This is a genomic window from Saccharothrix mutabilis subsp. mutabilis (assembly GCF_039521145.1).
Classification (GTDB): domain Bacteria; phylum Actinomycetota; class Actinomycetes; order Mycobacteriales; family Pseudonocardiaceae; genus Actinosynnema; species Actinosynnema mutabilis.
In genome coordinates this window covers 1-54881 of sequence record NZ_BAAABU010000027.1, presented here as the reverse complement: position 1 = coordinate 54881, position 54881 = coordinate 1, and the positions used below count along the sequence as shown (strand labels likewise).

66 protein-coding genes and 2 tRNA genes (1 of these 68 running past the window's edge) are annotated in these 54881 nt (G+C 72.2%); 23 read left to right on the top strand and 45 right to left on the bottom strand.

Annotated features, from left to right (window positions below; genetic code table 11):
• From ABD126_RS34500 to ABD126_RS34490, 3 genes are all read right to left on the bottom strand, one after another.
• On the bottom strand, window positions 1-59 hold the 5' end (the start) of the coding sequence (locus ABD126_RS34500) for an NAD(P) transhydrogenase subunit alpha (protein WP_343939027.1). The gene continues 1051 nt to the left of window position 1, outside the view; the window shows 59 of its 1110 coding nt (coding positions 1-59); it begins with the start codon at window positions 57-59; its stop codon lies beyond the left edge, outside the window.
• A gap of 277 nt (window positions 60-336) precedes the next feature.
• Complete coding sequence (locus ABD126_RS34495) at window positions 337-1488, bottom strand: nitric oxide synthase oxygenase (RefSeq protein WP_343939025.1); 1152 nt, start codon at window positions 1486-1488, stop codon at window positions 337-339.
• Between the two features lie 201 nt (window positions 1489-1689).
• Complete coding sequence (locus ABD126_RS34490; RefSeq protein WP_343939023.1) at window positions 1690-2784, bottom strand: FAD-dependent monooxygenase; 1095 nt, start codon at window positions 2782-2784, stop codon at window positions 1690-1692.
• Window positions 2785-2835: 51 nt separating this feature from the next.
• Here ABD126_RS34490 and ABD126_RS34485 point away from each other — a divergent pair, with 51 nt between their 5' ends.
• Entirely contained in the window at window positions 2836-3423 is a 588-nt protein-coding gene (locus ABD126_RS34485; RefSeq protein WP_343939021.1) for a TetR/AcrR family transcriptional regulator, read from the top strand.
• 136 nt (window positions 3424-3559) lie between these two features.
• A complete protein-coding gene (locus tag ABD126_RS34480) occupies window positions 3560-4708 on the top strand; it encodes a macrolide family glycosyltransferase (RefSeq protein WP_343939019.1) in 1149 nt (382 codons plus the stop codon).
• Between the two features lie 45 nt (window positions 4709-4753).
• Here the strand turns inward: ABD126_RS34480 and ABD126_RS34475 are convergent, their stop codons facing one another.
• From ABD126_RS34475 to ABD126_RS34465, 3 genes are read right to left on the bottom strand one after another with little or no spacing between them, the layout of a single operon-like run.
• Window positions 4754-4993, bottom strand: a complete 240-nt coding sequence (locus ABD126_RS34475; RefSeq protein WP_343939017.1) for a helix-turn-helix transcriptional regulator — start codon at window positions 4991-4993, stop codon at window positions 4754-4756.
• Entirely contained in the window at window positions 4990-5844 is an 855-nt protein-coding gene (locus ABD126_RS34470; protein WP_343939015.1) for an ABC transporter permease, read from the bottom strand. Before ABD126_RS34470 ends, ABD126_RS34475 begins: the two co-directional genes overlap by 4 nt.
• On the bottom strand, window positions 5841-6713 hold the full coding sequence (locus ABD126_RS34465) for an ABC transporter ATP-binding protein (RefSeq protein WP_343939116.1): 873 nt from the start codon (window positions 6711-6713) through the stop codon (window positions 5841-5843). The genes ABD126_RS34470 and ABD126_RS34465 overlap by 4 nt, the downstream gene beginning before the upstream one ends.
• A 185-nt stretch (window positions 6714-6898) precedes the next feature.
• Between ABD126_RS34465 and ABD126_RS34460 the strand changes: the two genes are divergently transcribed.
• Window positions 6899-8098, top strand: coding sequence for a cytochrome P450 (locus ABD126_RS34460; protein WP_343939013.1), 1200 nt, complete (start codon window positions 6899-6901; stop codon window positions 8096-8098).
• Window positions 8095-8286 carry a ferredoxin gene (locus ABD126_RS34455; RefSeq protein WP_343939011.1) on the top strand — a complete coding sequence of 64 codons (192 nt, stop codon included), beginning with the start codon at window positions 8095-8097 and terminating at the stop codon, window positions 8284-8286. The genes ABD126_RS34460 and ABD126_RS34455 overlap by 4 nt, the downstream gene beginning before the upstream one ends.
• 209 nt (window positions 8287-8495) lie before the next feature.
• Here the strand turns inward: ABD126_RS34455 and ABD126_RS34450 are convergent, their stop codons facing one another.
• Window positions 8496-10343 carry a bifunctional polysaccharide deacetylase/glycosyltransferase family 2 protein gene (locus tag ABD126_RS34450; RefSeq protein ID WP_343939009.1) on the bottom strand — a complete coding sequence of 616 codons (1848 nt, stop codon included), beginning with the start codon at window positions 10341-10343 and terminating at the stop codon, window positions 8496-8498.
• An 82-nt stretch (window positions 10344-10425) separates the two neighbouring features.
• A complete protein-coding gene (locus ABD126_RS34445; protein WP_343939007.1) occupies window positions 10426-10830 on the bottom strand; it encodes a DUF6542 domain-containing protein in 405 nt (134 codons plus the stop codon).
• Between the two features lie 54 nt (window positions 10831-10884).
• On the opposite strand from ABD126_RS34445, the gene ABD126_RS34440 reads away from it, so the two are divergent.
• Window positions 10885-11973, top strand: coding sequence for an LCP family protein (locus ABD126_RS34440; protein WP_343939005.1), 1089 nt, complete (start codon window positions 10885-10887; stop codon window positions 11971-11973).
• 189 nt (window positions 11974-12162) lie between these two features.
• Entirely contained in the window at window positions 12163-12744 is a 582-nt protein-coding gene (locus tag ABD126_RS34435; protein ID WP_343939003.1) for a hypothetical protein, read from the top strand.
• On the opposite strand, the gene ABD126_RS34430 is transcribed toward ABD126_RS34435, so the two are convergent.
• Window positions 12731-13582, bottom strand: coding sequence for an NAD(P)-dependent oxidoreductase (locus ABD126_RS34430; protein WP_343939001.1), 852 nt, complete (start codon window positions 13580-13582; stop codon window positions 12731-12733). The genes ABD126_RS34435 and ABD126_RS34430 overlap by 14 nt on opposite strands.
• A 90-nt stretch (window positions 13583-13672) precedes the next feature.
• Between ABD126_RS34430 and ABD126_RS34425 the strand changes: the two genes are divergently transcribed.
• Entirely contained in the window at window positions 13673-14014 is a 342-nt protein-coding gene (locus ABD126_RS34425) for a winged helix-turn-helix transcriptional regulator (protein WP_343938999.1), read from the top strand.
• On the opposite strand, the gene ABD126_RS34420 is transcribed toward ABD126_RS34425, so the two are convergent.
• Complete coding sequence (locus tag ABD126_RS34420; protein ID WP_343939114.1) at window positions 14004-14369, bottom strand: winged helix-turn-helix transcriptional regulator; 366 nt, start codon at window positions 14367-14369, stop codon at window positions 14004-14006. The genes ABD126_RS34425 and ABD126_RS34420 overlap by 11 nt on opposite strands.
• A gap of 102 nt (window positions 14370-14471) precedes the next feature.
• Here ABD126_RS34420 and ABD126_RS34415 point away from each other — a divergent pair, with 102 nt between their 5' ends.
• Entirely contained in the window at window positions 14472-15287 is an 816-nt protein-coding gene (locus tag ABD126_RS34415; protein ID WP_343938997.1) for an NAD(P)H-binding protein, read from the top strand.
• Window positions 15288-15447: 160 nt separating this feature from the next.
• Here the strand turns inward: ABD126_RS34415 and ABD126_RS34410 are convergent.
• From ABD126_RS34410 to ABD126_RS34400, 3 genes are all read right to left on the bottom strand, one after another.
• Window positions 15448-15525, bottom strand: a tRNA-Ile gene (locus ABD126_RS34410).
• Window positions 15526-15610: 85 nt separating this feature from the next.
• Window positions 15611-16456: an oxygenase MpaB family protein gene (locus ABD126_RS34405; protein ID WP_343938995.1), complete on the bottom strand. Its 846-nt coding sequence runs from the start codon at window positions 16454-16456 to the stop codon at window positions 15611-15613.
• Between the two features lie 119 nt (window positions 16457-16575).
• A tRNA-Asn gene (locus ABD126_RS34400) sits at window positions 16576-16647 on the bottom strand.
• 138 nt (window positions 16648-16785) lie between these two features.
• Here ABD126_RS34400 and ABD126_RS34395 point away from each other — a divergent pair.
• On the top strand, window positions 16786-17019 hold the full coding sequence (locus ABD126_RS34395) for a hypothetical protein (protein WP_343938993.1): 234 nt from the start codon (window positions 16786-16788) through the stop codon (window positions 17017-17019).
• 79 nt (window positions 17020-17098) lie between these two features.
• On the opposite strand, the gene ABD126_RS34390 is transcribed toward ABD126_RS34395, so the two are convergent.
• From ABD126_RS34390 to dnaG, 3 genes are all read right to left on the bottom strand, one after another.
• The gene (locus tag ABD126_RS34390; protein WP_343938991.1) at window positions 17099-17839 is read right to left on the bottom strand and encodes a trans-aconitate 2-methyltransferase; all 741 of its coding nucleotides are present in this window, start codon (window positions 17837-17839) and stop codon (window positions 17099-17101) included.
• A 64-nt stretch (window positions 17840-17903) separates the two neighbouring features.
• Entirely contained in the window at window positions 17904-18407 is a 504-nt protein-coding gene (locus tag ABD126_RS34385; RefSeq protein WP_343938989.1) for a hypothetical protein, read from the bottom strand.
• Window positions 18404-20296 (bottom strand): DNA primase, encoded by a 1893-nt coding sequence (dnaG, locus tag ABD126_RS34380; protein WP_343938987.1) that lies wholly within the window; start codon window positions 20294-20296, stop codon window positions 18404-18406. Before dnaG ends, ABD126_RS34385 begins: the two co-directional genes overlap by 4 nt.
• A 25-nt stretch (window positions 20297-20321) precedes the next feature.
• Between dnaG and ABD126_RS34375 the strand changes: the two genes are divergently transcribed.
• Window positions 20322-21221 (top strand): sigma-70 family RNA polymerase sigma factor, encoded by a 900-nt coding sequence (locus ABD126_RS34375; protein ID WP_343939112.1) that lies wholly within the window; start codon window positions 20322-20324, stop codon window positions 21219-21221.
• Here ABD126_RS34375 and ABD126_RS34370 read toward each other — a convergent pair.
• The 5 genes from ABD126_RS34370 to ABD126_RS34350 form a co-directional block, all read right to left on the bottom strand.
• Window positions 21218-21784 (bottom strand): carboxymuconolactone decarboxylase family protein, encoded by a 567-nt coding sequence (locus tag ABD126_RS34370; RefSeq protein WP_343938985.1) that lies wholly within the window; start codon window positions 21782-21784, stop codon window positions 21218-21220. The genes ABD126_RS34375 and ABD126_RS34370 overlap by 4 nt on opposite strands.
• 106 nt (window positions 21785-21890) lie before the next feature.
• Window positions 21891-22937 carry a serpin family protein gene (locus ABD126_RS34365; protein WP_343938983.1) on the bottom strand — a complete coding sequence of 349 codons (1047 nt, stop codon included), beginning with the start codon at window positions 22935-22937 and terminating at the stop codon, window positions 21891-21893.
• Entirely contained in the window at window positions 22916-23161 is a 246-nt protein-coding gene (locus ABD126_RS34360) for a hypothetical protein (RefSeq protein WP_343938981.1), read from the bottom strand. The genes ABD126_RS34365 and ABD126_RS34360 overlap by 22 nt, the downstream gene beginning before the upstream one ends.
• A 55-nt stretch (window positions 23162-23216) precedes the next feature.
• On the bottom strand, window positions 23217-24461 hold the full coding sequence (locus tag ABD126_RS34355) for a deoxyguanosinetriphosphate triphosphohydrolase (RefSeq protein ID WP_343938979.1): 1245 nt from the start codon (window positions 24459-24461) through the stop codon (window positions 23217-23219).
• 109 nt (window positions 24462-24570) lie between these two features.
• Entirely contained in the window at window positions 24571-25209 is a 639-nt protein-coding gene (locus ABD126_RS34350) for a YdcF family protein (RefSeq protein ID WP_343938977.1), read from the bottom strand.
• A gap of 47 nt (window positions 25210-25256) precedes the next feature.
• On the opposite strand from ABD126_RS34350, the gene ABD126_RS34345 reads away from it, so the two are divergent.
• Both ABD126_RS34345 and ABD126_RS34340 read left to right on the top strand, forming a co-directional pair.
• Window positions 25257-25982 carry a Type 1 glutamine amidotransferase-like domain-containing protein gene (locus ABD126_RS34345; protein ID WP_343938975.1) on the top strand — a complete coding sequence of 242 codons (726 nt, stop codon included), beginning with the start codon at window positions 25257-25259 and terminating at the stop codon, window positions 25980-25982.
• 16 nt (window positions 25983-25998) lie between these two features.
• The gene (locus ABD126_RS34340) at window positions 25999-26838 is read left to right on the top strand and encodes a serine hydrolase (RefSeq protein WP_343938973.1); all 840 of its coding nucleotides are present in this window, start codon (window positions 25999-26001) and stop codon (window positions 26836-26838) included.
• A gap of 220 nt (window positions 26839-27058) precedes the next feature.
• On the opposite strand, the gene ABD126_RS34335 is transcribed toward ABD126_RS34340, so the two are convergent.
• The 4 genes from ABD126_RS34335 to ABD126_RS34320 form a co-directional block, all read right to left on the bottom strand.
• Window positions 27059-28486: a SulP family inorganic anion transporter gene (locus ABD126_RS34335; RefSeq protein ID WP_343938971.1), complete on the bottom strand. Its 1428-nt coding sequence runs from the start codon at window positions 28484-28486 to the stop codon at window positions 27059-27061.
• Window positions 28487-28490: 4 nt separating this feature from the next.
• Window positions 28491-28985 (bottom strand): carbonic anhydrase, encoded by a 495-nt coding sequence (locus ABD126_RS34330; protein WP_343938969.1) that lies wholly within the window; start codon window positions 28983-28985, stop codon window positions 28491-28493.
• Between the two features lie 163 nt (window positions 28986-29148).
• Window positions 29149-29493, bottom strand: coding sequence for a hypothetical protein (locus ABD126_RS34325; RefSeq protein WP_343938967.1), 345 nt, complete (start codon window positions 29491-29493; stop codon window positions 29149-29151).
• Between the two features lie 152 nt (window positions 29494-29645).
• Window positions 29646-30080 (bottom strand): anthrone oxygenase family protein, encoded by a 435-nt coding sequence (locus ABD126_RS34320; protein WP_343938965.1) that lies wholly within the window; start codon window positions 30078-30080, stop codon window positions 29646-29648.
• A gap of 81 nt (window positions 30081-30161) precedes the next feature.
• Here ABD126_RS34320 and ABD126_RS34315 point away from each other — a divergent pair, with 81 nt between their 5' ends.
• Window positions 30162-31088: an AraC family transcriptional regulator gene (locus tag ABD126_RS34315; protein ID WP_343938962.1), complete on the top strand. Its 927-nt coding sequence runs from the start codon at window positions 30162-30164 to the stop codon at window positions 31086-31088.
• A gap of 26 nt (window positions 31089-31114) precedes the next feature.
• Here ABD126_RS34315 and ABD126_RS34310 read toward each other — a convergent pair whose 3' ends face one another.
• Window positions 31115-32500 (bottom strand): glycine--tRNA ligase, encoded by a 1386-nt coding sequence (locus ABD126_RS34310; protein WP_343938960.1) that lies wholly within the window; start codon window positions 32498-32500, stop codon window positions 31115-31117.
• Window positions 32501-32604: 104 nt separating this feature from the next.
• Here ABD126_RS34310 and ABD126_RS34305 point away from each other — a divergent pair, with 104 nt between their 5' ends.
• On the top strand, window positions 32605-33453 hold the full coding sequence (locus ABD126_RS34305; protein ID WP_343938958.1) for a tetratricopeptide repeat protein: 849 nt from the start codon (window positions 32605-32607) through the stop codon (window positions 33451-33453).
• Here ABD126_RS34305 and ABD126_RS34300 read toward each other — a convergent pair.
• The gene (locus tag ABD126_RS34300; RefSeq protein ID WP_343938956.1) at window positions 33413-33781 is read right to left on the bottom strand and encodes an antibiotic biosynthesis monooxygenase family protein; all 369 of its coding nucleotides are present in this window, start codon (window positions 33779-33781) and stop codon (window positions 33413-33415) included. The two genes, ABD126_RS34305 and ABD126_RS34300, sit on opposite strands and share 41 nt — an antisense overlap.
• A gap of 26 nt (window positions 33782-33807) precedes the next feature.
• On the opposite strand from ABD126_RS34300, the gene ABD126_RS34295 reads away from it, so the two are divergent.
• The 3 genes from ABD126_RS34295 to ABD126_RS34285 all read left to right on the top strand — a co-directional run bounded on the left by ABD126_RS34295 (window position 33808) and on the right by ABD126_RS34285 (window position 34929).
• Entirely contained in the window at window positions 33808-34071 is a 264-nt protein-coding gene (locus tag ABD126_RS34295; RefSeq protein ID WP_343938954.1) for a hypothetical protein, read from the top strand.
• Between the two features lie 70 nt (window positions 34072-34141).
• Window positions 34142-34510: an ArsR/SmtB family transcription factor gene (locus tag ABD126_RS34290; RefSeq protein ID WP_343939110.1), complete on the top strand. Its 369-nt coding sequence runs from the start codon at window positions 34142-34144 to the stop codon at window positions 34508-34510.
• Complete coding sequence (locus ABD126_RS34285) at window positions 34507-34929, top strand: Fur family transcriptional regulator (protein WP_343938952.1); 423 nt, start codon at window positions 34507-34509, stop codon at window positions 34927-34929. The genes ABD126_RS34290 and ABD126_RS34285 overlap by 4 nt, the downstream gene beginning before the upstream one ends.
• A gap of 141 nt (window positions 34930-35070) precedes the next feature.
• Here the strand turns inward: ABD126_RS34285 and ABD126_RS34280 are convergent, their stop codons facing one another.
• The 12 genes from ABD126_RS34280 to ABD126_RS34225 form a co-directional block, all read right to left on the bottom strand.
• Entirely contained in the window at window positions 35071-35796 is a 726-nt protein-coding gene (locus ABD126_RS34280; RefSeq protein WP_343938950.1) for a TIGR03943 family putative permease subunit, read from the bottom strand.
• Window positions 35797-35809: 13 nt separating this feature from the next.
• A complete protein-coding gene (locus ABD126_RS34275) occupies window positions 35810-36820 on the bottom strand; it encodes a permease (protein ID WP_343938948.1) in 1011 nt (336 codons plus the stop codon).
• Between the two features lie 43 nt (window positions 36821-36863).
• Window positions 36864-37136: a hypothetical protein gene (locus tag ABD126_RS34270; protein WP_343938947.1), complete on the bottom strand. Its 273-nt coding sequence runs from the start codon at window positions 37134-37136 to the stop codon at window positions 36864-36866.
• Complete coding sequence (locus tag ABD126_RS34265; RefSeq protein ID WP_343938945.1) at window positions 37136-37564, bottom strand: YbjN domain-containing protein; 429 nt, start codon at window positions 37562-37564, stop codon at window positions 37136-37138. The genes ABD126_RS34270 and ABD126_RS34265 overlap by 1 nt, the downstream gene beginning before the upstream one ends.
• A complete protein-coding gene (locus ABD126_RS34260) occupies window positions 37561-38379 on the bottom strand; it encodes an isoprenyl transferase (protein ID WP_343938943.1) in 819 nt (272 codons plus the stop codon). Before ABD126_RS34260 ends, ABD126_RS34265 begins: the two co-directional genes overlap by 4 nt.
• 39 nt (window positions 38380-38418) lie before the next feature.
• Entirely contained in the window at window positions 38419-39171 is a 753-nt protein-coding gene (gene recO, locus ABD126_RS34255) for a DNA repair protein RecO (protein WP_343938941.1), read from the bottom strand.
• Entirely contained in the window at window positions 39171-40067 is an 897-nt protein-coding gene (era, locus tag ABD126_RS34250) for a GTPase Era (RefSeq protein WP_343938939.1), read from the bottom strand. The genes recO and era overlap by 1 nt, the downstream gene beginning before the upstream one ends.
• A 263-nt stretch (window positions 40068-40330) precedes the next feature.
• The gene (locus ABD126_RS34245) at window positions 40331-40654 is read right to left on the bottom strand and encodes a (2Fe-2S) ferredoxin domain-containing protein (RefSeq protein ID WP_343938936.1); all 324 of its coding nucleotides are present in this window, start codon (window positions 40652-40654) and stop codon (window positions 40331-40333) included.
• 2 nt (window positions 40655-40656) lie between these two features.
• Window positions 40657-40989 (bottom strand): cytidine deaminase, encoded by a 333-nt coding sequence (locus tag ABD126_RS34240; protein WP_343938934.1) that lies wholly within the window; start codon window positions 40987-40989, stop codon window positions 40657-40659.
• Entirely contained in the window at window positions 40982-42280 is a 1299-nt protein-coding gene (locus ABD126_RS34235; RefSeq protein WP_425542932.1) for a hemolysin family protein, read from the bottom strand. The genes ABD126_RS34240 and ABD126_RS34235 overlap by 8 nt, the downstream gene beginning before the upstream one ends.
• 16 nt (window positions 42281-42296) lie before the next feature.
• A complete protein-coding gene (gene ybeY, locus ABD126_RS34230) occupies window positions 42297-42851 on the bottom strand; it encodes an rRNA maturation RNase YbeY (RefSeq protein WP_343938930.1) in 555 nt (184 codons plus the stop codon).
• 5 nt (window positions 42852-42856) lie between these two features.
• The gene (locus tag ABD126_RS34225) at window positions 42857-43930 is read right to left on the bottom strand and encodes a PhoH family protein (RefSeq protein ID WP_343938928.1); all 1074 of its coding nucleotides are present in this window, start codon (window positions 43928-43930) and stop codon (window positions 42857-42859) included.
• A gap of 137 nt (window positions 43931-44067) precedes the next feature.
• Here ABD126_RS34225 and ABD126_RS34220 point away from each other — a divergent pair, with 137 nt between their 5' ends.
• Complete coding sequence (locus ABD126_RS34220) at window positions 44068-44853, top strand: GNAT family N-acetyltransferase (RefSeq protein ID WP_343938925.1); 786 nt, start codon at window positions 44068-44070, stop codon at window positions 44851-44853.
• On the opposite strand, the gene ABD126_RS34215 is transcribed toward ABD126_RS34220, so the two are convergent.
• The 5 genes from ABD126_RS34215 to hrcA all read right to left on the bottom strand — a co-directional run bounded on the left by ABD126_RS34215 (window position 44850) and on the right by hrcA (window position 49060).
• Complete coding sequence (locus tag ABD126_RS34215; protein WP_343938923.1) at window positions 44850-45194, bottom strand: histidine triad nucleotide-binding protein; 345 nt, start codon at window positions 45192-45194, stop codon at window positions 44850-44852. The genes ABD126_RS34220 and ABD126_RS34215 overlap by 4 nt on opposite strands.
• Window positions 45195-45204: 10 nt before the next feature.
• Entirely contained in the window at window positions 45205-45876 is a 672-nt protein-coding gene (locus ABD126_RS34210) for an alpha/beta hydrolase family protein (RefSeq protein ID WP_343938921.1), read from the bottom strand.
• A 201-nt stretch (window positions 45877-46077) separates the two neighbouring features.
• Window positions 46078-46812 carry a 16S rRNA (uracil(1498)-N(3))-methyltransferase gene (locus ABD126_RS34205; RefSeq protein ID WP_343938919.1) on the bottom strand — a complete coding sequence of 245 codons (735 nt, stop codon included), beginning with the start codon at window positions 46810-46812 and terminating at the stop codon, window positions 46078-46080.
• Window positions 46809-47957 (bottom strand): molecular chaperone DnaJ, encoded by a 1149-nt coding sequence (gene dnaJ / locus ABD126_RS34200; protein WP_343938917.1) that lies wholly within the window; start codon window positions 47955-47957, stop codon window positions 46809-46811. Before dnaJ ends, ABD126_RS34205 begins: the two co-directional genes overlap by 4 nt.
• Before the next feature lie 80 nt (window positions 47958-48037).
• A complete protein-coding gene (gene hrcA / locus ABD126_RS34195; protein ID WP_343938915.1) occupies window positions 48038-49060 on the bottom strand; it encodes a heat-inducible transcriptional repressor HrcA in 1023 nt (340 codons plus the stop codon).
• Window positions 49061-49169: 109 nt separating this feature from the next.
• Here hrcA and ABD126_RS34190 point away from each other — a divergent pair, with 109 nt between their 5' ends.
• On the top strand, window positions 49170-49910 hold the full coding sequence (locus tag ABD126_RS34190; RefSeq protein ID WP_343938913.1) for a GNAT family N-acetyltransferase: 741 nt from the start codon (window positions 49170-49172) through the stop codon (window positions 49908-49910).
• Here ABD126_RS34190 and hemW read toward each other — a convergent pair.
• Window positions 49903-51117, bottom strand: a complete 1215-nt coding sequence (gene hemW, locus ABD126_RS34185) for a radical SAM family heme chaperone HemW (RefSeq protein WP_343938911.1) — start codon at window positions 51115-51117, stop codon at window positions 49903-49905. The genes ABD126_RS34190 and hemW overlap by 8 nt on opposite strands.
• A 289-nt stretch (window positions 51118-51406) precedes the next feature.
• On the opposite strand from hemW, the gene ABD126_RS34180 reads away from it, so the two are divergent.
• From ABD126_RS34180 to cysD, 4 genes are read left to right on the top strand one after another with little or no spacing between them, the layout of a single operon-like run.
• A complete protein-coding gene (locus ABD126_RS34180; RefSeq protein WP_343938909.1) occupies window positions 51407-53095 on the top strand; it encodes a nitrite/sulfite reductase in 1689 nt (562 codons plus the stop codon).
• Window positions 53092-53250 (top strand): hypothetical protein, encoded by a 159-nt coding sequence (locus tag ABD126_RS34175; RefSeq protein ID WP_015098919.1) that lies wholly within the window; start codon window positions 53092-53094, stop codon window positions 53248-53250. The genes ABD126_RS34180 and ABD126_RS34175 overlap by 4 nt, the downstream gene beginning before the upstream one ends.
• Window positions 53247-53948 carry a phosphoadenylyl-sulfate reductase gene (locus ABD126_RS34170; protein ID WP_343938904.1) on the top strand — a complete coding sequence of 234 codons (702 nt, stop codon included), beginning with the start codon at window positions 53247-53249 and terminating at the stop codon, window positions 53946-53948. The genes ABD126_RS34175 and ABD126_RS34170 overlap by 4 nt, the downstream gene beginning before the upstream one ends.
• Window positions 53930-54850 carry a sulfate adenylyltransferase subunit CysD gene (gene cysD / locus ABD126_RS34165; RefSeq protein WP_343939108.1) on the top strand — a complete coding sequence of 307 codons (921 nt, stop codon included), beginning with the start codon at window positions 53930-53932 and terminating at the stop codon, window positions 54848-54850. The genes ABD126_RS34170 and cysD overlap by 19 nt, the downstream gene beginning before the upstream one ends.
• Window positions 54851-54881 lie beyond the last annotated feature (31 nt).

Here is a 54881-nt window from a genome sequence, read left to right as displayed (position 1 = left end):
GGTAGACCGGCTACGCGGCGCTCGGCGGGCCGCGACTCCGCGGGGATGCCCACTTTCACGGAGAGTCACAGTAGTCGATCAAAGGTGATCCACACCACATCCACCGTTGACTTTAACCGGACGGGCGTACTGGCGTGCTGGTGAGCCGCGCTTTCGGGGTGACCGGGGAGCGGATCGGGAGGGCGGCGCGGGCAGGCGGGCAGCGCGGCGGGGCGGCGCGGGCGCGGCGGGGCGGCGGGCGGGGAGGGCAGGGAGGGCGGCAGGGGCGGGCTGCGGTGTGGCAGGCGCGGGGTCTTGGTGGCGAAGTGTGTCCGCCTGCCCCGCGCCGGCCAACCGCTAGTGGATGATCGGGCACACGCCCTTCGTGTCGCCGGGGAAGAAGTTCGGCAGCAGCTCACCCTTGTCGTAGTACCGGTGGAACACGCTGGTGATCCCGCTCGACATCGGCGGCACGATCCACGTCCAGTCCGCCGGGCAGCTCCGCCCCGCCGCCTCCTCCTTCCGAAGGTGCGTCAGGAACCGGTCCGACTCCGTGTGGTGGTCCGTGATCGTCACCCCCGCCTCCCCGAACGAGTGCAGCACCGCCCGGTTCAGCTCGACCAGCACCCGGTCCTTCCACAGGGTCTGCACCTTCGACGTGTCCAGCCCCATCCGCTTGCCCAGGTACGGCAGCAGGTCGTACCGGTCCGCGTCGGCGAAGTTCCGGGCACCGATCTCCGTGCCCATGTACCACCCGTTGAACGGGGCCGCCGGGTAGTCCACGCCGCCGATGCGCAGGCGCATGTTGCTGATCGCCGGCACGGCGTGCCAGCGCAACCCGAGGTCACCCAGCCACGGGTACTCGGGGTGGCTGATCGGCACCTCCAGCACCGCGTCCCGGGGCAGTTCCAGCAGGTACGGGTCGGCGTCCTCGCGTTCCACCACCAGCGGCAGCACGTCGAACGGGCCGCGATCGGCCGGTGGGCGCCAGCCCATGCCGATGACGTGGTCGGTGAGGTCGGCGTTGCGGCGGTCGCCGAGGACACCGCCGTCCGGGCCGCGGTAGCCCGCGTAGCGGATCAGCTGCTCGTTGCGGATGCGGGGACCGGGCTGGCCGGGCTCGTCGGGGGCGAACACGGTGATCACCGGTCGGACCTTGCCGCCGTTGGTGGCGAGTTCGAGGTGTTCGACGCACGCGTCGGCGACCTCCTTCGGGTCCCGCAGGTCGCGCAGGTCGCGGACCTTGAGGCTGCGCCAGTACAGGCGACCGATGCAGCGGGCGCTGTTGCGCCACGCCACGCGGGCGCCGAAGGCCAGTTCGGCCGCCGTGTGCCGGTAGGTGCCGGTCGCGGCGACCTCCGCGTGGACCTCGGCCAAGCGGTGCTCGACCGGGCCCTCCTCGGGGTGCTCGGAGCGGTGCAGGCGGATGAAGTCGTCGGCCTCCGCGAGGTCGACGGAGGTGGTGCGCAGGGGGATGGCTTCAGTCGGACATGCGGGGACGGGGGCCATGGCGCGACACCGTAGTTGCACTTTCGTGGATGGTGCACCGCCGTGTCGGGCACCCGAAGGCCGACACGGCCGGCGATCGACGCCACACGGTGAGTGCTTGATCCGGCGAAAGGGTGACGAATCCTGCGAAAACGAGTGATATTCGATTGTTATCCGCTCGACTCGCGGCGGTGACCCGTGATTTGCATCACGGTGCATTTTTCACCTATCGGGTGACAACTCCGGTGCCCGCCAAGCGGTGAGGGTGGACATGCCCCGGACGGCCGCGCTCGTCGGCATCGCACGCAGGAGGGTGTTGCGCGCGGCGACGGCCACCGGGTGGCGCAGGCGGTGCCCGAACCGGCCCGCCAGCCGCGACCTCCGGGCCACCTTCACCCCCCGCGGCCGGCGCTCGCGGTCGTAGTGCGCCAACCCCTCCGGCAAGCCGAACCGGGCCAGCGCCGCCGCGAGCACCACGCCGTCCTCGATGGCCGTGCACGCGCCCTGCCCCAGGTAGGGGGTCATGGCGTGGGCGGCGTCGCCGAGCAGCGCCACCCGGCCCCGGACGTAGGACGGCGGCGGCGTGCGCAGCTCGTGGAGGTCGTGCCGCAACACGGTCCCCGGCGGGGTCGCGTCGAGGAGGTCGGCGATGGGCCGGTGCCAGTGCCCGACCAGCCGCCGCACCTCGCCGAGTTCGTCGGCGGCGGCTCCCCCGGCCGGCGCGAGGGTGGCGGCGTACCAGTAGACCCGGTCGTCCCCCAGCGGGAGGATGCCGAACTCCGTCCCGGGGCCCAGCGTCTGGCCCACCTCCAGCTCGCGCGCGAACGGCACGGTCGTCACGCTCCGCCACGCCGTCGCCCCCGCGTAGACCGGACGGGGCAGCCCGGGGAACAGCTCCTCGCGCACCCGGCTGCGGATGCCGTCCGCCCCCACCACCAGGTCCGCGTCCAGGTCCTCGACCGACCGGACCTCGACGCCGGTCACCAGGCACCGCTCGGGCAACGCCGACCGCAGCACCCGGTGCAGGTCCGCCCGGTGCACGGCCACGACGTGCTCCCCGGCCGCGACCCGGACCAGCGCCCGGCCCCGCCGGTCCCGCACTCCCCCGGCCACCCGCGGCGTGCCGATCCGCCGCACCTGGTCGGCCAGGCCCAGCGCGTCGAGCGCGCGCATCGCGTTGGGCATCATCCCGATCCCGGCCCCGACCTCGCCGAACTCGGCCGCCCGCTCCAGCACGACGACGTCCCAGCCGACCTTCCGCAACGCCACCGCGGCGGCCACCCCGCCGAGCCCGCCCCCCACGACCACCGCACGCACGCCGTGCTCCCTTCTACAGGTGTAGAAGCTACTCTACAGCTGTAGAAGGAGGTGCCGACTTTGTCCGACCGGGTGGCGCTCATCGCGGACGCGGCCGTGCACGTGGTGGCGACCAGGGGCATGCGCGGGCTGACCCACCGCGCCGTGGACGCCGAGGCCGGCCTGCCGCAGGGCTCGACGTCCGCGTACTTCCGCACGCGGAAAGCCCTGGTGGAGGGCGTGGTGCGCCGGCTGGCCGACCAGGACACCGCCGAGGTCGCCGAGTTGGTCGACGTGACCGACCTCGACGCGCTGTCCGCCGGCATGGCCCGCGTCCTCGACGCGTGGATGACCACCGGCCGCGAACGCACCCTCGCGCGCTACGCGTGCCTGCTGGAGGCGACCCACCACCCGGAACTGCGCGGCATCCTCGCCCACGGCGCGCAGGCCCGGGACCTGGCCCGCCGGATGCTCGAACGGGCCGGCGTGCCGGACGCCGAACGCCGGGGCCGCGCGCTGGTCGCCTTCGTGGACGGCCTCCTGTTCGACCGCCTGGTGGGCGCGGGAGCGCTCAACGCCCCCGCCCCGGGCAGCCCCGAGTCCCGCGCCGAGCTGACCGACGCCATCCGGACCGCTCTGCGCGGCGTGTTCGGGAGCTGAGGAAAACGGCTCGACCGGCCCGCTACCGTGGTTCCCATGTGGGGAATCCAGGTCTTCTACCTCTGATTCCGGCTCACGCCGCCCGCCCCCGCGCCGCGGGGGTCCCGAGCCGTACCCGGAATCCCTGGAGAACACCATGTCCCACATCGCTTTCCTCAACATCCCCGGCCACGGGCACATCACGCCGACGCTGCCCGTCGTGACCGAACTGGTCGCCCGGGGCCACCGCGTGACCTACGCCGTCCCGGCCGGGTTCACCGACCTCGTCGAGCACGCCGGCGCGCAGCCGGTCCGCTACCCGACCACGCTGCCGACCTCCGACGAGGAGTGGCCGACCGACATGGCCCCGGCCATGCGGCTGTTCCTCGCCGAGGCGGTCGCCCTGCTCCCGGTCCTGGCGGAGCGCTACGACGCCGACCGCCCGGACCTGGTCGTCTACGACATCGGCGCGTGGCCCGCCCGCATCCTCGCGCGGCGGTGGGGCGTGCCGGCCCTCCAGTTCTCCCCCACGTTCGTCGCCTACGACGGCTGGGAGGAGGACATGAAGGACCTGTACGACACGCCCGAGATGGAGGCGGTCTTCGCCGAGATCCAGGACTGGCTGACCGCCGAGGGCGAGCCGACCGACGCGCGGACGTTCGTCGGCCACCCGGACCGGGCGGTGGTGAGCATCCCGCGGTCGTTCCAACTCAACGGCGACTCGGTGCCCGAGAAGTACACGTTCGTCGGCCCGTGCATCGGCGACCGCTCGTTCCAGGGCACGTGGGAACGCCCGGACGACCGCCCGGTGCTGCTGGTCTCGCTCGGGTCGGCCTACACCAACGAGCCCGCGTTCTACCGGACGTGCGTCGAGGCGTTCGGCGGCACGCATTGGCGGGTCGTGATGAACATCGGCCGGCACGTCCGACCCGAGGACCTGGGCGAGGTGCCGGACAACGTCGAACCGCACCCGTGGGTGCCGCAACTGGACGTCCTGTCCAAGGCGACCGCGTTCATCACCCACTGCGGCATGGGCGGGACCATGGAAGGCCTGTTCCACGGGGTGCCGATGGTCGGTGTGCCCACGATCGGCGAGCAGCACCTGAACGCCATGCGGCTGGTGGAGCTGGGCGTCGGCCGGTACCTGCCGATGGAGCAGGTCGGCGTCGAGTCGCTGCGCGCGGCGGTCACCGAACTGGTCGACGACCCCGCGGTGGCGCGCCGCCTGGCCGCCATCCGGGAGGAGATCCGCCACGCCGGCGGCACCACCGCGGCGGCCGACGTGGTCGAGTCGATGCTCGCGTGACGGACGCGCCCGCCGGCACCCCGCCGGCGGGCGCGTCCGGCGTCTTCAGGCGGATCGTTCGCCGCTGCCCAGCCTCGGGAACGGGTCGGTGGAGAAGACCACCTCCACCGGCACCTCGAAGTACCGCGCGATGCGCAGCGCGAGGTGGAGGCTCGGGCTGTACTCGCCGCGCTCCAGGTAACCCACGGTCTGGTAGTGGATGCCCAGGGCCTCGGAGAGTTGCCGGCGGGAGACGCCGCGCTCGGCGCGCAGCATCGCGATCCGGTTGTAGACGGTCTCGCTCACCCCATGCCCCTCTGCAACGCCGCTTGCCGGCGTTGCTCCATGTCCGCGCCCGACTCGCGGCGGGCCATCCGTCGCAGGATCGTAGGCGCGAGCAGGAACCCGACCACCGCCCACACCCCCAGGACGCCCACCATCTCCAGCGTGCGCCACGACCCGCCGATCTCGGCCGCCGCCGCCTCGTGCGGCAGCAGCGCCGACCGCGCGCCCAGCCCCACCCAGTACACCGGGAAGACCTGGCCCAGGCCCTGCAACCACCCCGGCAACGCGTGGATCGGGTAGAAGATGCCCGAAATCGCGACCACCCCCATCATCGGCAACATCGTGAAGCCCATCGCGCCCTGCGGGCTCTTCGCGAGCGACCCCGCGATCGCGCCCCACGGCAGGGTCGCCGCCAGGCCCAGCACCAGCACGGGCAGCACCGCGAGCCACCCGGCCAAGCCCGCGTCGGTCAGGTCCGGGATCAGGATCAACGCGGGCAGGATGCCGACGACCAGGCCGAAGAAGATGTCCAGCGACGTCTGGACGACCCGGCCGACGACGTAGCCGACCATGCCGTTGGGCACCGCCTTGGCCCGCAGCAGGGTGCCGTCCTCGCGGTTGAGCGACAGCTGGCCCGCCGGGCCGACCAGGCCGCCGAACGCGACCGACGCGCCGATCATGCCGGGCAGCGACAGCGCGGCGAGGGACAGCGTGGTGCCGTCCACCCCGGAGTCGCGCTGGAAGAACAGCACGAGGGTGTAGGCGATGGCGATGAACAGGTTGTAGACCTGGTCGGAGCTGCCCAGCGAGTGGCGGAACTCCGTCCAGCCGCGCTGGAGGCCCAGCCGGACCGCGTGCGTCGTCGGGTTCACAGCGCCGCCACCTCCCGGCCGGCCATCTGGCCGCTCTCGAACCGCTGCACCAGCTCCAGGTACGTGTCCTCCAACGTGCTGCGCCGCACCTCCAGCTCCGAGATGCCGGTGGGGTGCTGCCCCAGCAGGGCGCGCACGAACGCCGTCGCGTCGTCGGTGGCGTGGACGTGCCGCGTGCCGTCCTGCGTCCAGCGCACCTCGGACTGGCCCTCGACCTGGCGGCTGAGCTGGTCGGGGCTGCCGTCGGCGATGATCCTCCCGCCCGCGAGCACCAGGATGCGGTCGGCGAGCTTCTCCGCCTCGGCCAGGTCGTGGGTGGTGAGCAGGATGGTCATGCCCTCCAGGTCGGACAGCCGGTGCACCAGGTCGTGGAACTCGCGGCGGGCGTGCGGGTCGAAGCCCGCGGTCGGCTCGTCCAGGAACAGCAGCTCCGGCTTGCCGACGATGCCGATCGCCACGTCCAGCCGGCGGCGCTGGCCGCCGGAGAGCTTGCCGGACTTCTTGTGCGCGTGCTCCTCCAGGCCGACGGTCTTGATCAGCTCGTCGGTGTCGAACGGACGGGTCCGTTCGGGGGTGCTGTAGGGCGCGTAGTAGCGGCCGAGGTGGTCCAGGAGCTCGCGGACCTTCCACCGGGCGTGGTCGCGCCACGACTGGAGCACCACGCCCAGCTTCGCGCGCCACAGCTCGTCGCCCTTGGCCGGGTCCACGCCCAGCACCCGGACGTGGCCCGCGGAGCGCATCCGGAAGCCCTCCAGGATCTCGATCGTCGTGGTCTTGCCCGCCCCGTTGGGCCCGAGCAGCGCGACCACCTCACCGCGTTCGGCCGCGAAGTCCACCCCGTGCAGCACGTCCGCGGTGCCGTAGCGCATCCGCAGGTCGCGCACCTCGATGACCAAGGCCGGTCACCTCCCCCTGTCGAAGTTGTCGGCCATTTTGTAGCACATGTACTACGAGCCGTACTAGCTCGATTCACTTACGGCTTATTTACTTCACGGGTTCGTGAATCTTCTGTAGCTTGCGAAGCAGGTCCCTGACGCACTGGGAGGTGTGCGAGATGACCGAAACGCTGTACCCCGAACTGCCCACCACGCGCAGTTCACCGTTCGACCCGCCCGTCGCACTGGGGGTGTTGCGCGAGAGCGAGCCGATCACCAGGATCTCGTTCCCGGACGGCCACCTGGGCTGGCTCGTGACGACCCACGCGCTCGCGCGGGAGGTGCTGGCGGACAACCGGTTCAGCAACCGGGCCGAACTCCAGCGCTCGCCGATCCGCGCGGGCGGCAAGCCGATCCCGCGGCAGCCGCCGGCCAAGCCGGGCATGTTCATCAACATGGACGGCCAGGACCACGCGAAGTACCGCCGGTTGCTGACCGGCCAGTTCACCGTCCGGCGGATGAACCAGCTCATCCCCCGGATCGAGGCCATCGTGCGCGACCACCTGGCCGACGTGCGGGCGCAGGGCCCGGGCGCGGACCTGGTGGAGGCGTTCGCGCTGCCGGTGCCCTCGATGGTGATCTGCGAGCTGCTGGGGGTGCCCTACGAGGAGCGGGAGTCGTTCCAGCGGGACACCCGGACGTCGTTCACCCTGACCCACGACTTCGAGGAGATCAGGGCGGCGTTCGAGCGGATCGAGGGCTTCGTCGCCGACCTGGTGCGGCGCAAGCACGACGACCCGGGCGACGACATGCTCACCGGCCTGATCGAGACCGGCGAGCTGACCGACGAGGAGGTCGCCAACATGGGCCTCCTCCTGCTCGTCGCCGGCCACGAGACGACGGCGAACATGCTGGGCATCGGCACGCTCACGCTGCTCAACCACCCGGAGCAGCTGGCCGCGTTGAGGGACGACCCGTCCCTGGTCGACAACGCGGTCGAGGAGCTGATGCGCTACCTGTCCATCGTCCAGTTCGGCACCACGCGGGTCGCGCTGGAGGACGTCGAGCTGGGCGGCGTCACCATCAAGGCCGGGGACTCGGTCAACGTCCACATCCCGACGGCGAACCGGGACCCGGCGAAGTTCGACCACCCGGAGGAGTTCGACATCCACCGCCCGGCGACGGGTCACGTGGCGTTCGGGCACGGTGTGCACCAGTGCCTGGGCCAGCAGTTGGCGCGCATCGAGATGCGGGTGGGCTTCACGGCCCTGTTCCGGGAGTTCCCGGACCTGCGCCTGGCGGTGCCCGCGGAGGAGGTGCCGATGAGGGACGACATGGCCATCTACGGCGTGCACAAGCTGCCGGTGGCGTTCTCATGAGGATCGAGGTGGACCCGGAGCGCTGCGCCGGTTCGGGCATGTGCGCCCTGACCGACCCGGCGGTCTTCGACCAGTCGGAGGACGACGGCACGGTGGTCCTGTTGACCGCCGAACCGGTCGGGCACGAGCGGGAGGCCCGCGAGGCCGCCCACCTGTGCCCGGCGGGGGCCATCAAGGTGATCGAGTAGGAATGACCGGGGCCCGGGGCGCGACGCGTCCCGGGCCTCCGGCGGTCCGGCCGGGGTCGCCGGCCAGCGGCGGTTCGGCCCGTCGCCGGCCAGCGGCGGTTCGGCCGGTCATCGGCCAGCGGCGGTTCGGCCGGTCATCGGCCAGCGGCGGTTCGGCCGGTCATCGGCCCCCGGCGGTCCGGCCGGTCGCGCGAGCGCCGCCGCCCCGGCTAGCGCGTCCCCACTTCGGCCAACCCGGTCCGGCCCACCGACTGCCACCGCACCGGCGTCCCGTGCAACGCCGTGACCAGCGACTTCACCACCACCAGGTACGTCAGCTGCCGGTAGGCGAGCTGTTGCAGCGGGAACGTCCACAACGGTCGCAGCGACTCGCCGTCCAGCCGCAGCGCGTACCCGGCGCTCACCGTCTGCATGACCAGGAACAGCGCCCACACCACCAGCGCCCAGGGCGCGTCCGCGATGAACGCCCCGTAGACCACGAAGACGTCCAACGCCGGCGCCAGCAACGGCAGCACCACGTGGAACAGCAGCAGGTAGACCAGCCCGAGCCGGCCCATCCGCCCCCGCGCCGCACGGTGCTTCCACATCGACTGGAACGTCCCGTACGACCACCGGTACCGCTGCCGGTAGAGCCCGCGCACACCCGTGGGCACCTCGGTCCACGCCCGCGCCCCCGGCTCGTACACCACCCGCCACCCGGCGCGGGTGATCGCCATCGTCACGTCGGTGTCCTCGGCGAGCGTCTCGGCGCTGATCCCGCCGACCTCCGCCAACGCCTCCCGCCGGAACGCCCCGATCGCGCCGGGGATGGTCGGCAGGCAGCCCAGCGCGTTGAGGATCTGCCGGTCCAGGTTGGACCCCGCGCAGTACTCCAGGTGCTGCCACCGCCCGAACACCCCGCCGCGGTTGGCGACCTTCACGTTCCCCGACACCGCGCCGACGCCGTCCGCCCCCAGCGGCCGGACGACCTTGCTCACCGTGTCCGGCTCGAACACCGTGTCGCCGTCCACCAGCACCAGCGCGTCGTGCCGGGCCGCCGCGATGCCCGCGTTCAGGGCCGCCGGCTTGCCGGCGTTCTCCTGCCGCAGCACCCGCACCCCGGGCAGCCCGAGGTCCTCGACCAGCCGGGCGGTCCCGTCGGTGGACCCGTCGTCGACCACCACCACCTCGACCGGGGCCGGGTGCCGCGACGCCGCGATCGACGTCACCGCGGCGACGATGTTGGCCGACTCGTTGTAGGCGGGCACGACCACGGACACCGGCGGCGCGTGCTCCACGTCCACCACCGCGTCGACCCGCCGCAACCGCCGCGACGTGTGCGCCAACCCCAGCTGCATGACGGTCCGCAGCAACGCCAACACCGCCACGATCGCGCTGAGCACCCCGAGCACCACCACGGCCGTCCCGCCGTGCCGCTGGGCGAGCGCCAGCGCGTGCCCGGTCACCCGCTGCCCGAACCCGGCCTCCACCACCTCGGCCCGCCCGGTCGCCGCGCCCAGCCCGACGAACCGGTGCCCCGGGTACCGGTCGGCGAGCAGGTCGACCACGCCGGGCGCGCTGCTGGTGACGTGCAGCCGCACGGCCCGGCCGACGTCCGTGGCGGCCAGGACCGCCTCGGGGTCGCGCACCTCGACGTCGACGGTGTCCGGATCGGCCTCAGACAGTCCACTGTGGACCGGGGCGACCGCCGCCAGCGCCGCCCGGCTGAACGCGCCGTCCCACGAGGAGTCCGGCCCGGCGCGGAACGCCCCGACCCCGACCTCGTGCCCCTCGGCGACCATGCGGCGCACCAGCTCCGGGTACCGGTTGACCGCCGACCCCACGACGAAGAACGTCGCCCGCACCTTCCGCGCCGCCAACCGGTCCAGCAACCGGGGCGTGTACCGCGGGTCCGGGCCGCCGTGGAAGACCAGCGCCACCGTGCCCGGAGGCACCGGCTCGGCCGGCGCCGCGGCCCGCGGCGAGGCCGGGGGCACGGCCGTCGCGTACGCGTGGAAGCTCAACGCCCCCAACAACAACGCCAGCCCCACCAGCAGCGAGACCCAGTGCGACCTCACCCCGCCTGCCCCACCACGGTGGCGAGGATCACCAACGCCAACCCCAGCAACGACGCCGCCACCGCGACGCCGACCACACCCATCAGTCCCCGGCGTCTGCCCGTCTCGTCGACGAAGACCTGCTTTGCCACCACGTTCCCCCCACACGCACCACCGCGACGACGACACCGGCCGCCACCGCCGCCGCCATCGACGGGAACGTCCGCACCACCAGCGGCGCGGACGAGATCACCAACTCCCGCAACGACTTCCCACCCAGAGCGGCCCCGCCCACCACGAGCGCCGCGCACAGCACCGGCGGCGCCGGGACCACCGTCCACAGCCCCACGGGCCGCACGACGGCCGCCGCCACCACCGAGCCGGCCACCAGGAAGACGCCGAAGAGCCACCCGGGTCGCTCGCCGTCCACCCAGACGCCGATCCCCGCGAACACCCCGGCCACCGCGAGCGCGGCGAGGCTCGGCAGGTGTGAGATCCGGTCAACCACCGTGCGTCCCCCAGCGTCTCAACGGCCATAGGCTACGCGACGGGGGTGTGGTCGGTGCGGGAGTTCTCACTGGTCGTGGCGCGGATCGCGTGGATCGCGCTGGCGGTGGCGGTGTTGGCCGGGTCCGGAGTGGCCTGGACCACTTATCACGACCTGGACACCGGTCTGCGCCGGTCGCGGGCGATCCCGGAGGACGCCCCGCGCTCGGCGGACGGGCTGAACGTGTTGCTCATGGGCCTGACCACGCGGCGGGACCTGGACGGCAACCCGCCGCCGGACGAGGTGCTGGAGATGCTGCACGCGGGCGACGTGGACCGGGGCGGTTACAACGCGAACACGTTGATGTTGGTGCACATCCCGGACGACGGGTCGCCCGCGACGGCGATGTCCGTGCCGCGCGACAACTACGCCGTGCTGCACGGCGTCGAGGGCTCGCCGCGGGAGAAGATCAAGGAGGCCTACGGGCGGGCCAAGGAGGACGAGGAGCGCCGGCTGGTCGCCGAGGGCGGGCACGACGCGGCGGAGCTTGAGTGGCTGGGCCGCGAGGCCGGGCGGCGGGCGCAGGTGGCGACGGTGCGGGAGTTCCTGGGCGTGCCGGTGGACGCGTTCGCCGAGCTGAGCCTGACCGGCTTCTACCACCTGGCCGAGGCGCTGCACGGCGTGGACGTGTGCCTGAACGCGGCGACCGCGGACCGCGAGTTCTCCGGCGCGGACTTCCCGGCGGGCAGGCAGCGGCTGGACGCGGCGCAGGCGCTGGCGTTCGTGCGGCAGCGGCACGGCCTGCGCCACGGCGACCTGGACCGGACCCGGCGGCAGCAGGCGTTCCTGAAGGCGGTGCTGCTCCGGGTCCGCGAGCAGGGCCCGGCCGCCCTGGGCCCGGTGGTGGACGTGGCCAAGCGCAACGTCGTGCTCTCCGAGGGCTGGGACGTGCTGGACGCGGCCCGGCGGGTCACCGGCGTCCGGTTCACCACCCTGCCGATCACCGGCACGCCGGAGGCCGACGGGCGGGAGGCGATGCACACCGCCGTGGGCATCACCCTGGGTCGCCTGATCGCGCCCAAGCCGTCCACGACGGCGTCGAAACCCGCCCCGACCAGCCCTTCTCCGCCACCACCGGCCGACGGCATCCCCTGTGTGGATTAACCGGACACCGCCCACCGCCACGGCCGGGTGACAACGGTCCCGCGCCCTTGCCCCGGCCGGGGTGCGCGCGCACTCTTCGTGGACCACCTCGAAGGACGCCCGGTGGCGCGGACTCCCCGGCGAACAGCCGTCCGCGCCACCGACTTCGACGCGCCTTCTCCGCAACGCCGGTTCGAAAGGGTGAGTCCCATGTCCGACCAGCAGAGATCCCCGTCCGAGCACGACCGCCCGTTCATCCCCGAAGGCGAACCCCTCGACCCGCCCGCCGGGCAGCTGACCGTGGTCGACGCCGACACCTGGTACTACTTCCGCGCCCAGTTCCTCACCCAGGACGGCACGAACGCGTTCGGCTACTTCCACCCGGTCGGCCCGAACCCGAGCACGTCCTTCTGGGACTACATCTGCATGCGCACGTGGCTGGAGAACGCCTGCCAGTTCAAGCTGGAGGACACCGACCAGCGCGGCTGGTCGAAGTGGCTGATCCGGGCCGACGGCAACCACCTGGCCCTCAAGGCGACGTTCTGGTACTACCGCGCGTCGGCGTACACGGCGCGGTTCGCCATCGTGGACGGCTTGCTCTACAACGACTACAAGGGCGGCCCGGCGGGCGCGGTGTGGGACGAGACCCTCGTGACCCCCGCCTACTACGTGGGCCAGGACCTCGGCGACCGCGTGAACCTCACGCAGTGCCAACTCGTCCCGGTGGGCGCGGAGGCCGAAGCCGCGGCGCCGGCCGCCGCCGGCGCGCCCGGCGCGGTCACCCCTTCCTGAGCACCTCGATCACGGCGGGGTAGTCCGAGCCGCCGTGCCCGGCCGCCACGGCCCGTTCGATGAGGCTCTTCACGTAGGTCAGCAGCGTGGTGTCGACGCCGCGGTCCCGGGTGGCGTGGACCAGGTGGTCGGCGGCGGAGATCTGCATGTCCAGCCGGGCCTCCCGGCTGGTGAAGTCGCCGCTGTCCACCTGGTCGGCCATCGCGGGCAGGAACGACGCCACCGTGCCGAGCATGCCCTGCGCCATGGGCAGGAACGCCTTGGCCGGCACGCCCTCCCGGTCCACCAGCGCGGTCGCGGTGAGGTAGCCGGTCAGGCCGGCGTACATGATCGTCAGCAGCGCGGTGTCGAACAGCGCCGCGAACCCGGGGTCCTCGCCGACGAAGGTCGCGGCGCCCAGCACTTGGAGGACGTTCTCGTGCTCGGCGTAGAGGTCGGCCGGGCCGGAGTAGAGGATCGTCGCCGCCGGTGTGCCGACGGCGGGCGGCGTGGTCATGATGCCGCCGTCGAGGTAGCGCCCGCCGCGCTTCCCGACCTCGGCGGCCATCTCGCGCGCCTGGTCCGGGGTGCCGGTGGTGAGGTTGACGACGACCTTGCCGGAGAGGTCCGCGGGCAGGGTCTGTTCGACGGCGCGGTAGTCGAGCACGCACGCCACGACGATCGGGCCGGCGTCGACGGCCTCCGCCGCGGTGCGCGCGCGGGTCGTGCCCTCGGGGCCGGGACGGTCCGATCGGGTCCACACGGTCGTGGGGTGCCCGGCGCGCTGGAAGGCGGTGGCGAGTGCCGTGCCCATCAGGCCGAGGCCCAGCACGGTCACCTTTTCTCGTTCGTTGGTCACGGCTTCATCGTCGGCGCGGGCGCTTAGACTCATCAAGTACGCACAAAATGGTGACCACTTACCTTTGTGTAACCGGGGGGCGGTTCAGCGGTGGTGCGGAAGCGGCCTTACGTGTGCGGGATCGACGCGGCGCTGGACGTGGTCGGCGGCAAGTGGAAGGTGCTGATCCTGTGGGCGTTGTCCACGGGCACCAAGCGGTTCGGCGAGGTGAAGCGGGAGCTGCCCGGGGTGAGCGTGAAGGTGCTCACCGAGCAGTTGCGCGAACTGGAGGCCGACGAGATCGTGACGCGCCACGAGTACGACGAGACCGTGCCGCGGGTCGAGTACTCGCTGACGGAGTTCGGCCGTTCGCTCAACGAGGCGCTGGGGCCGTTGGGCGCGTGGGGCGCGCGGCACCGGGCGCGCATCGAGTCGTTGCGGGCTAACGCTTGACCCGGGCGTCGTAGTCGCGGCGCGCCCGCTCGACGGCGTCGAGGTTGACCGACCACTCGGCGATGGTCGCGAACAGCGGCGCGAGGCTGCGCCCGAGGTCGCTGATCTCGTACTCGACGCGCGGCGGCACCTCGGCGTGGTAGGTGCGGGTGACGAGCCCGTCGCGTTCCAGTTGCCGCAACCGCTGGGTGAGCACCTTGGGGCTGATGGTCGTGATCCGCCGTTCCAGCTCCACGAACCGCTGCCGGCCGAACTCGTTGAGCGCCCACAGGATCGGCGTGGTCCACCGGCTGAACACGAGGTCCACGACGGGCGCGATCGGGCAGGCCAGCTCGGGCGGAACGTCGGCGCGCAGTGTGTCCCTGGTCACTTCACCCGTCACTTTCCTCTAGGTACCTACTAACCCCAGGATAGTAGCTTCGCCCTCGGAAGATCGAGAACGTCGAGGGAGTCGAAGATGATCGTGGTGACCGGTGCGACGGGCAACGTGGGCAGGCCCCTGGTGGAGACCCTGGCGGCGGCGGGCGAGGAGGTCGTGGCGGTGTCCCGCGGGACCGGCGTCACCGGCGTCCCCCACCGCCGCGCGGACCTGACGGACCCGGCGTCGCTCGCGCCGGCGCTGGTGGGCGCGTCGGCGGTGTTCCTGCTGACGTCCCCGGACTACCTGGGTTCCGGCGCGGCGTTCGGCGACGTGGTGGACGTGGTCCGGGCGGCGGGCGTGCGCCGGGTGGTGCTGCTCTCGTCGCAGGGCGTGGCGACGGGCAGGCACCCGGACGGCATCGAGCAGGCGGTGCGGTCGTCGGGTCTGGAGTGGACGGTGCTTCAGCCGGGTGCGTTCGCCAGCAACGCTTTCCAGTGGGCGCAACCCATCAGCACGTCCCGCACGGCCGCCGCCCCGTTCGGCGACGTGGCGCTGCCGGTGGTGCACACGTCCGACATCGCGGACGTGGCGGCGGCCGTCCTGCGCTCCGAGTCCCACGCCGGCCGGTCGTACGTCCTGACCGGTCCGGCGGCGATCACGCCCCGGCAGCAGGTGGCGGCGATCGGCGAGGCGTTGGGCGAGCCGGTGGAGTTCGTGGAACTGAGCCGGGCGGAGGCGAAGGCGGGGATGCTGCGGCACATGCCGGAGCCGGTGGTCGAGACGACTCTGGACCTGCTCGGCACCCCGACGCCGCTGGAGCAGTCGGTGAACCCGGACGTGGAATCGGTGTTGGACCGCCCGGCCCGGCCGTTCACGGACTGGGTGCGGCGCAACGTGGTGGCGTTCAAGTAGCCGGGGCCGCAAGGACCGTCTCCCGCGCCCCAGGGCAGGTCGGCGCGGGCGGCGGCGGACTGGCACAAGCCCGCGCGGTCACCGACCCGTGCGAGCGCACACGAGCGAAGGCGGTTCCGCGGGTGACCCGCGTGGAACCGCCCTTCGACCGAGCCGTGCCTGGTGGGGCCGGTGGGGTTCGAACCCACGACCTGACGGATTATGAGTCCGCTGCTCTGACCAGCTGAGCTACAGCCCCCTGACGTGCGGTTCAGGAGAGTACAGATCAGCCGCCCCCGCGTCTCAGCAACCCGGCAGCACGTGACCAAGCTGTGTGCCGGCCGCTACGGGGCGCCGAGGTCGGACGGGCGGTAGCCGGTCGGGTAGCCGGGGTACGTGCGGTTGTCCGGGTCGTTGGTCAGGCGCGGGGTTCGGCGGGGTGGGAGGTGGCGGACGGCTCGGGCGCGCAGGCGCAGCGCCACGGCGGCCAGGCGGGTGACCAGGGCCGGGGCCGGGGTGAAGCCGAAGGACTCGATCATCCGGTCGTCCAGCATCGCCCGCACCGCCGCGGATGTCCACGAGCGCGGAAGCGGGTACCAGGAGCAGAACAGGTCCAGCGTGTACTGGCCGATCCGGCGGTTGGTGTCGCTGTAGCCGAACCGGCTCTCCTCGTACTCCCGCTTGAACGCCCGGAACCCCTCGTAGGTGTCCGGCACGCCCCTGATCGCCATCCGGTCGCCCACTGCCCGGTAGAAGTGGTACGCCCCCAGCCGTTCCTGCTCGGTCAACGGCCGCCACCCGAACCGGTCGAGCCAGTCGATCGGCTCGTAGACGAACGTGGACAGCACGTACTTCATGTCGTCGTTGTCGATGTCGTACCGCCCGTGCAGCCGGTTGACCACTCGCAGCGCCTCCTTGCCGCGCGGCGAGTCGTAGCCGTGGTCCACCAGTTCGGCCATGAGCAGGGCCGTGTCGTCGTAGCGCTTCTGCGGCCGGTGCTCGAACTCGCCGGTCTCGGCGAGCAGCCGCGAGATCGACGGCACGCAGTAGGTCTTGAACAGGGCGAACTCCAGGGACCGCACGTAGTCCCACGGGAACTCGTACCCCGACGACAGCCGCATGATGCGCTGGTGGTCGCGCTCGGGGTCCAGTGACTCGATCAGGCGACGGTTGGCGAAGCGGTCCGGCATGCGGCGAAGCCTGCCGGCAGAAACCGGCCCGGAACGTGTGACAAACGGGTGACGCGCGGGTACCCCTGACCCATGAGACGACGAAACCCCAGGTCAGGTGACCTGGGGCTGCCATCGCGCTCCCCCAACTGGATTCGAACCAGTAACCCTTCGATTAACAGTCGAATGCTCTGCCGTTGAGCTATGGGGGAATGTTCGGTTGTCTCGGCCGGGCCTCTCGGCCCGACAGGACGTAACTCTAGCGCATGCGGAAGAGTGCTTGCGAACACCCCCCTCCCTTTTCCGGCAGGATGGGTGTGACCAGGCACGATGGGAGGAGAGGAGACCTCATGAAGGGCATCCTGCTCGGCGCGGCCGTCGGCTACGTCCTGGGCGCCCGGGCCGGCCGGGAGCGGTACGACCAGATCGTCCGCGCGTACCGCTCCCTCGCCGACCACCCGGCGGTCCAGGGTGCGGCCGGGATCGTCCGCGCGAAGGTGAGCGAGAAGACCGGCTTCGGGAAGCCCCGCCAGGCCTCGAACGCCAACGGCCACCGCCGCGACCCGGTGATCCCCCGGGCCTGACCGGCACGCCTTCGACCACCGGTCGATCAACGGCCGCCCGCCGGGTGCACCCCCGAGGTGCCCGGCGGGCGGCTCGGCGTCAGCGGACGTGCGCGACCGCGAACACCCGCCGGAACGGGAACCACGTCGTGCCGTCCGCCCGCCGCGGGTAGGCCGCACGCAGCCGGGGCGCCAGGCGTTCGCGGAACTCGGCCCACGCCGCGTCGTCCAGGGCCGCGCGCACGGGCCGCAGGGCGGTGCCGGTGATCCACTCCAGGACGGGGTCGGCCCCGGTCAGCCGCTGGAGGTAGGTCGTCTCCCAGGCGTCCACCTCAGCCGCGCCCAACACCTCCGCGTACCCGGCCGGGTCGAGCACCGGCGACTCGCGCAGCTCCACGTGCGGGCACAGCTGCGCCCCCAGCTCCCGCAGGATCTCGTGCGACGGCCCCGCGAAGTTCCCCGGCACCTGCATCGCGAGCCACGCCCCGGCCGGCAGCTCGGCCACCCACCGCCGCAGCAACTCCTCGTGCCCCGGCACCCACTGCAACACCGCGTTGGTGATCACGACGTCGGTGTCCTCGGCGGGCCGCCACGCGGCCACGTCCCCGACCCGCGCCGCCAGCCCCCGCGCACGCGCCTCGGCGACCATCTCCGGCGACGAGTCCAACGCCTCGACCCCCGCCGCCGGCCACCGCTGCGCCAGCGTCACGGTCAGGTTCCCCGGACCGCACCCCAAGTCGACCACCCGACGCGGCGACCGCGCCCCGACGCGCGCCACCAGCTCGTGGAACGGCCGCGCGCGGTGGTCGGCGAAAGCCAGGTAATCGGCCGGATCCCACATGCAGGCACCCCCGGAATAACAGTACGGACGTACGGACACCGTACGCTTGTACTGCTAGTGAGGGCTACCCCCGCAAGGCTGCGATCTTGCGGGCCACCTCCGCCGCGATCTCCCGCAGCTCCTCGGTGTCCGCGCCGGCGTCCGGCCGGACCTGGAGCACCAGCCCCGACCCGGGCACCTTGCGCTGCACGAACCACGCCCGCAGGTCGTCGCGCCGCTCGCTGACCTTGATCGACCCGGTCACCCGCGCGTGCACCACCTCGGGCACCTTCCCGGGCGACTCCAGCGCGAACCGCACCGCGTCCAGGTCCCGCAGCACCACGGCGTCCCCGGCGCGCCCGTCCTCGACCGCCTCGACCACGCTCAGCGCGCCGCCGCGCCAGACGGCCTTGCTGACCAGGTGCCACCCGACGCGGCGCGGACCGGGCAGCCACAGCCCCAGCGAGGTCGCCACCAGGAACCCGTTCCCGACCGCCGCCGACGCCAGCACGTGCTCGTCGCGCTCCAACGCCCCGGTGAACCCGTCCGGCGCGCCCGACCCGAACAGCCGCCGCAGCACACCCCTCACAGCCCGCTCACCGCCTGCTCGCCGAGTTCCTTGTGGTAGGCCTCCAAGGCGATCAGGTCGCCGAACAGCGCCCGGTACTCGTCGGCCTCCTCGACCGGCGACACCCGCCGCAGCCGCGACTTGATCTCCACGATCTGCGCGGCCACCAGCAGCTGCTGCAACCGGGTCAGCACGCTCTGCACGTACCGGTACTCGTCCTCCGCCCGCACCTGCAACGGCTCGACGGCCAGCTCGGTCAGCACCGACCGCACGACCTGCTGGTGGCAGTTGCGGCTCACCGCGTCCACGAACGCCGGTCCGGACAGGCCGCCGGACGCGCCGCCCGCCTCCCGGATCGCCTGGTGCAGCGCCAGGTACACGGGGTGGGTGAAGGCCTCGTCGGGCAGCGAGTCGTAGTACGGCCCGGCCATCTCCGGCAGTTGCAGCGCGGACTTCACGGCCTCGCGCTGGTGCCACAGCCGGGGGTCGCGCGGGTCGGGCCGGGTCGGGCCGTCCACCTCGACGGCCAGCGCGCCCTGGTTCGGGTCCACCGGCCGCGGCCGGCCCTTCGCGGGAGCACGCCCGTTGGCGACCTCGCGGACCCGCTTGACCACGGTGGCCTCGTCGTCCCAACCGACCCACCAGGCGAGCTTGGTCGCGTAACCGTCCCGCTTGGCGCGGTCCTTGATCTGGGCGACGAACGGCACCATCTTCTTCAGCGCCTCGACGCGGCCGTCCACCGAGTCCAGGTCGTAGGTCTGCAACTGGGTCTTGATCGCGAACTCGAACAGCGGGGTGCGGCGCGCGACCAGGTCCCGCACGGCGACGTCGCCCTTGGCCTGGCGCAGCTCGCACGGGTCCATGCCGTCGGGCGCGATCGCGATGTAGGTCTGCGCGGAGAACTGCTGCTCGCCCTCGAACGCCTTGAGCGCCGCCTTCTGGCCCGCCGCGTCGCCGTCGAAGGTGAAGATCACCTCGCCGTTGAGGTCGTCGTCGATCAACAGGCGGCGCAGCACGGTCATGTGGTCCGCGCCGAAGGCCGTGCCGCACGACGCGACCGCCGTCGGCACGCCCGCCAGGTGCATGGCCATCACGTCGGTGTAGCCCTCGACCACCACGGCCTGGCGGCGCTTGGCGATCTCCCGCTTGGCGAGGTCCAGGCCGAACAGCACCTGGGACTTCTTGTAGATCGGGCTCTCGCTGGTGTTGAGGTACTTGGCCTGGATCGGGTCGTCGTCGAAGATCCGGCGCGCGCCGAAGCCGACGACCTCGCCGCCGAGGTCGCGGATCGGCCACAGCAGGCGGCGGTGGAACCGGTCGATCGGCCCCTGCCGGCCCTCCTTGGTCAGCTGCGCCTTGATCAGCTCGGTCAGCTCGAACCCGCGCCCGAGCAGGTGCTTGGTGAGCTTGTCCCAGCCGCCGGGGGCGAACCCGCAGCCGAACACCCGCGCGGCGGCCTCGTCGAACCCGCGCTGCGCCAGGAACTCCCGCGCCTGCACCGCCTCCGGGGACGCGAGCTGCTCGGCGTAGAACTCGGCGGCGGCCCGGTGCGCCTCCAGCAGCCGGGACCGGGTGCCCCGGTCGCGCTGGACGGTCGCCCCGCCGCCCTCGTAGGTCAGCTGGATGCCCGCGCGGTCGGCGAGGCGCTCCACCGCCTCCACGAAGCCGAGGTGCTCGATCTTCATCACGAAGGCGATCACGTCGCCGCCCTCGCCGCAGCCGAAGCAGTGGAACGTGCCGTGCGAGGGGCGGACGTTGAAGCTCGGCGACTTCTCGTCGTGGAACGGGCACAGCCCCTTCAACGCGCCACCGCCGGCGCGGCGCAGCGAGACGTGGTCGCCCACCACGTCGTCGATCCGGCTGCGCTCCCGCACCAGCGCGATGTCGCTGTCCCGGATTCGTCCTGCCACGTCGACCGAGTCTAGTGCCGGCAGACTGGGGGTCGTGACCGCCGCCGACGAGACCCTGGCCGACGACTTCACCGGACACCGGTCCCACCTGGTCGGCGTCGCCTACCGGCTCACCGGCAGCGTGGCCGACGCCGAGGACGCCGTCCAGGAGGCCTGGCTGCGCCTGGCCGGCCTGCCCGACCGGGCCCGCGCGGAGATCGCGGACCTGCGGGCGTGGCTGACCACCGTGGTGGGCCGGATCTGCCTGGACCGGCTGCGCTCGGCCGCGGTGCGCCGGGAGAAGTACGTCGGGCAGTGGCTGCCCGAACCGCTGGTCACGTCCTCGGAGGACGACCCGCTGGACGCCGTGGTGCGCGACGACGGCGTCCGCATGGCCGCCCTGGTCCTGCTGGACAAGCTCACCCCGGAGCAGCGGGTGGCCTTCGTGCTGCACGACGCGTTCGGCGTGCCGTTCGACTCGATCGCCGCCACTCTGGGCTGCACGGTCGCCACCGCCCGCCAGCACGCCTCCCGAGGCCGCCGCGCCGCCGCCGTGTCGCCCCCGCCGCCCCGGGTGGCGCTGGACGAGCAGCGCGAGGTCCTGGAGAAGTTCCTGGCGGCCCTGCACAGCGGCGACACCGAAGCGGTCATCAGCCTGCTGCACCCCGACGCGGTCGTGGTCGGCGACGGCGGCGGGAAGTCCCGGACGGCGGTCAACGTGGTCACCGGCCGCGACAAGGTCGCCCGGTTCCTGCTGGGTCTGCTGCGCAAGTACGGCGGTCTCGACCAGGGCGAGCCGGTCCTGGTCAACGGCGATGTGGGCCTGAAGTTCCGGGCCCGGCCCGACCTCGCCGCCCGGGTCAGCGCGGTGGTGCTCAAGGACGGCAAGGTGGCCGCGTTCTACGACTTCGCCAACCCGGACAAGCTCAGGCACGTGGACTTCTAAGGCATGGGGACCTTGCACGCGTCGCCCGAGGTGAAGCCCTGGTCCACGATGCCCAGCGCCGAGTTCATGCGGGCCCGCATGTTCTCCAGGGCGATCAGGTAGGTCAGCTCCACCACGCCGTCGTGGCCCAGCCGCCGGTCCAGCTCGGCGACCTGCTCGTCGGTGACGGCGGTCGGGGTGTCGGTCATGGCGTCCACGTAGGCGAGCGCGAGCTTCTCGACCTCGGTGTACCGGTCGGAGTTCGCGTGGTCGTGGATCTCCTTGAGCCGGTCGATGTCCAGGCCCGCGTGCTTGATCAGCATCTTGCCGAAGTCCACGCACCACGAGCAGCCCAGCTTGACCGCCGTCGCGTAGACGACCAGCTCCCGCAGTTCCAGCGGCAGCACCTTCGCCGCCCGCTCGACGCCCATCTCGTGCCGTGCGCTGGCCATCATCAGCTTGTGGTGGTGGGCCGCCACGGCGACGGGCTCCGGGACCGCGCCGAACTTGCGCTTGGAGAACCAGTACACGGCCTTGAGCAGCGGGCCGGCCTGCTTCGTGGTGACCGCCGGGATCCTGGGCATGTCCCCTCCTCGTCCTCAAGTGGTTGCACACCGGGGACGGGACGGCCGCCGGGAACGTGACACCCTCGGGTGCCCGGTACCGGCGTGACGAAGGTCATAGCCGTGGTCAGGGTGCGGCGACCTGGGCCAGGAAGTAGATCGCGCCGGTCCCGGAGTGGCGCACCAGCAGCAGGTGCGGGCGGTCGACGCGGACGGTCCGGGCAGGCGGGTGCTCGACGATCGAGGTGAGCCGCATCATCACCGCGGTGGCCGCCGCGCCCTCGAACCCCTGCTCGTCCACGCGCAGCACGGCTTCGTGCACGACCTCGTCCACGCACAGGCGCGGGTCCGGGCTCAGGCCGGTGAGGTCGGCGGCGGGGGTGAACACGGTCCGCACCCCGGTCGCGCGCAACGCGTCGCCGAGGGTCGTGCCGACCTTGAGGTCCAGCTTGGGCAGGAACAGCTCGATCCGCTGCCACTCCAGGGCGGCCAGGACGTCGGGCACGCCGTCGGTCGCGCCCAGGTCGGCTTCGGGCAGCAGGACGACGGCCTCGACGTCGCCGCGCGCGGGCAGCGCCACCGCCTCCCAGCCGGCGGCCCGGGCGTAGCGGAGGTTGGCCTCCAGCCGCATGGTCGCGACGTCGCCGGCGCCGCGGAACGGGCGCGGCACGGTGTCGTGCTCGGGAAACTCCTCAGTCCACGCGCACTTGAGGTAGAGGGCGTTCACCAGCGCGGACACCATGTCCGGCCGGACGGTGCCCGGTTCGAGCAGCTCGGGGATGAGACCGCGGGTGGTGTCGGCGACGTCGGCGTTGATCAGCCGGCGCGTGCCCTCGGGGTCGGCGCGGAACGGCGCCTCGGCGACCTTCGCGCCCGGCCAGCCGGACAGGTCGACCAGGAAGCCCTCCTCCAGCGGCAGTTCGTCGCTGGCCCAGAGGGTGTTGGCGACGGCGAACTCCGCGTCGTCGCCGGGGCCGGAGGCCTGGAGCAGCTTGGCGTTGTCCGGTCCCAGCAGGGCGGTCAGCTCCTCCTGCGCGCGACCGCGCGCGGCGGCGGTGAGCAGGCCCAGCGCGCTGGCCACCGAGTACGGCGACCAGCACGCGTTGTGCCGCCGATCGGGCGCGATGGCGTCGTGGAGCCGGAGGGCGAACGTCAGGTGCGCTCGATCAGGCACTGGGTCTCCTTCACCGCTGTGGGGTCGTCCGGGATCGGACGCTCGCCCGCGCCGCTCGTCGGCCCGGGCGGGCGGGGGTGGCGGGGTTCGCGGACGCCCGCCGACCCGTCGTCGGGATCGTCCCACCACGGGTCGTCCGGGAAGTCTCCCGCGAACACGGGGTCCCGGCTCGGTCTGCGCCACGGCCACGGTCGGCCCGGCGGTCGCGTGGACTCCTCGGCCATGCACCCGAGTGTGCCACCGGTCACACCGCCGCGGTGGGGCCTTCCGCCACCCGGCTCAACCGCACCGCGCGGCGTGCCAGGCGATGGCCTGGGCGTCGGTCAGCAGCGCGACCTGGTCGACGACCACGCGCAGGCGGGCGGCGTCGTCCGGCGCGGCCTCCCACGCCGGGAGGAAGGCCGGGTCCAGCGCGTCGGGCGCGCGGTCGAGCAGGCGCCACACCAGCTCGGCCAGGAGTTCCCGTTGCCGCGCCTGCACCTCCAACCGCTGCGGGTCGCTCATCACGTACCGCACGGCGACCGCCTTGAGCAGCGCCACCTCCGCCGCGACGAGCTTCGGCACCACCAGGTCGGCGTGGTACCGCGACAACGGCCCGTCGCCGTACTCCTCGCGCGTCGCGCCCACCGCCGCCGACGCGAACCGGCCGACCAGCTCGCTGGTGAGCCGTTTCAACGCGACCTGCGCGCGCAGCGAGCCGTCGTAGTCGGTGAGGTCGGCGATCACCGGCAGCGTCAGCAGTTCGGCCGCCGTGGCCTCCAACGCCGACACCGGCTCGTCGCAGAAGTGCTTGGCGGCCAACTCCGCGATCGCGGCCCGCTCCTCCGGATCTCCCAGCGAGGACAAGGAGATCCGGTGCGCCAGGACGCCGTCCTCCACGTCGTGCACGGAGTACGCGACGTCGTCGGCCCAGTCCATCACCTGCGCCTCCAGGCACCGCCGACCGTCCGGCGCGCCCTCGCGGACCCACCGGAACACCGGGAGGTCGTCCTCGTAGACACCGAACTTGACCTGTCCGGCGCGGCGCGGCCACGGGTACTTGGTGGCGGCGTCGAGGCAGGCGCGGGTGAGGTTGAGACCCTTGGCGGTCTTGGGTTCCAGCCGGGTCAGGATGCGCAGGGTCTGGGCGTTGCCCTCGAACCCGCCGCAGGGGCCGGCGAGTTCGTCGAGCGCGCGTTCCCCGTTGTGCCCGAACGGCGGGTGGCCGATGTCGTGCGCGAGGCCGGCGGTGTCGACGAGATCGGGATCACACCCCAGCTCCTCGCCGATGCCGCGGCCGATCTGGGCGACTTCGAGCGAGTGCGTGAGCCGCGTCCGCGGCACACCGGTGACCTCGGCTCCTTCACCGGGCCCGACGACCTGCGTCTTGCCCGCGAGCCGGCGCAGCGCGGCGGAGTGCAGCACCCGGGCCCGGTCCCGCGCGAACGGCGTGCGCCGCTCGGCCCGGGCCCCGGGGACGGCGGCCTGCTTCGGACCCTCGGGCAGCAGACGGGCGAAGTCGTGTCCGGTGTAACCGCCGCTCATTCATCCAGGGTAAGCGGCCACCCCACCCGCCACACGCGGCTCGCCCGCGGCCGGCGGCTTGCCCGCGGCCGGCGGATCGGGCGCGCCCGGTGGGTCGGGCGGGCACGACCTACAGCGTGATCCCGTCGAACACGTCCACCGGGGCCTTCATCAGGTGGTAGTACAGCAGCGCTCCGGTCTCGCGGCGGATGTAGAACAACTGCGTCTCGCGCGTCTGCACGTTCGGCCCGCTGCGCGTCGGCGACGTCCACGCGTCCAAGCCCTCGTCCTCGGCCATCGTGCGGGCGCGCAGCGAGTGCCACGGGTCGGACACGATCACGGCCGTCTTGAGCGACTTCGCCCGCGCCTGGACGCCCAGCGCCCGGATGCTGCCCAGCGTGTCCGTGCCCTCGCCGACCTCCAGGATGCGGTCGCCGGGCACGCCCTTGTCCTCCAGCCACAGCCGCCCGGCCTGGCCCTCGGTGTAGTTGTCACCGGGCTGCCGGCCGCCGGTCGTGGCGATGAACTTCACGACCCCCTGTTGGTACAGGCGGCGCGCGTGCTCCAGGCGGGCCTCCAGGACTTCCGAGGGCACCCCGTTGTACTGGGCGGCGCCGAGCACCACGGCCATGTCGGCGTGCGTGCGGTCGTCCTCGCGGGCCACCTGCCAGACGCGGAACGCGGTACCGCCCACGACGAGGAACCCGACCACCAAGGCCCCGATGACGGTGCGCTGGACCAAGCGGCGGAGTCGGGCCAGGAAGGTCACGCGGACGATGATTCCACACCCGAACGTGTGCCTGCGAGGATCGCGGGATGCCCGCAGAGCAACCCACCATCCTCGCCACCTCCGGCGGCTACCGGGCCGGCCTGCGCACCAACCTCGAATTCGGTGCCCTGGTCCGCGAAGCCGTCGAACTGTCCGGAGCCACCAAGCCGAAGCTGTGCCACGTCGGCACCGCCTACGGCGACCAGCGGTGGTTCAACGCGGACGTCTCCGAAGCCGGCCGGGTCGCCGGGTGGGAGGTCAACCACCTCAACCTGTTCACCATGCCGCCGACCGACGACCTCGCCGGGTTCCTGCTGGAGCACGACGTCGTCTGGGTCGGCGGCGGCTCGGTCGCGAACCTGCTCGCCGTGTGGGCGGTGCACGGCCTCGGCGACGCCATGCGGCGGGCGTGGGAGGCGGGTGTCGTGCTCGGCGGCGTGTCCGCCGGGTCGATCTGCTGGCACGCGGGCGGCGCGACCGACTCGTTCGGGCCGGAGCTGCGGATCGTCACCAACGGGCTCGGGCTCCTGCCCTACGGCAACGGCGTGCACTACGACACCGAGGCGTTGCGGCGGCCTACGATCCACGCCGCCGTCGCCGCGGGCGAACTGCCGCTGACGTACTGCACCGACGACGGCGCGGGCCTGCTGTACCGGGGCACCGAGCTGGTCGAGGCGTTGTCCGAGCGGCGGTCCGGCGGGGCGTACGTGGTGCGCCGGGACGACTCTTCAGCAACCGCACAGGAGGATCCGCTCGACATCCGCCGGTTGTGAACCCGATTCTGGAAGTGTGGTGGGACGGTGGCGGCCGGCGGTCGCGGTAGGCGTGTTGTCGCTGGTCTGCGCGTGCACCGCGGCCGATCCCGTGCCGGTGGACGCGTCCGCGCCCCGCACGCCCGAGTCCGCCGTCGCACCGCGCGCCGAGCCCGCCGCCCCGGACCTCGCGGACGCGGTGACGCGGGCGGTGGCCGACACGGGGGCCGTCGACCTGGGACTGGCCGTGCTCGACCTGGCGACGGGCGTGCAGACCGGGTCCCGGGCCGACGTGCCGTTCCCGACGGCGTCGCTGAGCAAGCTGGTCGTCGCGGTGGACGTGCTGGGCGGCGACGTGACCGAGGAGGACCGCGACCTGCTGCGGCGGGCGTTGAGCGACAGCGACGACGACGCCATGAACGCCCTGTGGACGCTGCACGACGGGATGGGCGCGGTCGAGCGGGTGGCCGCGGCGGCCGGGTTGACCGCGACGCACGCGCCGGCGGACGCCTCGCAGTGGGGTGACGTGGAGACGTCGGCGGCGGACGTGGTGCGGCTGTACCGGCACGCCCTGACCGCGCTGCCCGAGCCGGAACGGGACTTCTTCGTGGCGGCGCTGTCCAGCGCCCCGCGGACCGCGGCGGACGGGTTCGAGCAGGACTTCGGGCTGCTCGCGCCGGGTGTCGGGGCGTACGCGAAGCAGGGGTGGATGTGGTACTTCCCCGCCGAGCTGTACCTGCACAGCGCGGGCGTGGTGGCGGGGCGGTACGCGGTGGCGCTGCTCTCGGCGCAGAGCGGGGTGGACGAGGGCACGGCGCGCGACCACGTGACGGCCGTGGCGAAGTCCCTGGCGGCGGCTCTCGTGCCGCACGGGTGACGGCCTCCGGCCCCCGAGTCGATCGTCTCACGGGGCACCGACAGACCGGGCGGGATGAGTCCCCCGGGCGGCGGGCCCGGGCGGGTGAGTCCCCGGGCGGCGAAACCCAGGGCGGGGTCAGTCCCGGGGCGGCGGGCCCGGGCGGGTGAGTCCCCCGGGCGGCGGGCCCGGGCGGGGTGAGTCCCGGGGCGGCGGGCCCGGGACTGGCGTCTCCTCGGTGTCACAGCCTGATCAGGTCCACCGTGCGGCCGGCGGTGCGGTGGCTGTCGGCCCACTGCTCGATGGCCTGGCGGCAGGCCTGGTCGAGGTGGCGCAGGCCGCTGAGGTCCACCCGCACGTGCTTGGCCGGCGGCAGGGCCTCCAGGGTGTCCAGCAGGCGGGGCAGGCGCAGGAACGTCGCGTTGCCGCGCAGTTCCACGTGCTCGTGGTCCTGGCCGTCCGGGGTGACGGTGACGGTCAGGCGGGACACGTCCCACGCCGTCTTCACCACGGCCGCCAGCAGGCCGGCGAGGGTGCCGGTCAGCAGGTCGGTCACCACGATCAGCCCCGCGGTCAGGACGAGGACGGCGGCCTCGGCGCGGTCGGTGCGGGCCAGGGCCAGCACCCGGCGGGGTTCGAGCAGTTTCCAGCCCGCCTGCAGCAGGATCGCCGCGAGCACCGCCACCGGCACGAACGACAGCACGCCCGGCAGCGCCACCGCGAACAGCAGCAGCCACACGCCGTGCAGCACGCGGGACGCCTTGGTCCGCGCGCCCGCCCGGACGTTGGCCGAGCTGCGCACGATCACGGCCGTCATGGGCAGCGCGCCCAGCAGGCCGCACACCGTGTTGCCCACGCCCTGCGCGACGAGTTCGCGGTTGTACTGCGTCCGCGGCCCGTTGTGCATGCGGTCGACGGCCGCCGCGCTGAACAGGCTCTCCGCCGACGCGACCAGCGCGAAGGTCACCATCGCGCCGAGCACGCCCGTGTCGAACAGCGAGAAGTCGACCGCCCGGACCACGTCGGACAGCGAGCCGACCTGGATGCGCGGCAAGGGCAGCAGCAGGCCGACGGCGCTGGCCACGACCACGGCCACCAGCACGCCGGGCACCTTGCGGAACCGGGTCCGCTGCCACAACGCGGCCACCACCAGCGTGAGCACGCCCAACGCCACGGCGTACGGACTGGCGGCCAGTAACAACCCCGGCAGCCCGGCGAACTTCTCGGCCGTGCTCACCGGCGCCGCCGCGCCCGCGAACGGGTAGAGCTGGCCGAGCACCAGCACCAGGCCGATGCCCGCGAGCATGCCCTGCACCACGGCGGGCGAGATGGCGCGGAACCAGCGCCCGAGCCGCAGCAGGCCCATGACGACCTGCAACAGCCCCGCGCCCAGGACGATCAGGCCCAGCGCGGCGAGGCCGTGCGCGGCCACCGTGTCGGCGACCAGCACGGTCAGGCCCGCGGCCGGACCGCTGACCTGCAACGAGCTGCCGGGCAGCAGGCCGACGACGATGCCGCCGACCACGCCGGTGACGATGCCCAGCTCGGCCGGGACGCCGGAGGCGACGGCGACGCCGACGCACAGCGGCAGCGCCACGAGGAAGACGACCAGCGAAGCGCCGATGTCGGGCCAGTAGGAGGACGTGCGCCGGTTCGTGTGCATGATCATCACGTCACGTGCTCCTGAGTGGCAGGAGGCCGTCGGCGCCGCACGCGGAGACCTCGCCCGTCTCGATGTCGTAGAACCAGCCGTGCGTGCGCAGGTCGCCGGCGACGAGCCGGTCCCGCACGAACGGGTAGTCCTCCAGATTGCGCAGTTGGGCCAGCACGTGGCGGCGGCCCTCCTCGCGCAGGCCCGGCGTGGGCCGTCCCGTGCGGAACGGGGCGTGCGCGGCGAGCCAGCGCACCATGCTGGGCAGGTGCGTCAGGGCCTGCCGGTCGCCGTGCAGCGCGTCGACCGCGCCGCAGTGCGAGTGGCCGCACACGACGATTTCGGAAACGCCGAGTTGCACCACGGCGAATTCGACGGTGGCCATCTCCGCGGACGCGGTGCGCGGGTCGAAGGCGGGGATGACGTTGCCCGCCGTGCGCAGCTCGAACAGGCTGCCCGGTTCGGCCCCGGTGATGGCGGACGGGACGATGCGCGAATCCGCGCAGGTGATGAACAAAGCGGTCGGTGATTGGCCGGCCGCGAGCCTGCGCCCCGTTTCCGGGGACCGCCGCTGCGCATGCGTCCGGGCGTGCTGAACTAGGTGACGGAATTCCACGGGAATCCTCACAGGTCAGTAGTGGCTTGGGATGCGGTTGTGCGTGCGCTGGGAAGCGGTGGGATCAGTTCCGGAACACCTGGAGGACCGGCGGTGTCAGCCGGGTGTGCAGGTGGTCGGGCGCGTCGGCGCGCGGCGCCGGGCGGGCGAGGTTGACGGGCGTGCGACCGGTGGGCACGCGGTCCGGCGGGTTCGGGCGCTGCGCGGCGCCGGACCGGTGGCCGGAGGACGCGCAGGTGCGGGGCTCGGGAGCCGACCGGCACTCGCGGTTGGGGTCCTCCTCGGACGGGGCGGGCAGGGCCGTGACGGGTTGGAGCCCGGCCACGACGTGGTGGACCGGCCCGGTCGGCGACGGGGTGAGGACGGCGAGGAGCGCCAGCAGTGCGGCGAAGACCGCGACACGCTTCATGACACCCCCCGATGAGTCGCTGCTACCAGTTTCACAGCGCGGGGTGACATGCGCGTTAATGGCGGTGGGGCTTCGTCAGCTAGAGCAGGACATTCACTCTTATGACCGTGACGCAGGTCATTCGCGAATATGAAAACTACTCAGCGTGACGGTCACTGGAGCTGCGTCGCGGCGATGGTGAACGCGACGGCGGCACCCACGCAGGTGATCGCGCGGACGTGGTTCACCGGCACCCATTCCTTGAGGTATCGCGCCCAATACTGCGTCGTGCCGTGCTGTTCGAGCGCGTTGTTGCGCGGCACGTGGTAAGCGGCGGTGAGCACGATGCCGCCGAGCACGTAGAGAGCCGCGCCCACCCAGCCGGCGACCGTGCCGCCGAACGCCGCCGCGACCGACACCGCCGCCGTGCCGAGGAACGCGGTGAGGAAAACGGGGTTGACGACGGCGGTGTTGATCGCCCGCATCGCCGCGAGCCCTTCGGCCGGGGCCGCCCGGCGCAGACCGGGCATGACCATCGCCGAAAACGCGAAGAACACGCCTGCCATGAGGCCGCAGCCCACGGCCGCGATGATCGTCAAAGTGAACATGAACGACAGTCAAGTGGACCGGGGTGAGACTTTCCATCGCTTATCGGCTCCGATCCATGTCCGTCCGTCTACGCTGGGCGGGTGGACGCACTAGCCGGACTCCTGGACGGGCCCCGGGCGCGCGGGGCGTTCATCCTGCGCACCGTGCTGGACCCGCCGTGGTGCCTGCGCATCGAGGACCGCGCGCCGCTGTCCGTGGTCGCCTTCGTGCGCGGCTCGGGGTACGTGCTGCCCGACGGCGGCGAGCCGGTGCCGTTCGGCGAGGGCGACGTGGCGGTGATGCGCGGACCGGACCCGTACGCGCTGGCCGGCGACCCGGGCACGCCGCCGCAGGCGGTCGTCCACCCGGGAGAGATCAGCACCACGCCCGACGGCGCGCGGCTGTGCGAGCAGTGGAACCTGGGCGTGCGGACGTGGGGCGGCAACCCCGACGGGTCGGTGGTGCTGCTGTCGGGCACGTACCAGTTGGACGGCGAGGTGAGCCGCCGACTGCTGTCCATCCTGCCGCCGCTGCTGGTGGTGCCCGCGACGGACCTGCCCCTGGTGCCGCTGCTGTGCGCGGAGGTGGCCCGCGACGAACCGGGCCAGGAAGCGGTGCTGGACCGCCTGCTGGACCTGCTCCTGATCTCGGTGCTCCGCACCTGGCTGTGCCGCCCGGAGGCCGACACACCCGGCTGGTACCGCGCCCACTCCGACCCGGTGGTGGGCCGTGCGCTGCGCCTGCTGCACGCCGACCCGGCGCGGCAGTGGACCGTGGAGTCGTTGGCGCGGGCGGCCGGGGTGTCGCGGGCGGCGTTGGCGCGGCGGTTCACGGAGCTGGTCGGCGAGCCGCCGATGTCCTACTTGACCGACTGGCGGCTCACCCTGGCGGCCGACCTGCTGCGCGAGCCGTCGGCAACCGTGGCGTCGGTGGCGCGACAGGTCGGCTACAGCACCGCTTTCGCGCTGAGCACGGCGTTCAAACGGGTGCGCGGCATCAGCCCTTCCGAATACCGCGCCACCGCCTGACTCCCGACCGCCCCGCGGGCGGCCGGTCAGCAGCCGATCAGGCGGGCCGCCAGGTAGGACTCCAGCTGGTCCATCGACACCCGTTCCTGCGACATCGTGTCCCGCTCCCGCACCGTCACCGCGTGGTCGGTCAGGGTGTCGAAGTCGACCGTCACGCAGAACGGCGTCCCGATCTCGTCCTGCCGCCGGTAGCGCCGCCCGATCGCGCCGGCGTCGTCGAACTCCACGTTCCAGTGCTTGCGCAGCGCCTGCGCCAGGTCCTTCGCCTTCGGGGACAGCTCGGCGTTGCGCGACAGCGGCAGCACCGCCGCCTTCACCGGGGCCAGGCGGCGGTCCAGGCGCAGCATCACCCGCTTGTCCACGCCGCCCTTGGCGTTGGGGGCCTCGTCCTCGGTGTAGGCCTCCAGCAGGAAGGCCATCATCGGCCGGCCCACGCCCGCTGCCGGCTCGATGACGAACGGCCGGTAGCGGGAGTTCGTCGCCTGGTCGAAGTACGACAGGTCCACACCCGAGTGGTTCGAGTGGGTCGCCAGGTCGTAGTCGGTGCGGTTGGCGATGCCCTCCAGCTCGCCCCACTCCTGGCCGCCGAACTGGAAGCGGTACTCGATGTCGACCGTGCGCTTCGAGTAGTGCGACAGCTTCTCCGCCGGGTGCTCGTAGTGCCGCAGGTTCTCCTTGGAGATGCCCAGGTCGGTGTACCAGCGGGTGCGCTCGTCGATCCAGTACTGGTGCCATTCCTCGTCGGTGCCCGGCTCGACGAAGAACTCCATCTCCATCTGCTCGAACTCGCGCGTGCGGAAGATGAAGTTGCCCGGCGTGATCTCGTTGCGGAAGCTCTTGCCGATCTGGCCGATGCCGAACGGCGGCTTGCGCCGGGACGTGGTCTGCACGTTGAGGAAGTTGGTGAAGATGCCCTGCGCGGTCTCCGGGCGCAGGTAGTGCAGGCCCTCCTCGGTCTCCACCGGGCCGAGGTGGGTCTTGAGCAGGCCGTTGAACATCTTCGGCTCGGTGTACTGGCCGCGGTTGCCGCAGTTCGGGCACGGCACGTCGGAGACGTCGCCCTCGGCGACCTGTTTGCCGGTGCGCTCGGCGTACTCCTCGACCAGGGTGTCCTGGCGGAACCGCTTGTGGCACGAGTTGCACTCGATCAGCGGGTCCACGAACGCCTCGACGTGCCCGGAGGCCACCCACACCTCGCGCGGCAGGATCACCGACGAGTCCAGGCCCACGACGTCCTCGCGGCCCCGCACGACGGTGTTCCACCACTGCCGCTTGATGTTGTCCTTCAGCTCCACGCCCAGCGGGCCGTAGTCCCATGCCGACCTGGTGCCGCCGTAGATCTCGCCGCACGGGTACACGAACCCGCGGCGCTTGCACAGGCTGACGACGGTCTCGATGCGATCGGCTGCCACGGACACTCCATCGAAGGGGCGGGACAATCGGGGCTTGCCAGCCTAGTCCCCGGTCCGCGCGCCCCATCGGGCGACCGGGCCCCACCTGTGCCTACGCTGCGCGGGTGGCGGACGAGTTGCGCGTGATGTGGGACTTCGCCGACCTGTCGGGCACCGAGGCGCGGTTCCGCGCCCGCCTGGCGGAGCCGGTGGCCGACGCGGAGCGGGCCGAGGTGCTGACCCAGCTCGCGCGGGTCGAGGGCCTGCGCGGCGACACCGCGGCCGGGCAGCAACTGCTGGCCGAGGCGGAGGCGCTGGCCGCGCCGGACTCGGCGGGCCGGGTGCGGGTGTTCCTCGAACGCGGCCGGCTGCTGCGCTCGGCGGGCGCGCCGGAGGAGGCGCTGCCGCTGTTCGTGGCGGCGTTCGTGCTGGCCTCGCACCTGGGCGAGGCGTTCCTGGCCGCCGACGCCGCGCACATGGCGGCCCTGGTGGACAACGTCGAGGAGTGGACCGCGCGGGGCGTGGAGATCGCGTCGGCCTCCGACGACCCGCAGGCCCGCTACTGGGTCGGTCCGCTGCTGAACAACCTGGGCTGGGCGCACTACGAGGCGGGCCGGTTCGAGGAGGCGCTGGAGGCGTTCCGGGTCGCCCTGGCGGCGCGCGAGGAGACCTCCGACGAGGTCCACGAGGTCGAGATCGCCCGGTACGCCGTGGCCAAGACGCTGCGCGCGCTGGGCCGCCCCGCCGAGGCCGCCGAGCTGATGGGGCACGCCATCGCCGTCAGCCCGCCGGACGGCTGGTTCCACGAGGAGCTGGCCGAGGACTACGCGGCGATGGGGTGGCACGCCGAAGCCGCCGAGCAGGCGACCAAGGCGTTGGAGCTGCTCGACGCCCACCAGCCGCCCGACCGGGTCGAACGGCTGCACGAGCTGGCTAGCGCGGCACCGCCGGCCCCGCCGCCTCTCCCAGCCTGACCGTGCCCGCGTCCGAGGCCAGCAAACTGGTCCTGACCTCGACGGACCCGTCGTCGGCGACGAGCAGGGGCTCGAACGCGGCCGGTTCGGCGACGGCCTCGGACAGCAACGGCACGACGTGCTCGCGCACCTCGAACGGCGACAGCGACCGCCGGTAGGCCACGACCGAGTCGAACGCGACGGTCAGCACGAACAGGTCCGGCTCGTCCAACGCCCGGCCCACCTGCCCGCCCCGGCAGCCCGGCTGCGCGGTGAGCAGCTCCAGGGCCCTGGTGGCGCGCTCGGTGAACGCCGGCACGTCGGTTTCGGGGACGGTGAACCTGCACACGAGCAACACGGTGCAAGGATGCCACGGTGGCGGATTTCAAGCGGACCCTGATCCCCGGCCGCGGCCCGTTGGCGAAGGTGCCCGCGCCGGCGGTGTTCCTGCTGGTCCTGGCCCTGTTCGGGGCCGGTGTGTGGGTGCGCGGGCCGGTGGGCGCGGCGCTGCTCGGGGTGCTCGTGGCCGGCGTGGCGGCGTTGCTGGCCGTGACCTGGCGCTACCTGGAGCCCAGCGCCCGCGTGCTGCGCGTCCTGGTGCTCGCGGTGCTCGTGCTCGTCACCCTGTCGGTGCTCTGACCGTAGTATTGGTGGTGAAAATCCATACCACGTGGGAGGCGCCGTGACGGTCGAAGTGCGGAGCGAGCACGTGCACTCCCCCACGCGCGGCGCGGCCCAACCGGTCCCCAACAAGCCCGCGCACACCCTGTCCGCCGCCGGTGACCTGCTGCGCGCCCTGGCCGCCCCGGTGCGCATCGCGATCGTGCTGCAACTGCGCGAGGCGGACCGGTGCGTGCACGAACTGGTCGAGGCCCTCGGCGTCGCCCAGCCGCTGATCAGCCAGCACCTGCGGGTGCTCAAGGCCGCCGGGGTCGTCCACGGGGAACGCCACGGCCGCGAGGTCGTCTACCGGTTGGTCGACGAGCACCTGGCGCACATCGTCGTGGACGCCGTGGCCCATGTCGACGAGGGGCCGCGTGGTATCAACTCAGGAGCACTCGGGACGGAGGAACTGTGACGACGAGCGAGCGCCCCAACACGAACGTGCCGGGGTTGCGGTCCACCAAGCAGCGGACCGCGGTGTCCAAGCTGCTCGACTCGCTGGCAGAGTTCCGCTCGGCCCAGGAGCTGCACGAGGAACTGCGCAAGCGCGGCGAGGGCATCGGCCTGACCACCGTCTACCGGACGCTGCAGTCGCTGGCCGACGCCGGCGAGGTGGACGTCCTGCGCACCGACTCGGGCGAGGCCATCTACCGCCGCTGCTCGGCCCACCACCACCATCACCTGGTGTGCCGCTCGTGCGGCCGGACGGTCGAGGTGGAGGGCCCGGCGGTGGAGAAGTGGGCCGACCGGGTGGCCGCGGAGAACGGCTTCTCCGAGGTAAGCCACACAGTCGAGATCTTCGGCACCTGCGCGGACTGCTCCACCAAGCCCTGACCCACAAGCAAGGCCCTTCGCCGCGCAGCGGCGGCTGAGCTACCAGCCACAAGGGGCCTTCCCCCCACTGGAGGCCTCCTCAGCCGCTTTAGCTTTAGAGCGCGCCAGCGCGACCGCTTGAGAGCGAAGCAACGCTCGAAGTCAGCCCTCGTAGGTGTCCTCCGGGGGAGTGATCGGCTGGACGGCGCTGACCGTGAGGGTCGGCACGTAGGCAGTCTCCTTGGTCGCCGACCCGGGCACGACCCGACCGGTCGCCTCGATCCACTGGTCGTCCGGCAACCCGGAGAAGTCCTGCCCGACCATCAACGTCTTCACCGGAGCCGCGTCCGCCGCACAGCACGAGATGGTCAGCCGCGCAAGGTAGACGTTGCTTTCCTTCCGAACGACGAACCCGGTCAGGCGCACCGTCCGGTCGTTCAGTGAACCGGAGTCGTCCCAGGCCGTGCGGGTGACGAACTCGCCGATGGTCAGGGGCACGACCTCGTCCGACGGCAGGGGTGCGAAGCCGTTGCTCGCCTTCGACTCCTGCGCCGCATTCCGATCCGACCGGTTCACCGTGTCCGCACCCAACGCGGGTGGGCTGATCAGGAAGACCGCCAGTACCGGCAGAAGGAGCATCCACGGGCTGCGGGACGAGCCGTGCTCATGACCCTCGTGGCCGTGGGATTCGTGTTCGGGTGCTTCCCGACCGGCGCGAAGGTCACGGGCGATGGACACCACCGCCAGCAGGATCATCACCGCACCCGTGCCGATCAGCCACGGTTGCAGCGACTCCTTGACGTACCGCAGGTAAGTGCCGCTCAAAGCGAGCTTCAACAGCGCCCCGCCCAGCAACACCAACAGGATGTTCTGCGTTTCCCGCCTCATAGCGTTACCCGCCTCATAGGAACACCGCTCCCGCCGCCAACGCGCTCGCAATCGCCACCACGAACGTCACCGGCGCGAACCGCGCCGCGAACCCCCGACCGAACGTGCCCGCCTGCAACGCGATGAGCTTCACGTCCACCGCCGGCCCGACGACCAGGAAGACCAGCCTCGGCAGCAGCGGCAACGCCGACATCGACACCGCGACGAACGCGTCCGCCTCGCTGCACAGCGCCAGCACCACGGCCAGCAACGCCATCACCAGCACGCCGAGCACGAGCTGCGCGCCCAGCGTCTCCATCCACTCCGAAGGCACCAGCACGTTGAACGCCGCCGCGAACACGCCGCCGAGCACCAGGAACCCGCCTGCCTCGACCAGGTCGTGCCGCGCGGTCTCGGCGAAGACCACCCAGCGGGACGTGCCGTCGCGGTCCGGCAACCGCCGCAGCGCGCGTTCCGCGATCCACTCGGCCTTGCCGAAGCGCACCCACAGCCACCCCATGACCACGGCGGTCAGCAGCGAGCCCAGGAACCGGGCGGGCACCATCAACGGCGCGTCGCGGAACGCCACGGCCGTCGAGACCAGCACGATCGGGTTCACCGCCGGGGCCGCGAGCAGGAACGACAGGGCGACCGCCGGGGCCACGCCCTGCTGCATCAACCGGCGCGCCACCGGCACCGACGCGCACTCGCAGCCCGGCAGCGCCACGCCCGCCACACCGGCGACCGGCACGGCCAGCGCGGTCTTGCGCGGCAGCAGCCGCCGCAGGGCCGACGCGGGCACGAAGGCCGCGATCGCGCCGCTGATGAGCACGCCGAGCACGAGGAACGGCAGGGCCTGCACGCACACCGCGACGAACACCGTGGAGGCCGTGCGCAGGACCGGCGCGTCCAAAGCGGACACCAGCCAGTCCTGGAACACCAGGGCCACCACGAGCACCACGCAGAGCACCTCAAGCGAGGTGACGCGCAGCTTCGGCGGGGTGCGGCGCGGGCGCGATCCCCGGATCTCGCCAGTGATTGTCACTTCCGAGATGATGCCAGGAACACCCCGCGCCGCCGAACCCCACCTACGTCGGGTTTTCGACATCCTCCCGGAGTTCGGCGATGGTCGAGAGCACGTCCATCGCCGACTGGACCGGCAGCAGCGGCTCGACCACGGCCGACACGCCACGACCCTCGGCGACGACCTCCTCGGCCAGCGCCACGGCCTCGTCCCGCTCGTACGGGCCGCACACGAACGACGCCCACTCCTCGCCCGCGGACGCCTCGAACGTGATCGCCCAGGGCAGGCCCTCGACCTCGGAATCGTCGTCCGGCTCGTACACCATCACGCCGCCCATCAGGCACCGCCCTCCGCGCTCGCCAGCAGCTCCGCGCGCAGCTGGGACGCCGTCGACACGACCAGCATGAGCAGGGTGCTCAGCGGTTCGGGTTTGAGTCCTTCCGCGGGGAACGCGTACCGCAGGGTCACGTCCATCCCGCGCTCGGTGTGCACCACGCCGAGCGTGCCGAACAGGCCCTGACCGGCCCGTTCGGCGGCCGACACGGCCAGGTCGCGGTTCTCGGGCAGGTCCCACGCGACGACGCAGGTCAGGCTGAGCACGGTCAGGCCCTCGGCCAGCCGCATCGCCTGCACCGCGCACGGCACGTCGCCGTGCCGGAAGCTCAACGCGCCGTCGTCGTCCACGTGCACCTCGTGGAACAGCTCCAGCGCCGCGCGGGCGCTCGTGAGCAGCTCCGCCGTCACGGCGGCGTCCTCGTCGGTCACGGCGTCTCCTCTTCGGGCTTGTCCACCGCGCCGCCGAAGCGGCGGTCGCGCCGGGCGAACGCCTCGCACGCGTTCCACATGTCCCGGCGGTCGAAGTCGGGCCACAGGATGTCCTGGAACACCAGTTCCGCGTACGCCGACTGCCACAGCAGGAAGTTCGACGTGCGCTGCTCGCCCGACGGGCGGATGAACAGGTCCACGTCCGGCATCTCCGGCTGGTACAGGAACCGGTTGATGGTCCGCTCGTCCACCTTCTCCGGGTTGAGCTTGCCCGCCGCCGCGAGCCGCGCGATCTCGCGGGCCGCGTCGCCGATCTCGGCCCGGCCGCCGTAGTTGATGCACATCGCGAGGTTGAGCACGTCGTTGTCCTTCGTGCGCTCCTCGGCGACCTCCAGCTCCTTGATGACGCTGCGCCACAGCCGCGGCCGGCGGCCCGCCCAGCGCACCCGGACGCCGAGCTCGTCCAGCTCGTCGGTGCGGTGGCGGATGACGTCGCGGCTGAAGCCCATGAGGAAGCGGACCTCCTCGGGGCTGCGCCGCCAGTTCTCCGTGGAGAACGCGTACAGCGACAGCCACTTCACGCCCATCTCGATGGCGCCCTTGGCGGCCTCGACCACGACGGCCTCGCCGCGCTTGTGCCCCTCGATGCGGGACAGGCCGCGCTGGTTGGCCCAGCGCCCGTTGCCGTCCATGACGATCGCGATGTGCTGGGGCACGAACTCGGCCGGGATCGCGGGCGGCGTGGCGCCGGAGGGGTGCGGTTCCGGTGGCTTGGGAACGCGCTGGACGCGTTCGACCCGCCGTCGGCGGAGCATGGAGGGTCCTCTCGGGGTCTGGGTGGGGACTGCGGCAGGCTATCCGTCCGCCAGCGGGGCCTTGCGCTCGACCAACGGCAGCGAGCGCAACTGCCGCTCCAGATGCCACTGGAGGTGCGCGGCGACCAGGCCGCTGGCCTCGCGGCGCGGCCCGTGCGGGATGCCGTCCACGACGTCCCACTCACCGTGCAGCAGCGCGCCGAGCAGGCGGAGGGTGTCCTGGTTGGGCTGGGCGCTGCCCGGCGGGCGGCAGTTGTGGCACACCAGCCCGCCCGCGTGCACGTTGAACGCGCGGTGCGGGCCGGGGTCGCCGCAGCGGGCGCACTCGTGCACGGCCGGTGCCCAACCCGCGAACGCCATCGCCCGCATGAGGAACGCGTCCAGGATCAGCGACGGGTCGCGCTCCTTGGCCGCGAGTGCCCGGAGAGCACCGGTGACCAGCAGGTACAGCCGCAGGACCGGTTCGCCCTCCTCGGCGGTGAGCCGGTCGGCGGTCTCCAGCACCGCGCACGCCGCCGTGTACCGCTGGTAGTCGTCCACCAGGTCCACGTGGAAGGCGTCGAGGGTCTGCACCTGGGTCACCACGTCCAGCGACCGGCCCGGGTAGAACTGCACGTCCACGTGGCCGAAGGGCTCCAGCCGCGCCCCGAACCGCGACGACGTCCGCCGCACGCCCTTGGCGACCGCGCGCACCTTGCCGTGCTTCTGGGTGAGCAGGGTGATGATCCGGTCCGCCTCGCCGAGCTTCTGCACCCGGAGGACCACGCCCGTGTCCCGGTACAGGTTGGCCATCAGAACCCGAGTCTACGGAGCTGCTTCGGGTCGCGCTGCCAGTCCTTGGCGATCTTGATGTGCAGGTCCAGGTACACGCGGGTGCCCAGCAGCTTCTCGATGTGCCGGCGCGAGGTGATGCCGACCTGCTTCAGGCGCTCGCCCCGGTGGCCCAGGATGATCGCCTTCTGGCTGGGGCGCTCCACGAACACGTTGGCGTGGATGTCCACCAGGTCGTCCCGCCCCTCGCGGGGCAGCATCTCCTCCACCACGACCGCGATGGAGTGCGGCAGCTCGTCCCGCACGCCCTCCAGCGCGGCCTCGCGGATCAGCTCGGCGACCAGCGTCTGCTCCGGCTCGTCGGTCAGCTCGCCGTCCGGGTAGAGCGGCGGGCCCTCGGGGAGCTTGCCCACGAGCAGCTCGGCGAGGGCGTCCACCTGGTAGCCGCTCTGCGCGGAGACCGGGATGAGGTCGGCGAACTCCATCACGTTCTGGAGGGCGAGGAGCTGCTCGGCTGTTTGCTGCTGGCTGACCAGGTCGGTCTTGGTGACGATCCCGATGACCGGGGTGCGCTTGGCGATCTTTTGGAGTTCCGCGGCGATGAACTTGTCGCCGGGCCCCACCTTCTGGTCGGCCGGGACGCAGAACCCGACGACGTCCACCTCGGACCAGGTCTCGCGGACCAGGTCGTTGAGGCGCTGGCCGAGCAGCGTCCGGGGGCGGTGCAGCCCGGGGGTGTCGACCAGCACGAGCTGGCCGTCCTCGCGGTGCACGATGCCCCGGATGGTGTGCCGGGTCGTCTGGGGTTTGCTGGAGGTGATCGCGACCTTGGTCCCCACCAGCGCGTTGGTCAGCGTCGACTTCCCTGCGTTGGGCCGGCCGACGAAGCACGCGAACCCGGAGCGGTAACCATCCATCCCTCCATTGTCCCTGTGCCCCGCCGGCCCGCCGCGCCAACCCTCACCCACGGCCGGACGCGACCGCGCACCACTCGTCGCGGTCGAGCACGGCCAGGTAGCCAGTCGCGCACGTCCCGGCCGCCCACGCTGCCAAAACGGCTGGATCGGCGTCGAGGTCCCGAAGTGCACAGGCGGAGGGCGTGGTCGTGGAGGGGCCGGTCCCCGGTCGGCTCGCTCACCGGCCGGCGGTGGAGTCGGCCCTGTCGATCATGTCGCCCCGGCTACGGCTTGGGCGGCGTGATCCGGTTCAGCTCCAGCACCTTCGGCATGGGGCCGCCGTCGCGCAGCCACTTCTCCAGGTCGTCCATGATCGCGTCGTGCAGGACGAAGCCCAGCCACACCGGCTTCGCCCCGGCCGGCTTCACCACGATCACGTTCGAGTTCTCGCACGCGTCCAGGCAGTCGGCGGTGCGCAGGCGGACCGTGCCGCCCGACTGGGCCGCCACCTCGCGCAACCGCTCAAGCTGCGCCTCGTGGTCGTAGTCCGGGTGCTTCTTGGTGGTGCCGCAGCAGCAGCCGCGGCACACCGTGACGTAGTTGGTCACCGTCAGACTGTCTCCACCAGGGCGCCCGACGCGTCGGCGCGCAGGACCGGGGCCGACGCGGTCAGGTCGCGGACGGCCGCCACCGAAGCCTCGTCCACCGCGTCGGACGCCGTCACCACGGCCGCCGCCTCCAGGCCCTCGGCGCCGCTGGACACCGCCGCCGCCACCGCCGCCTGCAACGCCGTGAGCCGCAGGGACGGCAGGGCCACCGTCGTCGCGGCGTAGGTCCGGCCGTCGGTGTCGCGGACCGCGGCCCCCTCCAGAGCACCCGTCCGGGCGCGGGCCGACCTCGCCAGGGTGATGATCTTCTGGTCCTCGGGGTCTAGCTCACTCACCTGGGGTCCCCTCGTCGTCGTCAGCGCCTGCCACCTGGCGGACCAGCACCGTCGTGATGCGCATCCGCCCGCGTTCGTCCTTGCCGCCCTCGGCCCGCATCCGCAGGCCCGCGATCTCCGCCTCCGTGCCGGGCAGCGGCACCCGGCCCAGCCGCTGCGCCAGCAACCCGCCCACGGTCTCCACCTCGTGGTCGTCCAGCTCGGTGCCGAACAACGCGTCCAGGTCGTCCACCGGCAGCCGCGCGCTCACCCGCACCGACCCGTCGGTCAGGTGCTCCACCGGCGGCCGGTCGTCGGTGTCGGACTCGTCGGTGATCTCGCCGACGATCTCCTCCAGGATGTCCTCGATCGTCAGCAGGCCCGCCGTGCCGCCGTACTCGTCCACCACGATCGCCAGGTGGTTGCGCGACAGCTGCATCTCCCGCAGCAGGTCCGCGATCGGCTTCGAGTCCGGGATGAACGACGCCGGCTTCATCACGTCCGCCACGACCGTGCCGTTCGGCTGCTCGGCCAACGTCCGCCGCACCAGGTCCTTCAGGTTCACCACGCCGACGATGTCGTCCACGCTCCCACCGATCACCGGCACCCGCGTGTACCCCGTCCGCAACGACAGCGCCAGCGCCTGCCGCACCGACTTCGTCTGCTCGATCCACACGATCTCCGTGCGCGGCACCATCACCTCGCGCGCGATGGTGTCACCCAGCTCGAACACCGAGTGGATCATCTCGCGCTCGCCCTCGTCCACGACGCCGCGCTCCTGCGCCATGTCGACCAGCTCGCGCAGCTCGACCTCGGAGGAGAACGGCCCCTCGCGGAAGCCCTTGCCCGGCGTGATCGCGTTGCCGACCAGGATCAGCAACCGCGACAACGGCCCCAGCACCCGCCCGAGCACCCGGATCGGCGCCGCCGCGATGAGGCTCACCGCGTACGGGTGCTGCCGGCCCAGGGTCCGCGGGCCGACGCCGACCAGCACGTACGACACGACCAGCATGCTCAGCCCGGCGACCAGCACGGCCACCCAGCCGGTGTCGACCAGCCGCAGGCACACGACCGTGACCAGCACGGTCGCCGACAGCTCGCAGCCCAGCCGCAGCAGGAGCAGCAGGTTGACGTGGCGCGGCCGGTCGGCCAGCACCTGGATCAACTGCCGCGCGCCCGCCCGGCCCTGCCGCTGCAACGCCTCGACGCGCGCCCGCGACACCGTGCCCAGCGCCGCGTCGGCACCCGCGAACGCGCCCGCCGCCAGCACCAGCGCCACGGCCAGGACGATGAGGCTGGTGGAGTCCCCGATCACCACGGCCCCCGCGTCAGGCGTCCGGGTCGGGCCTGTCCGAGTCCTCCAGGCCCACCGCCCCGAGCAGCTTGGAGTCCGCCTCGCGCTGCGCGGACTTGCGCTCGGCCTCGGCGGCAGCCGTGCGGAAGTCGCCCAGGATGCGGTTCTGGAGGGTGAACATCTCGCGCTCCTCCGCGGGCTCGGCGTGGTCGTAGCCCAGCAGGTGCAGCACGCCGTGGACGGTCAGCAGGTGCAGCTCGTCCAGCAGGCTGTGACCCGCCTTCTTGGCCTGGTCCTTGGCGAACTCCGGGCACAGCACGATGTCCCCGAGCAGCGCCGGACCCAGGCCCGTCGCGTCGGGGCGGCGGGCCGAGTCCAGCTCGTCCATCGGGAAGGCCATGACGTCGGTGGGGCCGGGCAGGTCCATCCAGCGCTGGTGCAGGTCGGCCATCACGTCCAGCTCCACCAGCAGGACGGACAGCTCCGCCAGCGGGCTGACGCCCATCCGGTCCAGCGCGAATCGGGCGGCGGCGACGATGGACGGCTCGTCCACGGTCACGCCCGACTCGTTCGCGATCTCGATGCTCACGGCGCCTATCGTCCCCGCCGGTGCCCCCGGGACCGCGCACCGGGTCCGGCGTGGCTCTGCCGGTCCTGGCCGAGGTCGCGTTCGTCCTGCTCGACCTGCCACTTCTCGTAGGCGTCCACGATGTCGGCGACCAGCCGGTGGCGGACGACGTCGTTGCTGGTCAGGACCGAGAAGTGGACGTCCTCGACGCCTTCGAGGATGTCCTTGACGACCTTGAGCCCGGACCGCTGCCCACCGGGCAGGTCCACCTGGGTGATGTCACCGGTCACCACGATCTTGGACCCGAAGCCCAACCGGGTGAGGAACATCTTCATCTGCTCGGGCGTCGTGTTCTGCGCCTCGTCGAGGATGATGAACGCATCATTAAGCGTTCGGCCACGCATATATGCGAGTGGTGCGACCTCGATCGTCCCCGCCTGGGTCAGGCGCGGGATGGACTCCGGGTCGACCATGTCGTGCAGCGCGTCGTACAGGGGGCGCAGGTACGGGTCGATCTTCTCGTACAGCGTGCCCGGCAGGTAGCCCAGCCGCTCGCCCGCCTCGACCGCCGGCCGGGTCAAGATGATGCGGTTGACCTGCTTGGCCTGCAGCGCCTGCACGGCCTTCGCCATCGCCAGGTACGTCTTGCCGGTGCCCGCCGGGCCGATGCCGAACACGACCGTGTTCTGGTCGATCGCGTCCACGTAGTGCTTCTGGTTCAGCGTCTTGGGGCGGATCGTGCGACCGCGGCGGGAGATGATGTCCAGGCTCAGCACCTCGGCGGGCGACTCGCCGGTGCCCGCGGACAGCATCGCCACCGTGCGGCGGACCGTGTCCGGGCCGACCTCCTGGCCCCGGTTGGCCAGCGTCACCAGCTCGGAGAACACCCGTTCCGCGAACGCCACGTCGGCCGGCTTGCCGGAGAGGGTGATCTCGTTGCCGCGCACGTGGACGTCGGCGTCGAGCAGCTCCTCGGCTAGCCGGAGGTTCTCGTCGCGCGACCCGAGCAGGGCGAGCACCGCGCCGTCGGGCACGGCGAACTTGGACTGGGCGTCAGCCGCGGCGCCTGGCTGCGGCGTGGTGTCTGCGGTGTCGGCCACGTGGCCTCGGGCCTGCTTCCTGCGCGTTCGCGCCGAACTCGGTGTACTTGACCTACTGCCCCTCGATGCTAGCCGCCTGCACCGACAGTCCGCACCGGAGTAAGAAACCGGTGGACGGCCCCGGTGTACTCGTCGGTGTGACCGTCCTGCGCACCCTGACCCCGGACGACGTGCCCGCCTGCCTCGCGCTCGCCGCCGACCGCGACTGGCCCCCGGAGGAGGCGAAGTGGCGGTTCCTGCTGCGGGTCGGGACCGGTTTCGGCCTGTTCGACGGCCCGCGCCTGGTCGCCACGACGATCATCACCCGGTTCGGTGACGAGCACGCGGCGGTGAGCATGGTGCTCGTGGCGTCGTCGCACGGCCGGCGCGGGTTGGGGCGGCGGCTGGTCGAGCACGCGCTGGAGCAGGCCGGGACGCCGGTGGCATCGCTGTACGCGACCCGGTTCGGCAAGCCGCTCTACGAGCGGCTCGGCTTCCGGTCGGTGGGTGTGGTGGGGGGTCACTTCGGGACCCTGGACGTGCCCGCCGCCGGCGTCAGCCGATCGCTGGCCGACGCGGACCGGGAGGAGGTCGTGCAGCTCGACGCGGCCGTGTTCGGGGCGGACCGGTCGGCGATGTGGGAGCGGTACTTCGACTTCGCGCGGGAGGTCCGGGTGTCGCCGGGCGGGTTCGCCGCGTCCTGGCGCAACACGAACCGCCTGATGCTCGGCCCGATCGTCGCCGGTTCGCTCGCCGAGGCGAAAGCGCTGGTCAGCGACGTGGCCGACGGGCCGTCGCGGGTGGATGCCTCCGACCCGGAGCTGCGGGCGTGGCTCACCGGGCACGGCATGCCGGCCCGGTTCGAGGTGGACCTGATGGTGCGCGGGGAGTTCAGCGGCGCCCGGGACCGCCTGTGGGCGCCGCTGATGCAGGCCCTGGGTTAGGCGAGCGCGCCCAGTTCGCGACCGCCGAGCAGGTGCAGGTGGGCGTGGAAGACGGTCTGGCCGGCGTCCGCGCCGGTGTTGAACAGCAGGCGGTAGCCGCTGTCCGCGATGCCCTCGGCCTCGGCGACCTCGCCGGCGGCGCGGAACAGGTCGTCCAGGACGCCCGGGGCCGCCTTGACCAGGGCGACGGCGTCCGGCGAGTGCAGCTTGGGCACCAGCACGACGTGGGTCGGGGCCTGCGGCGAGATGTCGCGGAACGCCGTGGTCGTCTCGGTCTCGTGGACGATGGTCGCCGGGATCTCGCCCTTGACGATGCGGCAGAACAGGCAGTCGGAGGACATGCCGGGCAGGCTAGCGGGCCAGGCGGAGCGCGGCGTCCCGGCAGACGGCCCACGCGGGGTGGCCTGCGTCGATCAGCTCCATGTGCCCGACGCCGGGCAGGACGACCAGGTCGGCGCCGCTGGAGGCCGCGAAGGACTCGCTCTGCGCGACGGGCACGTCCTCGTCGTCGGCGCCGTGCACCAGCACCATCGGCTTGGCGATGGGCAGCAGGGCCGCGGGCGAGGCGTCCGCGTACCGCTCGGGCACTTCGTCGGGGGTGCCGCCCAGCAGTTCGGCGGCGCGCCGGGTGATCCGCGGGTGCTGGAGGAAGTCCAGGACGCCGGCCTGGGCCACGGCTCCGACCACGCGCGGGTGCCGCGCCGCCGCCCACACGGCCAGGTGGCCGCCCGCCGAGTGGCCCAGCGTCACCACGTCCGCGTCCAGGGCGTCGATGGCGGCCAGCACGTCGTCGCCGGTCGCGGGCCACCCGCCGCCGCCGTCGACGCGCCGGTACTCGACGTTGAACGCCCGCACGCCGTGCGCGGTCAGATCGGCGGCCAGTGGACGGCCCAGTTCGAGGCCGTAGCGCTGGTGCCAGAAACCGCCGTGGATGACGACGACAACGGGAAACGAATCACCGCCGGCCGGTGACGACAATTCACCGAACTGGCTCGGGTGGGTGCCGTAGGTGACACGCCGCAAGGAAACACCCTCCGCAAAAAAGAGGGCCGCGTCGCGATGGGACCTGGGGGTCGCCCCACCGCGACGCGGCGACGCCGGACCGAGGGGGGAGGTGTCCGGCGAGTCTGCTCTGAAGGGCCGAATCCGACTAGACCAATGCAGCCCCTCAGGCCATGAGGGTAACCCCTATTTCCGGCGTTCGCCAGAAGGACGCAACGCCCATTACCGCCAGCGATCGGTCAGCACACCCAGCGCACCCAAAGCCACCGCGGCGGCCGTGGAAGCTCGCAGAACGGTAGGACCCAGTCGCACAACGTGCGCGCCTGCCTGCGTCAACGCCTTCAGCTCGGCTTCAGCTATTCCGCCCTCGGGTCCGACGACGAGCAGCACATCACCCTCGCGGGGGAGGTTGACGGAGGCGATGTGATCGGTGGCCGACTCGTGCAAAACCAATGCAACAGCAGCGGACTGCACCAAGCGGACCAACCCCGGTGTGCCGACGGGCTCGGCGACCTCCGGCACGCGGGCCCGCCGGGCCTGCTTCGCGGCCTCCCGCGCGGTGGCGCGCCAGCGTTCCAACGCCTTCGCGCCCCGCGGCCCGTCGTCCCACTTGGTGACGCACCGGGACGCTTTCCACGGCACCACGCCGTCCACGCCCGCCTCGGTGGCCAGTTCGACGGCCAGCTCGCCCCGGTCGCCCTTGACCAGCGCCTGCGCCACGACGACCCGCGGCGCCGGCTCGGGCACGACCCAGCGCTCGACCACGGACAGCCGCAGCGAGTCCTTCAACGCCTCGGTGACCACGCACCGCACCTGCGCGCCGGACCCGTCGGACAGCACCAGCTCCTCCCCCGCGCGCAACCGGCGCACGGTGGCGGCGTGCCTGCCCTCCGGACCGTCCAGGACGGCCTCGGACCCGGAGGGCAGCGCGGCGACCAGGAAGACCGGCAGCGTCACCGGTGCCCGCGCCCGGAGCGCAGCCGCGAGAACAGCCCGCCGCCGCCCTTGCCGTTGTGGGCCAGCGACGGCTCCTCCTCGCCGCGCGCCACGGCCAGTTCCCGCAGCAGCTCGGTCTGGCGGGCGTCGAGCTTGGTCGGCACCACGACCTCCAGGTGGACGTGCAGGTCGCCCCGCCCGTCGACCCGGCCGCTGGAACGCAGCCGCGGCATGCCCCGGCCGGTCAGCACCAGCTCGGTGCCGGGCTGGGTGCCGGGCTCGATCTCCAGCTCCTCCTCGCCGTCCAGGGTCTGCAACGGCAGGACCGCGCCCAGCGCGGCGGTGGTCATCGGGATGCGGACCGAGCAGTGCAGGTTCACCCCGTCCCGCTCGAACACCTCGTGCGGGACCTCCTCGACCTCGACGTACAGGTCACCGGCCGGGCCGCCGCCCGAGCCGACCTCGCCCTGGCCCGCGAGCCGCACCCGCATGCCCTCGGCGACGCCGGGCGGGATCTGCACCGAGATCGTGCGCCGCGACCGGACCCGGCCCTCGCCCGCGCACTGGCGGCAGGGGTCGGGGATGACCTCGCCGAACCCGCGGCACACCGGGCACGGCCGGGCCGTGACCACCTGCCCCAGGAACGAGCGCTGCACCGACTGCACCTCGCCGCGCCCGCCGCACGTGTCGCAGCGCACCGGGGACGTGCCCTCGGCGCAGCCGCTGCCCGTGCACACGTCGCACAGGATGGCCGTGTCGACGGTCAGCTCCCGGGACGCGCCCGCCGCGCACTCCTCCAGCGTCATGGCCAGCCGGATCAGCGCGTCCGAACCGGGCTGCACCCGGCTGCGCGGTCCGCGCGAGCTGCCGCCGGCCGCGCCGAAGAACGCGTCCATGATGTCGCCGAGACCGAACCCCGCGCCCGCGAACGGGTCGCGCATACCACCGCCGCCCGGTTCCAACGGGTCGCCGCCCAGGTCGACGACCTGCCGCTTCTTCGGGTCCGACAGCACCTCGTAGGCGGCCGTCACCTCCTTGAAGCGGGCCTCCTCGTTGGGGTTGACGTCCGGGTGCAGCTGGCGCGCGAGCTTGCGGTAGGCGCGCTTGATCTCCTCGGGTGTCGCGTTCTTGGAGACCCCGAGCGTGCCGTAGTAGTCCCTCGCCACCGTGTGTCCTCCTGCGGGCGCGCGCCGGCCGCGCGCTCGCTCGCTTGCGAAACGTCTTGTGCGCTCTCGGTGTTCCCGGCTCAGCTTGAGGTGAGGATCTCCCCGACGTACCCGGCGACCGCGAGCACGGCCGCCATCGTCCCCGGGTAGTCCATCCGTGTCGGACCCACCACTCCCATGCCCCCGAGCAGCTTGTCCCGGCTGCCGTAGCCGATGGACACGACCGAGGTGCTGCGCATCTCGGCCGCCTCGTTCTCCTCGCCGATGTGCACCAGGACCGTGCCGGGGTCGCGGGCCGCGGCGAGCAGCTTGAGCACCACGACCTGCTCCTCCAGCGCCTCCAGCACCTGGCGCAGCGAACCGGGGAAGTCTGCCACGTTGCGGGTGAGGTTCGCGGTGCCACCCAGCACCAGTCGCTCTTCCGGGTGCTCGACCAGCGATTCGATCAGCACGGTGCTCACCCGCGTCACCGCGTCGCGCAGCTCGGCGGGCGCGTGGTCGGGCAGCTGCGCGACCTCGGCGGAGGCGTCCGCCAGGCGCTTGCCGACCATCGCCTGGTTGAGCAGCGCGCGCATGCGGGCGACGTTCTCCTCGGTGATGACGTCGCCGAGGTCCACGCTGCGCTGGTCCACGCGGCCGGCGTCGGTGATGAGCACCAGCATCAGCCGGGCGGGTGTGATGGCGAGCACTTCGAGGTGCCGCACGGTCGACCGGCTCAGCGTCGGGTACTGGATGACCGCGACCTGCCGGGTGAGCTGGGCGAGCAGGCGCACGCTGCGGCGCAGCACGTCGTCCAGGTCGTAGGCCCCGTCGAGGAAGCTGCGGATGGCCCGCCGCTCGGGCGAGGACAGCGGCTTGACCTCGCTGAGCCGGTCCACGAACAGCCGGTAGCCCTTGTCCGTCGGCACGCGCCCGGCGCTGGTGTGCGGCTGGGTGATGTACCCGTCCTCTTCGAGGGCGGCCATGTCGTTGCGCACGGTCGCGCTGGAGACGCCCAGGTTGTGCCGCTCGACCAGCGCTTTCGACCCGACGGGCTCCTGGTTGGAGACGTAGTCGGCGACGATGGCGCGCAGCACCTCGAACCGGCGCTCATCCGCGTTCACGCGCGTCACCTCCACATCGACGACCTGCTTCACCCCGAGTTTACGGAGGTCGGACGGGTAGTAGGGAAACTCCGTGGTGTGCGTTCGGCCGCCGCCGGTACCGTGCCGTGTGCTCCGCCACATCCAGTCCGCATTGCGCGAGGCCGTCCGGGACGACGCGACCCGGGTCGGGCCGTTCCTGGTGCGCTTCGACGCGGACTCGGACAACGTGTACTCGAACTACGCCGTGCCCGAGGCCGACGCCGAGCCGACCGACGCCGACGTGGCCGCGCTGGTGGCGTTGTTCCGCGCCAAGGACCGCGTGCCGCGCCTGGAATACGTCCGGCCGGTGCCCGCGCTGGACGTGGCGCTGGAGCGGGCCGGGTTCACCGTCGAGCGCGAGTACCCCGTGATGGCCGTCGAACCCGGTGACCTGCGGGTGCCGGACGTCCCCGACGGGGTCGAGCTGGTCGAACCCGGCACCGACGACGAACTGGTCGCCGCCACCGACGTGCAGAACGCCGCGTTCGGCGTCGGCTCGCTGGTCCGGGAGGCGGCGATCCGGCGGCAGCGGTCGATGTTGAGCAAGGGCGCTGTGCTGTTGATGGCGCTGGTGGACGGCGTCCCGGCGGGTGCCGGACTGGCCACCGCGCCGAAGGACGGCCTTGCCCAGGTCGCCGGGATCGGCGTGCTGGAGCGGTTCCGCGGCAGGGGGATCGGGAGGCTGGTCACCGCACGGCTCAGCGAGCGGGTGTTCGCCGCCGGGCACCGGCCGTTCCTGGAGACCGAAGCCGACCACAAGGTGGACCGGGTCTACGGGCCGCTGGGCTACCGGGTCGTCGGCCACTCGGCGGGCGTCTCGCTCACGTGAGGCGGCGGACCACCGCGTCGGCCAGCAGACGGCCCCGGTCGGTCAGCACGCACCGCCCGGCCGCGAACGCCGACTCGTCCAGCAGCCCGTCCCGTACCGCGACCTTCGCCTCGGAGCGACCGTCATCGTCCAGCACGTCCACCGACAGGCCGGAAGCCAGACGCAGCTCCAGCAAGATCCGCTCGACGCGCCGGTCCTCCTCCGACAGCACCTCACGGCCGGCCGCCGGGGACGTGCCCGACGCCAGCAGCGACGCGTACTTCGCCGGGTGCTTCACGTTCCACCACCGCACCCCGCCCACGTGGCTGTGCGCGCCCGGACCCGCGCCCCACCAATCAGCGCCCTGCCAGTACAGGACGTTGTGGCGGCACTCCGAAGCCTCCGAGGCCGCCCAGTTCGACACCTCGTACCACCGCAGGCCCCGCGCGGTCATCGCGGCGTCGATCAGTTCGTACTTGTCCGCCAGCACGTCGTCGTCGGGCATGGGCAGCTCGCCGCGCCGCACCCGCCGGGCCAGCGCCGTGCCCTCCTCCACGATCAGCGCGTACGCCGACACGTGGTCCACGCCCGCCGACCCCACCGCGTCCAGCGACGCCTTCAGGTCGTCCACCGACTCGCCCGGCGTCCCGTAGATCAGGTCCAGGTTCACGTGGTCGAACCCGGCGGCCCGCGCTTCGACCGCGGCCGCGACCGGCCGACCCGGGGTGTGGACGCGGTCGAGCACCGCCAGGACGTGCCGGGCCGCCGACTGCATGCCCAGCGACACCCGCGTGTAACCAGCGTCACGGATGGCCGCGAAGAACTCCGGCGAGGTCGACTCGGGGTTGGACTCCGTAGTGACTTCCGCGCCACCCGCGAGCCCGAACGACGAGCGGACGGCGTCGAGGACGGCGGCCAGACCGGACGCCCCGAGCAGTGACGGTGTGCCACCGCCGACGAACACGGTGTCCACCGGCGGCGGGCCGCCCAGCACGCCGGCGGCGAGGTCCAGCTCGCGCCGCAGACCCTCCAGCCACGACTCCGGCGAGGCGGAAGTGCCCAGCTCACCGGCGGTGTAGGTGTTGAAGTCGCAGTAGCCGCAGCGGGTCGCGCAGAACGGCACGTGCACGTAAAGACCGAACGGTCGGGTGCCGAGACCCGCCAGGGCGGTCACGGGCAGTGAGCCGTCCGGGGGCGCGGGATCGCCGGTCGGCAGAGCGGAGGGCATGGCCCCATCCTCCCACCTAGCAGGACGGCGGACCCCGTCCCACCATGCGGATGGCGGTGGACCACGGGGTGGACGCGTGGCACGCTGCAAACCATGACGTCGAACGGAGTGCGCCTGGTGGTCCGCCGCCACGTGGACTTCCGTCGTGTCTCCAGCGCGATGTGCCGCCGCTCGGCATAGCCCGCGCCCGACTCATGTTCCCGTCGGCGCCGGGTGCGCTGACGAGACCCCCACCACAGCACCACCGGGACTCGCACGCGCACCAGCGCCCCGAAACCCGGAGGACGAGATGGTCCCCCCGACGACGACACCCCCGCGCCCGAAGCAGCGCCGGGGTGAGGGGCAGTGGGCGCTGGGCTACCGCGAACCGCTGAACCCCAACGAGCGGAGCAAGAAGGACGACAACCCGCTCAACGTCCGGTCTCGGATCGAGAACATCTACGCCCGCGGCGGGTTCGACTCGATCGACCCGGCGGACCTGCGGGGCCGGTTCCGCTGGTACGGCCTCTACACCCAGCGCAAGCCCGGCATCGACGGCGGTCGCACGGCCACCCTCGAACCCGAAGAGCTGGACGACGAGTACTTCATGCTGCGCGTCCGCATCGACGGCGGTCGCCTCACGACCAGCCAGCTCGCGCTGATCGGCGAGCTGTCCCAGACCTACGCGCGCGACACCGCCGACATCACCGACCGGCAGAACGTCCAGTACCACTGGATCCGCATCGAGGACGTCCCCACCATCTGGCAGAAGCTGGAGGCGGCGGGCCTGACCACGATGGAGGCCTGCGGCGACAGCCCGCGCGTCGTGCTCGGCTCGCCGGTCGCCGGCATCGCCGAGGACGAGGTGGTCGACGGCAGCCCCGCGATCGACGAGATCCTGCGCCGCTACATCGGCGACCCGCGCTACTCCAACCTGCCGCGCAAGTTCAAGACCGCGATCTCCGGCCTGCCCGACGTGGCGCACGAGATCCACGACGTGGCGTTCGTCGGCGTCGACCACCCCGAGCACGGCCCCGGCTTCGACCTGTGGGTCGGCGGCGGCCTGTCCACCAACCCGATGATCGCGAAGCGGCTGGGCACGTGGGTGCCGCTGGACGAGGTGCCGGACGTGTGGGAGGGCGTGATCAGCGTCTTCCGCGACTACGGCTACCGCCGGCTGCGGCACCGGGCGCGGATCAAGTTCCTGGTCGCCGACTGGGGCCCGGAGAAGTTCCGCCAGGTGCTGGAGGACGAGTACCTCAAGCGCAAGCTGATCGACGGCCCCGCGCCGGAGGTTCCCGAGGTCCCTCGCGACCACATCGGCGTGCACAAGCAGAAGGACGGCCTGTGCTACGTCGGCGCGGCCCCGATCGCGGGCCGGGTCACCGGGTCCACGCTGGTCGAGGTGGCCAAGGTCGTGGAACGGGCCGGGTCCACGCGGGTCCGGCTGACGCCGCAGCAGAAGCTGGTCGTGCTGGACGTGCCGGAGTCCGAGGTCAAGGCGCTCCAGGCGGACCTGGCCAAGCTGGGGTTGCAGACCGAGCCGTCGCCGTGGCGGCGCGGGGTCATGGCGTGCACCGGCATCGAGTTCTGCAAGCTCGCGATCGTGGAGACCAAGGCCCGCGCGGCGGACCTGGTCTCGACGCTGGAAGCCCGGCTCGCCGACATCACCGAGGACGCTGTCGGCGTAGCCCCGATCTCGGTGCACATCAACGGCTGCCCGAACTCGTGCGCCCGCATCCAGACCGCGGACATCGGGCTCAAGGGCCAGATCGTCACCGACGCCGACGGCAACCAGGTCGAGGGCTTCCAGGTGCACCTGGGCGGCGGCCTGGGCCTGGACGCCGGGTTCGGCCGCAAGCTGCGCGGCCACAAGGTGACCGCGGACGAGTTGTCCGGGTACGTCGAACGGGTGGTGCGCAACTTCGTGGCGCAGCGCAAGGACGACGAGCGGTTCGCCCAGTGGGTCACCCGAGCGGACGAGGCGGACCTCAGGTGAGCGAGCGCGCGACTCCGTTCTACTGCCCCTACTGCGGGGACGAGGACCTGCGTCCGCAGGAAGAGCCGAGCTACTCGTGGCTCTGCGCCTCGTGCCGCCGTGTTTTCACCGTCAAGTTCGTGGGTCTCAATCTCCCGCAGGAGGTTCAGCGATGACCGCACCCGCCAGGGTCGAGGAACTGAAGGTGATCGCCGAGGCCGCCTCGGTGGAACTGGCCGACGCGGGCGCCGAGGAAGCCCTCGCGTGGGTCGCCCGCACGTTCGGCGACAGCTGGATCGTCGCGTCGAACATGCAGGACGCGGTGCTGATCGACCTGGCCACCAAGGTCAAGCCGGACGTGGACGTGCTGTTCCTGGAGACCGGCTACCACTTCGCGGAGACCATCGGCACCCGCGACGCGGTGGACCTGGTCTACCCGGAGGTGCGGATCGTCAACGCCGCCGCCGAGCAGTCGGTCGCCGACCAGGAGGCGCAGTTCGGCCTGCTCAACCAGACCGACCCGAACCGCTGCTGCCAGCTGCGCAAGGTCATCCCCTTGCAGCGCACGCTGGCCAACTACGACGCGTGGGTGACCGGTGTGCGCCGCGTGGACGCGCCCACCCGGGCGAACACGCCGATCGTGCAGTGGGACGACCGCAACGGGCTGGTGAAGGTCAACCCGATCGCGGCGTGGTCGGACGAGCGGTTCAACGCCTACATCGCCGAGCACGGGATCCTGGAGAACCCGTTGGTGCAGGACGGTTACCTCTCCATCGGGTGCGCCCCGTGCACCTCGAAGCCGCTGCCGGGCCAGGACCCGCGCAGCGGTCGCTGGGCCGGTACTTCGAAGACGGAATGCGGGTTGCACGGATGAGCGTGGGCACAGCTCTGGACACGTTGGGACGCCTGGAATCCGAGGCGATCCACATCTTCCGGGAGGTCGCGGGCGAGTTCGACCGGCCGGTGATCCTGTTCTCCGGCGGCAAGGACTCGACGCTGCTGCTGCACCTGGCGGTGAAAGCGTTCTGGCCCGCGCCGGTTCCCTTTCCCCTCCTACATGTCGATACCGGACACAACTTCCAGGAGGTCATCGACTTCCGCGACCGCACGGTCGAGAAGTACAACCTGCGCCTGGAAGTGGCGAGCGTCCAGGACTACATCGACGACGGAAGGCTTTCCGAGCGCCCGGACGGCACCCGGAACCCCTTGCAGACCGTGCCCCTGCTGGACGCGATCACCACTCACAAGTTCGACGCCGTGTTCGGCGGCGGACGCCGTGACGAGGAGCGCGCCCGCGCGAAGGAGCGCATTTTCAGCCTGCGCAACGCCTTCGGCCAGTGGGAGCCGCGCCGGCAGCGTCCCGAATTGTGGAACCTCTACAACGGAAGGCACCGTCCGGGGGAACATGTGCGGGTATTCCCGCTCTCCAACTGGACCGAGCTGGACGTCTGGCACTACATCGCGCGGGAGGGGATCGAATTGCCGTCGATCTACTACGCGCACCAGCGCGAGGTTTACCTGCGCGACGGGATGTGGCTGGCGGAAGGCCCGTGGGGCGGCCCGCGCGAAGGCGAGCAGCTCGTGAGCAAGACCGTGCGGTACCGGACCGTGGGTGATGGTTCGTGCACGGGCGCGGTGGAGTCGGACGCGGCGGACATCGAGGCGGTCATCGCGGAGGTGGCCGCGTCGCGGTTGACCGAGCGCGGCGCCACCCGGGCCGACGACCGGTTGTCGGAGGCCGCGATGGAGGACCGCAAGCGGGAGGGCTACTTCTAACCATGAGCGACCTGTTGAGGCTGGCCACCGC

Excerpts from the sequence above, each read along its gene's own strand:
- ABD126_RS34495 (WP_343939025.1), bottom strand. The coding sequence starts at position 1,488 with ATGGCCCCCGTCCCCGCATGTCCGACTGAAGCCATCCCCCTGCGCACC.
- ABD126_RS34480 (WP_343939019.1), top strand. The coding sequence starts at position 3,560 with ATGTCCCACATCGCTTTCCTCAACATCCCCGGCCACGGGCACATCACG.
- ABD126_RS34465 (WP_343939116.1), bottom strand. The coding sequence starts at position 6,713 with ATGCGCTACGGCACCGCGGACGTGCTGCACGGGGTGGACTTCGCGGCC.
- ABD126_RS34460 (WP_343939013.1), top strand. The coding sequence starts at position 6,899 with ATGACCGAAACGCTGTACCCCGAACTGCCCACCACGCGCAGTTCACCG.
- ABD126_RS34455 (WP_343939011.1), top strand. The coding sequence starts at position 8,095 with ATGAGGATCGAGGTGGACCCGGAGCGCTGCGCCGGTTCGGGCATGTGC.
- ABD126_RS34435 (WP_343939003.1), top strand. The coding sequence starts at position 12,163 with ATGTCCGACCAGCAGAGATCCCCGTCCGAGCACGACCGCCCGTTCATC.
- ABD126_RS34415 (WP_343938997.1), top strand. The coding sequence starts at position 14,472 with ATGATCGTGGTGACCGGTGCGACGGGCAACGTGGGCAGGCCCCTGGTG.
- ABD126_RS34405 (WP_343938995.1), bottom strand. The coding sequence starts at position 16,456 with ATGCCGGACCGCTTCGCCAACCGTCGCCTGATCGAGTCACTGGACCCC.
- ABD126_RS34395 (WP_343938993.1), top strand. The coding sequence starts at position 16,786 with ATGAAGGGCATCCTGCTCGGCGCGGCCGTCGGCTACGTCCTGGGCGCC.
- ABD126_RS34390 (WP_343938991.1), bottom strand. The coding sequence starts at position 17,839 with ATGTGGGATCCGGCCGATTACCTGGCTTTCGCCGACCACCGCGCGCGG.
- ABD126_RS34370 (WP_343938985.1), bottom strand. The coding sequence starts at position 21,784 with ATGCCCAGGATCCCGGCGGTCACCACGAAGCAGGCCGGCCCGCTGCTC.
- ABD126_RS34360 (WP_343938981.1), bottom strand. The coding sequence starts at position 23,161 with ATGGCCGAGGAGTCCACGCGACCGCCGGGCCGACCGTGGCCGTGGCGC.
- ABD126_RS34355 (WP_343938979.1), bottom strand. The coding sequence starts at position 24,461 with ATGAGCGGCGGTTACACCGGACACGACTTCGCCCGTCTGCTGCCCGAG.
- ABD126_RS34345 (WP_343938975.1), top strand. The coding sequence starts at position 25,257 with ATGCCCGCAGAGCAACCCACCATCCTCGCCACCTCCGGCGGCTACCGG.
- ABD126_RS34335 (WP_343938971.1), bottom strand. The coding sequence starts at position 28,486 with ATGATCATGCACACGAACCGGCGCACGTCCTCCTACTGGCCCGACATC.
- ABD126_RS34325 (WP_343938967.1), bottom strand. The coding sequence starts at position 29,493 with ATGAAGCGTGTCGCGGTCTTCGCCGCACTGCTGGCGCTCCTCGCCGTC.
- ABD126_RS34320 (WP_343938965.1), bottom strand. The coding sequence starts at position 30,080 with ATGTTCACTTTGACGATCATCGCGGCCGTGGGCTGCGGCCTCATGGCA.
- ABD126_RS34280 (WP_343938950.1), bottom strand. The coding sequence starts at position 35,796 with ATGAGGCGGGAAACGCAGAACATCCTGTTGGTGTTGCTGGGCGGGGCG.
- ABD126_RS34270 (WP_343938947.1), bottom strand. The coding sequence starts at position 37,136 with ATGGGCGGCGTGATGGTGTACGAGCCGGACGACGATTCCGAGGTCGAG.
- ABD126_RS34260 (WP_343938943.1), bottom strand. The coding sequence starts at position 38,379 with ATGCTCCGCCGACGGCGGGTCGAACGCGTCCAGCGCGTTCCCAAGCCA.
- recO (WP_343938941.1), bottom strand. The coding sequence starts at position 39,171 with ATGGCCAACCTGTACCGGGACACGGGCGTGGTCCTCCGGGTGCAGAAG.
- era (WP_343938939.1), bottom strand. The coding sequence starts at position 40,067 with ATGGATGGTTACCGCTCCGGGTTCGCGTGCTTCGTCGGCCGGCCCAAC.
- ABD126_RS34215 (WP_343938923.1), bottom strand. The coding sequence starts at position 45,194 with ATGTCCTCCGACTGCCTGTTCTGCCGCATCGTCAAGGGCGAGATCCCG.
- hemW (WP_343938911.1), bottom strand. The coding sequence starts at position 51,117 with ATGCCCTCCGCTCTGCCGACCGGCGATCCCGCGCCCCCGGACGGCTCA.
- ABD126_RS34180 (WP_343938909.1), top strand. The coding sequence starts at position 51,407 with ATGGTCCCCCCGACGACGACACCCCCGCGCCCGAAGCAGCGCCGGGGT.
- ABD126_RS34170 (WP_343938904.1), top strand. The coding sequence starts at position 53,247 with ATGACCGCACCCGCCAGGGTCGAGGAACTGAAGGTGATCGCCGAGGCC.
- cysD (WP_343939108.1), top strand. The coding sequence starts at position 53,930 with ATGCGGGTTGCACGGATGAGCGTGGGCACAGCTCTGGACACGTTGGGA.